The 57,671-nt window shown below is 63.8% G+C and carries 48 protein-coding genes and 2 pseudogenes (1 of these 50 running past the window's edge); 14 read left to right on the top strand and 36 right to left on the bottom strand.

All coding sequences use genetic code 11. The features are described 5' to 3' along the window. Window positions 1–831: the 5' portion of a hypothetical protein gene (locus NCT32_RS17315; RefSeq protein ID WP_250477421.1), read on the bottom strand. The gene continues 693 nt to the left of window position 1, outside the view; 831 of the gene's 1,524 nt are visible here — the first part of the coding sequence; its start codon is at window positions 829–831; its stop codon lies beyond the left edge, outside the window. Between the two features lie 399 nt (window positions 832–1,230). Beyond that, a complete protein-coding gene (locus NCT32_RS17310; RefSeq protein WP_061116085.1) occupies window positions 1,231–2,019 on the bottom strand; it encodes a TerC family protein in 789 nt (262 codons plus the stop codon). 142 nt (window positions 2,020–2,161) lie between these two features. Here NCT32_RS17310 and NCT32_RS17305 point away from each other — a divergent pair, with 142 nt between their 5' ends. Both NCT32_RS17305 and NCT32_RS17300 read left to right on the top strand, forming a co-directional pair. Beyond that, on the top strand, window positions 2,162–3,043 hold the full coding sequence (locus NCT32_RS17305) for a LysR family transcriptional regulator (protein ID WP_061116086.1): 882 nt from the start codon (window positions 2,162–2,164) through the stop codon (window positions 3,041–3,043). A gap of 94 nt (window positions 3,044–3,137) precedes the next feature. Then, a complete protein-coding gene (locus tag NCT32_RS17300; RefSeq protein ID WP_250477420.1) occupies window positions 3,138–3,548 on the top strand; it encodes an HPF/RaiA family ribosome-associated protein in 411 nt (136 codons plus the stop codon). 10 nt (window positions 3,549–3,558) lie between these two features. On the opposite strand, the gene NCT32_RS17295 is transcribed toward NCT32_RS17300, so the two are convergent. The 3 genes from NCT32_RS17295 to NCT32_RS17285 all read right to left on the bottom strand — a co-directional run bounded on the left by NCT32_RS17295 (window position 3,559) and on the right by NCT32_RS17285 (window position 5,939). Beyond that, window positions 3,559–4,968, bottom strand: coding sequence for a hypothetical protein (locus NCT32_RS17295; RefSeq protein ID WP_086960628.1), 1,410 nt, complete (start codon window positions 4,966–4,968; stop codon window positions 3,559–3,561). A 226-nt stretch (window positions 4,969–5,194) separates the two neighbouring features. Further along, on the bottom strand, window positions 5,195–5,539 hold the full coding sequence (locus tag NCT32_RS17290) for a DUF3574 domain-containing protein (protein ID WP_250477419.1): 345 nt from the start codon (window positions 5,537–5,539) through the stop codon (window positions 5,195–5,197). 160 nt (window positions 5,540–5,699) lie between these two features. Then, window positions 5,700–5,939 carry a hypothetical protein gene (locus NCT32_RS17285; protein WP_061115818.1) on the bottom strand — a complete coding sequence of 80 codons (240 nt, stop codon included), beginning with the start codon at window positions 5,937–5,939 and terminating at the stop codon, window positions 5,700–5,702. 268 nt (window positions 5,940–6,207) lie between these two features. Between NCT32_RS17285 and NCT32_RS17280 the strand changes: the two genes are divergently transcribed. After that, a complete protein-coding gene (locus NCT32_RS17280) occupies window positions 6,208–7,215 on the top strand; it encodes a hypothetical protein (protein WP_061115819.1) in 1,008 nt (335 codons plus the stop codon). A gap of 1 nt (window position 7,216) precedes the next feature. Here the strand turns inward: NCT32_RS17280 and NCT32_RS17275 are convergent, their stop codons facing one another. The 8 genes from NCT32_RS17275 to NCT32_RS17240 form a co-directional block, all read right to left on the bottom strand. Beyond that, on the bottom strand, window positions 7,217–9,613 hold the full coding sequence (locus NCT32_RS17275; protein WP_250477418.1) for a DNA polymerase II: 2,397 nt from the start codon (window positions 9,611–9,613) through the stop codon (window positions 7,217–7,219). Window positions 9,614–9,776: 163 nt separating this feature from the next. Beyond that, the gene (flhC, locus tag NCT32_RS17270) at window positions 9,777–10,439 is read right to left on the bottom strand and encodes a flagellar transcriptional regulator FlhC (protein WP_061115820.1); all 663 of its coding nucleotides are present in this window, start codon (window positions 10,437–10,439) and stop codon (window positions 9,777–9,779) included. Between the two features lie 18 nt (window positions 10,440–10,457). Further along, on the bottom strand, window positions 10,458–10,775 hold the full coding sequence (flhD, locus tag NCT32_RS17265; protein WP_061115821.1) for a flagellar transcriptional regulator FlhD: 318 nt from the start codon (window positions 10,773–10,775) through the stop codon (window positions 10,458–10,460). 525 nt (window positions 10,776–11,300) lie between these two features. Further along, window positions 11,301–12,389 (bottom strand): purine nucleoside permease, encoded by a 1,089-nt coding sequence (locus NCT32_RS17260; protein WP_061116089.1) that lies wholly within the window; start codon window positions 12,387–12,389, stop codon window positions 11,301–11,303. A 95-nt stretch (window positions 12,390–12,484) separates the two neighbouring features. After that, a complete protein-coding gene (locus NCT32_RS17255) occupies window positions 12,485–15,052 on the bottom strand; it encodes a mechanosensitive ion channel domain-containing protein (RefSeq protein ID WP_061115822.1) in 2,568 nt (855 codons plus the stop codon). A 153-nt stretch (window positions 15,053–15,205) separates the two neighbouring features. Further along, on the bottom strand, window positions 15,206–16,129 hold the full coding sequence (locus NCT32_RS17250; RefSeq protein ID WP_061115823.1) for a cation diffusion facilitator family transporter: 924 nt from the start codon (window positions 16,127–16,129) through the stop codon (window positions 15,206–15,208). 18 nt (window positions 16,130–16,147) lie between these two features. Then, window positions 16,148–17,194, bottom strand: coding sequence for a selenide, water dikinase SelD (selD, locus tag NCT32_RS17245; RefSeq protein ID WP_061116090.1), 1,047 nt, complete (start codon window positions 17,192–17,194; stop codon window positions 16,148–16,150). 40 nt (window positions 17,195–17,234) lie between these two features. Next, window positions 17,235–17,795: a putative glycolipid-binding domain-containing protein gene (locus tag NCT32_RS17240; protein ID WP_061115824.1), complete on the bottom strand. Its 561-nt coding sequence runs from the start codon at window positions 17,793–17,795 to the stop codon at window positions 17,235–17,237. Between the two features lie 219 nt (window positions 17,796–18,014). Here NCT32_RS17240 and NCT32_RS17235 point away from each other — a divergent pair, with 219 nt between their 5' ends. After that, the gene (locus NCT32_RS17235) at window positions 18,015–18,437 is read left to right on the top strand and encodes a BspC domain-containing protein (RefSeq protein WP_061115825.1); all 423 of its coding nucleotides are present in this window, start codon (window positions 18,015–18,017) and stop codon (window positions 18,435–18,437) included. A gap of 5 nt (window positions 18,438–18,442) precedes the next feature. Here NCT32_RS17235 and NCT32_RS17230 read toward each other — a convergent pair whose 3' ends face one another. Next, window positions 18,443–18,967 (bottom strand): Rrf2 family transcriptional regulator, encoded by a 525-nt coding sequence (locus NCT32_RS17230; protein WP_061116091.1) that lies wholly within the window; start codon window positions 18,965–18,967, stop codon window positions 18,443–18,445. 408 nt (window positions 18,968–19,375) lie between these two features. Between NCT32_RS17230 and NCT32_RS17225 the strand changes: the two genes are divergently transcribed. Beyond that, window positions 19,376–19,594 carry a hypothetical protein gene (locus NCT32_RS17225; RefSeq protein ID WP_061116092.1) on the top strand — a complete coding sequence of 73 codons (219 nt, stop codon included), beginning with the start codon at window positions 19,376–19,378 and terminating at the stop codon, window positions 19,592–19,594. Between the two features lie 70 nt (window positions 19,595–19,664). Here the strand turns inward: NCT32_RS17225 and NCT32_RS17220 are convergent, their stop codons facing one another. From NCT32_RS17220 to NCT32_RS17200, 5 genes are all read right to left on the bottom strand, one after another. Next, on the bottom strand, window positions 19,665–20,417 hold the full coding sequence (locus NCT32_RS17220) for an anti-sigma factor (RefSeq protein WP_061115826.1): 753 nt from the start codon (window positions 20,415–20,417) through the stop codon (window positions 19,665–19,667). Window positions 20,418–20,452: 35 nt separating this feature from the next. Then, a complete protein-coding gene (locus tag NCT32_RS17215) occupies window positions 20,453–20,977 on the bottom strand; it encodes an RNA polymerase sigma factor (protein WP_061116093.1) in 525 nt (174 codons plus the stop codon). 46 nt (window positions 20,978–21,023) lie between these two features. Beyond that, on the bottom strand, window positions 21,024–21,164 hold the full coding sequence (locus NCT32_RS17210; RefSeq protein WP_250477417.1) for a hypothetical protein: 141 nt from the start codon (window positions 21,162–21,164) through the stop codon (window positions 21,024–21,026). A gap of 102 nt (window positions 21,165–21,266) precedes the next feature. Then, window positions 21,267–21,647 (bottom strand): hypothetical protein, encoded by a 381-nt coding sequence (locus tag NCT32_RS17205; RefSeq protein WP_061115827.1) that lies wholly within the window; start codon window positions 21,645–21,647, stop codon window positions 21,267–21,269. Between the two features lie 185 nt (window positions 21,648–21,832). After that, window positions 21,833–22,831, bottom strand: a complete 999-nt coding sequence (locus NCT32_RS17200) for an AraC family transcriptional regulator (protein WP_250477416.1) — start codon at window positions 22,829–22,831, stop codon at window positions 21,833–21,835. A 217-nt stretch (window positions 22,832–23,048) separates the two neighbouring features. Here NCT32_RS17200 and NCT32_RS17195 point away from each other — a divergent pair, with 217 nt between their 5' ends. Together NCT32_RS17195 and NCT32_RS17190 are read left to right on the top strand one after the other, a co-directional pair. Further along, window positions 23,049–24,101 carry an aldo/keto reductase gene (locus NCT32_RS17195; protein ID WP_250490455.1) on the top strand — a complete coding sequence of 351 codons (1,053 nt, stop codon included), beginning with the start codon at window positions 23,049–23,051 and terminating at the stop codon, window positions 24,099–24,101. A 195-nt stretch (window positions 24,102–24,296) separates the two neighbouring features. Next, a complete protein-coding gene (locus tag NCT32_RS17190; RefSeq protein ID WP_061115829.1) occupies window positions 24,297–25,478 on the top strand; it encodes a 4-hydroxybenzoate 3-monooxygenase in 1,182 nt (393 codons plus the stop codon). A gap of 48 nt (window positions 25,479–25,526) precedes the next feature. Here the strand turns inward: NCT32_RS17190 and NCT32_RS17185 are convergent, their stop codons facing one another. Then, window positions 25,527–27,779 (bottom strand): amylo-alpha-1,6-glucosidase, encoded by a 2,253-nt coding sequence (locus NCT32_RS17185; RefSeq protein ID WP_061115830.1) that lies wholly within the window; start codon window positions 27,777–27,779, stop codon window positions 25,527–25,529. A 178-nt stretch (window positions 27,780–27,957) separates the two neighbouring features. Between NCT32_RS17185 and NCT32_RS17180 the strand changes: the two genes are divergently transcribed. Next, entirely contained in the window at window positions 27,958–28,752 is a 795-nt protein-coding gene (locus NCT32_RS17180) for a sulfite exporter TauE/SafE family protein (RefSeq protein WP_061115831.1), read from the top strand. Window positions 28,753–29,008: 256 nt separating this feature from the next. Beyond that, on the top strand, window positions 29,009–30,706 hold the full coding sequence (locus NCT32_RS17175) for an acid phosphatase (RefSeq protein WP_061115832.1): 1,698 nt from the start codon (window positions 29,009–29,011) through the stop codon (window positions 30,704–30,706). Between the two features lie 3 nt (window positions 30,707–30,709). Here the strand turns inward: NCT32_RS17175 and NCT32_RS17170 are convergent, their stop codons facing one another. After that, a complete protein-coding gene (locus NCT32_RS17170; RefSeq protein WP_061115833.1) occupies window positions 30,710–31,102 on the bottom strand; it encodes a RidA family protein in 393 nt (130 codons plus the stop codon). Window positions 31,103–31,258: 156 nt separating this feature from the next. Here NCT32_RS17170 and NCT32_RS17165 point away from each other — a divergent pair, with 156 nt between their 5' ends. Beyond that, a complete protein-coding gene (locus NCT32_RS17165) occupies window positions 31,259–32,155 on the top strand; it encodes an NAD-dependent epimerase/dehydratase family protein (RefSeq protein ID WP_061115834.1) in 897 nt (298 codons plus the stop codon). A gap of 57 nt (window positions 32,156–32,212) precedes the next feature. Here NCT32_RS17165 and NCT32_RS17160 read toward each other — a convergent pair whose 3' ends face one another. From NCT32_RS17160 to NCT32_RS17150, 3 genes are all read right to left on the bottom strand, one after another. After that, window positions 32,213–33,322, bottom strand: a complete 1,110-nt coding sequence (locus NCT32_RS17160; protein ID WP_061115835.1) for a malate/lactate/ureidoglycolate dehydrogenase — start codon at window positions 33,320–33,322, stop codon at window positions 32,213–32,215. 181 nt (window positions 33,323–33,503) lie between these two features. After that, window positions 33,504–34,973, bottom strand: a complete 1,470-nt coding sequence (locus NCT32_RS17155; RefSeq protein ID WP_061115836.1) for a M20 family metallopeptidase — start codon at window positions 34,971–34,973, stop codon at window positions 33,504–33,506. A 97-nt stretch (window positions 34,974–35,070) separates the two neighbouring features. After that, entirely contained in the window at window positions 35,071–37,515 is a 2,445-nt protein-coding gene (locus NCT32_RS17150) for a penicillin acylase family protein (protein WP_061115837.1), read from the bottom strand. 141 nt (window positions 37,516–37,656) lie between these two features. On the opposite strand from NCT32_RS17150, the gene NCT32_RS17145 reads away from it, so the two are divergent. Both NCT32_RS17145 and NCT32_RS17140 read left to right on the top strand, forming a co-directional pair. Further along, window positions 37,657–37,833, top strand: coding sequence for an oxidoreductase-like domain-containing protein (locus NCT32_RS17145; RefSeq protein ID WP_409241534.1), 177 nt, complete (start codon window positions 37,657–37,659; stop codon window positions 37,831–37,833). A 93-nt stretch (window positions 37,834–37,926) separates the two neighbouring features. After that, window positions 37,927–38,436 carry a DUF1993 family protein gene (locus NCT32_RS17140; protein ID WP_061115838.1) on the top strand — a complete coding sequence of 170 codons (510 nt, stop codon included), beginning with the start codon at window positions 37,927–37,929 and terminating at the stop codon, window positions 38,434–38,436. A gap of 75 nt (window positions 38,437–38,511) precedes the next feature. On the opposite strand, the gene NCT32_RS17135 is transcribed toward NCT32_RS17140, so the two are convergent. Next, a complete protein-coding gene (locus NCT32_RS17135) occupies window positions 38,512–39,804 on the bottom strand; it encodes a virulence factor family protein (RefSeq protein WP_061115839.1) in 1,293 nt (430 codons plus the stop codon). Continuing rightward, the gene (gene mprF, locus NCT32_RS17130; protein WP_061115840.1) at window positions 39,801–42,395 is read right to left on the bottom strand and encodes a bifunctional lysylphosphatidylglycerol flippase/synthetase MprF; all 2,595 of its coding nucleotides are present in this window, start codon (window positions 42,393–42,395) and stop codon (window positions 39,801–39,803) included. The genes NCT32_RS17135 and mprF overlap by 4 nt, the downstream gene beginning before the upstream one ends. 400 nt (window positions 42,396–42,795) lie before the next feature. Between mprF and NCT32_RS17125 the strand changes: the two genes are divergently transcribed. After that, window positions 42,796–43,152 (top strand): hypothetical protein, encoded by a 357-nt coding sequence (locus NCT32_RS17125; RefSeq protein ID WP_061115841.1) that lies wholly within the window; start codon window positions 42,796–42,798, stop codon window positions 43,150–43,152. Between the two features lie 16 nt (window positions 43,153–43,168). Here NCT32_RS17125 and NCT32_RS17120 read toward each other — a convergent pair whose 3' ends face one another. Both NCT32_RS17120 and NCT32_RS17115 read right to left on the bottom strand, forming a co-directional pair. Next, window positions 43,169–43,687: a hypothetical protein gene (locus tag NCT32_RS17120; RefSeq protein ID WP_250490453.1), complete on the bottom strand. Its 519-nt coding sequence runs from the start codon at window positions 43,685–43,687 to the stop codon at window positions 43,169–43,171. Window positions 43,688–43,846: 159 nt separating this feature from the next. Beyond that, window positions 43,847–44,542, bottom strand: coding sequence for a response regulator transcription factor (locus tag NCT32_RS17115; protein WP_061115843.1), 696 nt, complete (start codon window positions 44,540–44,542; stop codon window positions 43,847–43,849). 196 nt (window positions 44,543–44,738) lie between these two features. On the opposite strand from NCT32_RS17115, the gene NCT32_RS17110 reads away from it, so the two are divergent. Then, window positions 44,739–45,191 (top strand): response regulator transcription factor, encoded by a 453-nt coding sequence (locus NCT32_RS17110; protein ID WP_061116096.1) that lies wholly within the window; start codon window positions 44,739–44,741, stop codon window positions 45,189–45,191. A 120-nt stretch (window positions 45,192–45,311) separates the two neighbouring features. Here the strand turns inward: NCT32_RS17110 and NCT32_RS17105 are convergent, their stop codons facing one another. The 8 genes and pseudogenes from NCT32_RS17105 to NCT32_RS37600 form a co-directional block, all read right to left on the bottom strand. After that, window positions 45,312–46,247, bottom strand: coding sequence for an aldose epimerase (locus tag NCT32_RS17105; RefSeq protein WP_061115844.1), 936 nt, complete (start codon window positions 46,245–46,247; stop codon window positions 45,312–45,314). A gap of 49 nt (window positions 46,248–46,296) precedes the next feature. Further along, window positions 46,297–47,136, bottom strand: coding sequence for an ABC transporter permease (locus tag NCT32_RS17100; RefSeq protein WP_404989840.1), 840 nt, complete (start codon window positions 47,134–47,136; stop codon window positions 46,297–46,299). A gap of 77 nt (window positions 47,137–47,213) precedes the next feature. Further along, on the bottom strand, window positions 47,214–48,080 hold the full coding sequence (locus tag NCT32_RS17095; protein WP_061115846.1) for an ABC transporter permease: 867 nt from the start codon (window positions 48,078–48,080) through the stop codon (window positions 47,214–47,216). After that, window positions 48,077–49,153: an ABC transporter ATP-binding protein gene (locus NCT32_RS17090; RefSeq protein ID WP_061115847.1), complete on the bottom strand. Its 1,077-nt coding sequence runs from the start codon at window positions 49,151–49,153 to the stop codon at window positions 48,077–48,079. Before NCT32_RS17090 ends, NCT32_RS17095 begins: the two co-directional genes overlap by 4 nt. An 81-nt stretch (window positions 49,154–49,234) precedes the next feature. After that, window positions 49,235–50,338: an ABC transporter substrate-binding protein gene (locus NCT32_RS17085; RefSeq protein WP_409219294.1), complete on the bottom strand. Its 1,104-nt coding sequence runs from the start codon at window positions 50,336–50,338 to the stop codon at window positions 49,235–49,237. A gap of 1,033 nt (window positions 50,339–51,371) precedes the next feature. Then, window positions 51,372–52,064: a FadR/GntR family transcriptional regulator gene (locus tag NCT32_RS17080; RefSeq protein WP_061115850.1), complete on the bottom strand. Its 693-nt coding sequence runs from the start codon at window positions 52,062–52,064 to the stop codon at window positions 51,372–51,374. Between the two features lie 153 nt (window positions 52,065–52,217). Continuing rightward, window positions 52,218–56,606: pseudogene (locus NCT32_RS37605) on the bottom strand (YadA-like family protein); the annotation flags it as partial. A gap of 351 nt (window positions 56,607–56,957) precedes the next feature. Continuing rightward, window positions 56,958–57,083, bottom strand: a pseudogene (locus tag NCT32_RS37600) (ESPR domain-containing protein); the annotation flags it as partial. Between the last annotated feature and the right edge of the window lie 588 nt (window positions 57,084–57,671).

The raw sequence follows: 57,671 nt of genomic DNA, 5'->3' as shown, positions 1-57,671 counted from the left end.
GCGGCAGCGTCGTTTGAGCTGTACGCCGATCATCGGCAAGGGCGCATCGCGAATGCCATCGACATGGACATCGCCAGGCTCGGCGCGCGAAGAATGGCAGCCCGCACGCTCGGCGACCGGCGGGCCGTCATGCGCGAAACGCATGACGTGTGCGCCGCCCGCCGTTTGTGCTGTTTCGGCATGAAGGCGTGCATCGTTCAACATCGCGTCCATCTGATGTTTGAGCCATTCGCTCCCGTAGCCTAGACCGGCTGCCGGTTCGGCCGCATCGTTCTGATCCCAGAAACATCGAAAGCGCGTGCGCGTGCCGGCTGCATCCTCCGAGAATCGCGCATGCGTGAACGCGATATCTTCATCGCATACGCCGACGATCGCGTGACCCAACCCCTCGCGCAGGGGCGCATGCACGGCCGGCGCTCGATCCACCGGTGCATCGACGTGCGACGTGATGACCAGCGCTTCCGTGAAGCGTTCGAACTTGCCCGCGAGGTCGGTGTGCAGATGCGCGTAGAACTCGCGCGTCACGTGAGCCGTGCAGAAGCGCGTGGCCTCGAGCGTGGCGGGCGGATCGCGATAGAGCGCGGACATCCAGATCCAGTGCTGCCAGCCGTTGCGCTCGATGGTCTGCGCGAACTGCTGCGCAGTATCGCCGCCCTGCTTCATCTCGATGGCAATCGGCACACGGCCGCTCGGCATGCCGCCCAGGTCGCGATAGTGCGTCGCGTGAGCCCACACGATATATGGATCGATCCGCGCGACGGATGCGAGCGCCTGCGGCGCGATGGGCTCGAACCCCTCGCTCACCGTGCCGATCTCCCAATGCGGACTCATGCTTCCCTCCTGTCGCCTGCGTTCCGCAGAAGCGAGGCCGCGGGTATTGGCCTGATTCATCGCACGCAGGTTCTTCTTATGTTTTCTGTCGATGATTGATCGCGGTGTCCGCGACGCGCGATTTCATCGGTGGATATTTCGGGAACCGAAAGGAATCGGGCGTGCGCTATCGCATAACGTAGTCACTTGCCGTGCGAGAAGCAAGCCGAATTCCCGCTTGCAACGAGGCGAACCGAGGGGCGGCGCACAGTGAGGCGAAGGCGCGTGAAGGTTCGTTTCATAGCGGGAAGCGTGGCGAATTTCTTCAGTTGCTTCAGGCTGATAGCGCGCCGCTCCCCTGTTTGTGCACAGGTTTGTGCACGGAAACTGTGGATAAGCGCGGCGCGCGCCGATCGAAGGTCAACCGGACGCACCGTCCAGATGCGCACGGTTTTCCGTCTGCACATTCGCCTCCCGCTTGCCCTTCACGCGCCGTGCAAACAGATTCAACCCTTCGACGAATCCGGCAAATCCCATCGCCGCGTAAATGTAGCCCTTCGGCACGTGCGTTCCGAAACCCTCGGCTATCAGCGTCATCGCGATCACGAGCAGGAACGAGAGCGCGAGCGTCACGACCGTCGGATTGCGTTCGATGAAGCGCGAGAGCGGTTGCGCGGCGAAGAGCATCGTCGCGACGGCGAAGATGACGGCGATGAACATGATCGGCAGGTGATCGGTCATCCCGACCGCCGTGATGATGCTGTCCACGGAAAACACGAGGTCGAGCAGCAGGATCTGGCCGATTGCCGACCACGCTGTCATGCTGCCGAGACTCGACGCGACACCGGGCGTCTCGTCGTGATCCTTCCTGACGTGATGGTGCATCTCCTTGGTCGCTTTCCAGACGAGGAACAGGCCGCCCGCGAGCAGGATGAGGTCACGCCACGAAAACGCATGCTCGAACACGGAGAACACCGGCGCAGTCAGCTGCGCAATCCACGCGACCGTGCCGAGCAGCGCGAGCCGCATCACGAGCGCGAGCATGATGCCGATGCGCTGCGTGCGCGCTCGTTGCGCGACGGGCAGCTTGTTGCTGAGAATGGAAATGAAGACGAGATTGTCGATGCCGAGCACGACTTCCATCACGATCAGCGTGACGAGGGCGGCCCACACGGCGGGATCGGCGGCAAGCGAGAGAAGATATTCCATGAGTGCGGACAGGTTGGATTGAAGACGTATCGCGCCCATGATCGACTCATCGCACGATCGAAAAAATCAGCGATAATCGAATCGATACTTCGGCTTTTTCGAAGTGTCGAATATCAACCGAAACGGCGAGGACGCGCGACTCATGCTCAACTATCGACATTTGCATTACTTCTGGGTCGTCGTGAAGGAAGGCGGGTTTGCGCGCGCGGCGGAGCGGCTCGATATGGCGGTTCAGACCATCAGCGCTCAGGTGCGCGAACTGGAAAAATCGCTCGGGCATCAATTGCTCAAACCGGCCGGACGCGGCGTCACCATGACCGAGGCGGGACAGGTTGCGTTCGCACGCGCCGAGGAGATCTTCCAACTCGGCCAGTCGATCCAGGACGAAGTGCGGGAGGCGGCGAGCGGCACGCTCGCACGTCTTGCCGTCGGGCTGTCGGACGGCATTTCGAAGCTCGCCGCACATGCGCTGCTTGCGCCGGTACTCGACAATCCCGCGCTGCGCCTGCTCTGTCACGAAGGCGAAACGGACGAACTGCTCGCCGAACTCGCGCTGCATCGGCTCGATCTGGTGCTCGCGAGCCATCCGGCGCCGCACAATCACAATTTGCGCCTCACGAGCGAGCGGCTCATCGCTTCGCCTGTAGATTGGTACGGGCCGGCTTCCATCGTGCGCAAGAGCGCGATCGATCACTTCCCGGAGAGCCTCGCCTCGCTGCCCATTCTTCTGCCGACCGGGCATTCGTCGCTGCGCGCGCGGCTCGATCGCTGGCTGGAGACGCAAGGCATCGTGCCGCGTATCGTCGGCGAATTCGAGGATAGCGCGCTGATGGCCGTGTTCGGCGCACGCGGTCTGGGCGTGTTTCCACTCGCGGAATTCGGCGCGGGCGATGCGCCGCTGCTGCGCGGCCTGCGCTGGCTCGGCCGCTCGCCGGACGTGAAAGAGGAAGTGCATGCGATCGTATCGCGGCGCGGGCGGCATCATCCGTTGACGCAGCAGGTTCTTTCACACGCCGGGGCGTGACTTCGGTTTTTTCGAAGCTTGCGTCCCGTTGGTTCTGCTTTTTCGTGACACGGCGACGCCTTACGCTGATCTCACGTTCAACAAGGAGGCGTCAATGAAAGTCCTGTTCAAGTCCCGCGATCCCGAAGCCATTGCGATGCACGCGCTCGCGAAGGCCCGCAGCGAATTCGTCTTTCGGCGCCTCGCGTGGCTGATTTCAAAGGCGACCGTCAGCTTGTCCGACATCAACGGGCCGCGCGGCGGCGTCGACAAGCGCTGTCAGGTGGAAGTGCAACTGAATCGGGAAAACAAGGTCGTGGCGACCTCGATCGCGCGCGACTGGCGCGGAGCGATCGATCTCGCACTCGCTCGCGCCGTGCGCACGCTGGTGCGCAGGCGTGAGAACATCAAGCCGACGCGCCGGGTCCCCGCGCGCGGCTTCGCGTGGAATCTCGCGCAGGAGCCTGTGCTACAGGAGGCGGTCGATCCGCGCGAGCGTCTCCTGAGGAAAATGGCCGGCGCATAAGCCTCGAATATCAGGCTGGCGTGTGGATCGCGAGCAGCGTGCGCGGAATCGCGGCAGGCGCCGCGCGCGTCGATTCCCGTTCGATGACTTCGAAGCCGCCGTCCGGCACGGCGTTCATCGACATATACAAGGTCCGCATTTCGGCACTCAGGCCGTGGAAATGGCACAGGAACGTGGTCCGGTCGGCGTAGTACCACGGTGTGTTGAGATCCCTGAAGCTGACGAGTTCCGGCGAGTCCATTTCGGGACACAGGCCGTGCGCGATCAGTTGCTCCATGAATATGTACTGGTCGCCGTGACTCGAGAACGTGTACTTGACGTCTTCGATCTCATGCACCTTCGCGAGCACGGCATCGAGCGCGCGGGCGTTTTCTTCCGTGTTGCGAAAGCCCATCACGCCCGAGTTGAATCGCCAGCCGCAGATGTCCGCTGTCAACACGCGCTCGCGCCCTTCAGTGAACTTCTCGAGCTTCACGGTCTGATTCATCGCGATGATATCCGCGTCCATCCAGAAGACCCATTCGTGCTGCGGCAGATACTTCTTCAGCAGGAACGGCTTGGCCCAGTTGCCGCAGGCGTCACGCCCGAAATCCGGCGGCACGTCGCGATGCACGTACAGCGTATAGCCATGCTGCTCGCAATACGCGCGCATGCTCGCTTCGCCGAAGCGCGCATAGCTCGCGATGTTCGGCGTATAGAGCATCACGACCGCAATGGGGCGCCCCGGCTGATACACGGAAAGCGACTCATGCATATCGCTCGACAGCGGCGCCGCGCTTTCGAAAACCCGCAACTCGCCCGACGCGTGGCACGCATTCACATGCCGTGCAAACATGGCGCGCCAGAGCGGGCCGTACTTGCTGTAAAGACGCGGCGTGTAGACGAGCGAGACGGCGGTGATTTCCCTGCCGCACAGGTCCGGGTGCTGGCCCGACCACATCGACGCGACAGGAACCACGCCGTTCAGATCCTCCCAGTCGGGCACGGTCGGCAGGTTTTCGAGCAAGACTTCCTCGGTGACGAATTTGCCGTATTCGAAGTATCCGCGGCATTGCGCGGCGAGTCCGCGCGCGACGCGGCGGTTCTCTTCCGTGTTTCTCAGCACGAACATTTCGGTGTTCACGCCGAAATGTCCTCGGGTCAACAGGACGTCGCGGCCGGCCATGATCTGGTCGAAGTCGTGAAAGCGAAGGAACAGCGCGTTTTCCGTGGCAAAGATGACCAGTTCCCCCTCCTCAGCCTCCCGCAACATGTCGCTCACCAACTGGTACTTGTAGAGCGTGCGCAGCTCGATCGAATCGACGCAACTCGACATCGCCTCGAAGCGATGTTTCACGTTCATGCGGCGGCAATATTCATCGTGGTTGTCGCGCGATGCAGCGGCGTTGCGATCGGAGAAACAACTGACCAGGGTCACCATGGGGTTTGACAATCGAAGGTGGAAATCGGGGTAAAGGCATGCGGGCCGTCTGCCAGCATGAAGTGTGCGAGGATATCCGGCCTGGTTCGCGTGCTTGTAAATTATTGAGTCAACCGCGAGGATCGACGTTAAGAACTGGTCGATTTCAGGAGTTTTTGAGGCAATTCCGAGGCGCCGCGTGGCGCGCAATCGGACGGTCGAACCGGCTGGCGCGTGATAACGATTTCTAAAAAGAGGCACACGCCATATGTCGCAGGCGCAGCGTCGATTCCTGCTCGAAGCGTGCGCGATAGAGCTCGCGAATTTCGCCGATGGCCTCATTGCTCGCTTTGTCGTCCGGATGGGCGAGGCTCAACACCCAGGTCGATTCGTGCACCATCGAGCCATCCGCCGCGCGCCATTGACCGCTCGCGCGCCATGTCGTGAAGCCTTGCGGGAAGCGCGGCGTGACGTCGGTGCGCAGGAAGTCGTCGAATTGTTCGGGCGTGACGAGGTCCGTCGGCTTTGCGGTTCCGAAATAGATGAGCTCATTTGCGACGTGCAACTCGCCCGTCGCGCACGTTTCTTTCATCGGCGTCGCGCAGGCCGGAAGCATCGTCGTGAGTATCAACAGCGAAAGAGTTCGACGCCTGAACATGACGGCATGGAATGAACGAAGTGCTCCGTGTCAAAAGCGGCGCGCGCGGTCCCAGCCAAGCCGCACGCGGGCGACGCCCGCGCTCAACGCTTTTTCAACCCGGCACCGCGACGCGCGGCTCCCGCGCCGTCGGACGGCCGTCGAGCTCCGCCTTGCCGCACTCGATGGCGAAATTTGCGGCGGCCTGCGCCGTCGGAAACGCGCGAAGCGGCCCGATCGCGCGCCGCACGCCGCCGGGCCGCTCTATCAGCAGCGTCGCCAGGAATTCGCCGGACACGTGCCGGATGATGACCGAAAGCTCACAGCCTCGATATTCGATTGGAGTGGAGTCCACCGCTGACCTCGCTTGCTGAATTCATTGCCGGGATGGAATCAATCTACGCAAGCTGAACGAAAGACGTAACCCCGCGTGTGAGTGGCTGCGAACGTAGGCCGAGCGAATGTCGGTCGGGGGCGACGGCGCCGCAGACGCGCAAACGTTTTCCGTCACGCTCGACTGGATAAGAACGACTCCGATTTCTGCACGAACTCTCTTAAATCGGTATCCTGCTCGAACAGGCCTATACGAAAGATGCCGGACCCTCCCGAATCCGACCTCGCCGATGACAACCGCCAGCAATGAACGCAGTTGCAAGACCGCCGCCGCCTGGCTGATCGCGTGCGCGGCACTCGCCATCGCGACCAGCACGGCTCACGCTCAGGAGTTCTCCTTGCTCGCCGGCCCGCTCAGGAGCAACGGCCACAACACCTATTCCTGGGAAGCCAGCTATCGTGAAGGGCTCGGGCGCTATGCGGCCTGGAGTTTTTCCTGGCTGAACGAAGGCCATATTCCCGACCATCATCGTGACGGGCAAGCCTTCCAGATCTGGGGGCGCGTGCCGCTCTGGAATGACCGGCTGGAATTGTCGGCGGGTGCGGGGCCGTATCGCTATTTCGATACGAGCCAGGCGCAGGCCGGCGGAGACTATTCGAACACGCACGGCTGGGGCGGCATGTTCACGCTGCGCGCAGCGTATTACTTCGATAACCGCTGGATCGCGGAGATGAAGCTGAACCGTGTGCAGGCGTTCGGCGGCCCCGACACGACCGCGCTGCTCTTCGGCATCGGCTATCAGCTCGACGCGCCCGAAGGACGCGGTTCGCGCGCGCGTCCCGTGCCGCGCACGACGAACGTCACCAGCAACGAAGTCACCGTGATGCTCGGCACGACGATCCTGAACAGCCCCGACTCGGAAACGAATCTGGCTGAAAGCATCGAGTACCGGCGTGGACTGTGGCATTACGTCGATTTCACCGCGTCGTATCTGCACGAAGGCGGACACTCGCAGTCGCGCCGCGATGGCGTCGCGGCCCAGCTATGGGCGACCCGCGCATTCTTCGACGACAGGCTCACGCTCGGCGTCGGCGCGGGACCGTATCTGTCGATCACCCAAAACGACGACCTGCCGCAAAACCGCACCGGCGATGGCCGCTTCTCGGGCCTCGTGTCGGTATCGGCGAGCTACCGGTTCACGGATCGCTGGCTCGCGCGCGTCACGTGGAACCGGATGGTCACGCGTTATGACCGCGATGCGGACATCATCGAGGCGGGTTTCGGCGTGCGCTTCTAACCTAGAACAGCTCTTTCTGGCCGGACATCAGCGCGATGAAGTCGTCGCGCAAGAACGGCAGGATGCCGTCCGCGACCGGCTGAAGCTGCTTGCTCACATAGTGCTCGTAATCGATCGGCGCGTGGCGCGCCTCGACCGGCTCGGGACCGGCCGTCGTCATCACATAACTGATCCAGCCGCCGTTCTGATATTGCAGCGGACGGCCGGCCCGCGCGTTGTGTTCATCGGCGATGCGCGCGGCGCGCACGTGCGGCGGCACGTTGCGCTGATAGTCGCCGAGCGTGCGGCGCAGTCGCTTGCGATACACGAGCAGTTCGTCCAGCTCGCCGCGCCGCGTGCGCCCGACGTAATCGCGCACATACGCTTCATACGCCTCGCCCTTGAAGACGCGCATGTAGAGCTCGCGCTGAAAGCGCTGTGCGAGCGGCGTCCAGTCGGTGCGCACGGTTTCGAGGCCTTTGTAGATGATTTCCTCGCTGCCGTCCGCGCGCATCGTCAGTCCCGCGTAGCGCTTCTTGCTGCCCTCTTCCGTGCCGCGGATCGTCGGCATCAGGAAGCGCCTGAAATGCGTTTCGAATTGCAGTTCGAGTGCGCTGTCGAGTCCGAAGGCGTCGTTCAGATGCTCGCGCCAGTATTCGTTCACATGCGCGACGAGCGCCCGGCCGATGCGCGCCGCGTCGTCCTCGTCGCGCGCGCGCCGCAGCCACACGAAGGTCGAATCCGTATCGCCGTAGATCACGCTGTATCCGCGCGCCTCGATCAGCTCGCGCGTGCGATGCATGATTTCGTGACCGCGCATCGTGATCGACGACGCGAGGCGCGGATCGAAGAAGCGGCAGCCGCTCGATCCGAGCACGCCGTAGAACGAGTTCATGATGATCTTGAGCGCCTGCGACAGCGGCTTGTTGCGCTGCCGTTTCGCCGCTTCCCGCCCTTCCCACACTTGCGCGACGATCGCGGGCAGGCAATGCGTGTCGCGGGAAAAGCGCGCGCCGCGAAAACCCGGCACCGTGTCGGCGTCGTCCGGCATGGCCGTGCCTTGCGCGAGCCCGGCCGGATCGATCAGAAACGTGCGGATGATCGACGGATACAGGCTCTTGTAGTCGAGCACCAGCACGGAATCGTAAAGGCCGGGGCGCGAATCCATCACGAAGCCGCCGGGGCTCGCTTCCTCCGGCACATCGCCGAGATTCGGCGCGACATAGCCGAGCCGGTGCATCCGCGGCATATACAGATGCGTGAACGCCGCAACGGAGCCGCCGCTGCGGTCGGCCTGCAGGCCCGTGACGGTCGCGCGCTCCAGCAGAAACGGCAGCAGCTCGGTCGTCTCGAAAACTTTCGTGACGAGTTCGCAGTCGCTCAGGTTGTAATGGGCGAGCGCGGGCTTGTCTTCCTTGAAGCGTCGCTCGATCTCGTCCATGCGCGCGTACGGACTGTCGATCGCCTTGCCTTCGCCCAGCAGCGACTGCGCGACGTATTCCAGGCTGAACGACGGAAAATTCCACGTCGCCGAGCGCAACGCCTCGATGCCGTCGATCACGAGCCGTCCTGCGATCGACACGAAGAAGTGATTGCGCTTCATGCCATGCTCGCGCCATTCGACCGGGCTGCCATCGCGGCCGAGCGTGAGGGGCACGCCGTAGTCGTCGGCGTGTCGCTGGAGAATGCGCAGGTCGAACTGCACCACATTCCAGCCGATGATCGCGTCCGGATCATGATCCGCGATCCACGCGTTGAAACGGCGCAGCATCTCGGCGCGGCTTTCGCAATAATCGAGCACGAAATCGGTTGGCCCGTACACGCCGTTCGGCGGACCGAGCATGTAGACCTGACGCGCGCCGCAGCCTTCGAGCGCGATCGAATAGAGATCGCCTTTCGCGCTCGTTTCGATATCGAGCGACACGACTTTGAGCGACGGCCGGTAATCCGGCGCGGGCTTCAGTTCGCTGGAAATGTAGCCGTCGCCTTCGACCTCTTCGGCGCCTTCGAACGACACCGGCGCCGTGATGAACCGCTCCATCAGGTAGCGTTCATGAGGGCGGATATCGGCTTCGAATACATTGACGCCGGCGCTTCTGAGGTTCTTCTCGAGCGCAAGCAACTGACGATAGTGCGGGCAGTAGAGGCCGAGTACCGGCTTCTGGCGAAAATCCCTGAGCGGCAATTCACGCAGATAGGCGTCCCGCACGCCGGCGACGATCGGCTCGGCCTTCGCACGATCCTCCGCGCGAATGAACGCGACGCTCGTCTGTAACGCGATGCGGATTTTTCTCGGGCCGTCATCGGTGGCGAGCCAGAAATCGACTTCCGTCCCGGCCGCGGTGTCGCGCCAGTGCCGAGTCAGCAGAAAACCCTGTTGTGCGGAAGCCAAGCCGATATCTTCGAGAACGCGTGCCATCGAAGCATTTTACTTGGCGGCCAAACAAAAGAGCCCGGCGCACCAATGGCTCCGGGCCCACGAATTCGGGAAAGCGAAAGAGAAGTAAAACACGGTAGCGGCAAGCCGGTCATCCACCATCCTCGCGGATAGTCCCCGGAGGATGGCCAGCGGCCGCTACCGCCTAAGCAGCCTGTGCGACCAGGCTTGCCCGTTGCGGCTGCAACGCCGCCACGTTACCGAGTGCCGTGTGCTCCGCATGCTCCGGCACTTCGTTCTTCGACATCACTACCTCCAGCGCGGCTTCTTGACTGGCCTGTTTCGCGGCCGCCGCTTTCTTGGTCTTCCCCGCGCGTGACGGCGGCTGGCAGGCCCCGCACACCACGTTGTTCTGCAAATCATGTTTGTGTGCGACGAACTTCCCGGTGCAGCGGCAGCAGGGTGTCATCTGCAGCATGCCGGCGTCGAAAAAGCGCACAAGAGTCCAGGCCCGCGTAAGGTCGAGTACCGCCTCGGCGCCGCTATGGGTGCAGTGCTCGAGGTACAGCCGATACCCTTTGGTCAACGCATCGAGATGCGAACAGCCAGCTTCGTTCTTCAGGAACGTATAGGTGTTATAGAAAAGCGATGCGTGGATATTGGCGAGCCACGTCATGTACCAGTCGGCCGAGAACGGCAGCATGCCCTTCGGCGGCGATACCCCCTTCACTTCGCGATAGAGGCGAATCATGCGATCGCGCGAGAGCGTGAGTTCGCTCTCCAGCACTTGCATGCGCGCGCCGAGCTCGATCAGCGCAATTGCGCGGAACACTTCCTGGGCGTCTTCGGTGAGGCTCTTCTTCAGCATGGCTCGCTCCGTCGTCCCTTAAGCGAACTGTTCGGCCGGCTGGCCAGCCAGCAGGATCGCCGCGTGCGTCGGCGCGATGTCCGCGTTCTTCGCGGGTTGCGTCAAGGCCGACAGCATCGTGTGATCGTTGAAGCGGAAAGCGCAAAGCAGGTTATCCGACGACGCGAGCTTGACGACCTGCGCGAGCGTGAGGCCTGCGAGCAGATCGGCGAGTTCCGCCGACAGACCGAGCCGGAACATGCCGATGGCCCGGTCCTCGCGCAAGAGACGCTGCGCGAGCATGATGTAAGACAAGTTGATTTCCCGGATTGATTCCAGCGTTTCGCGACCGTTCATGGTTGCAACTTCCAGTAAATCCCCGAATTTCCCGCCGGCTTTTTGCCGATATCTTTTTTGTGCCTCACCGAGCTAGTTCTGCCCGGCTACGTACTGCGTAATCTTTGTTTCAGTGCGTTACATCTTGTAACAACCACTGTGAAACGGATTCTAAGTACGGTCTGAATCTAAAGCAAGCGGTCTCAATAATATTTTGTTGCAAACAACACTTTAGATCGGTAATTGTTTCAGTCAGGTCATTTCAACCGACTCTACCGCTCACGCTCTATTCATCTTATGTTTGAGGCGTTTGGTTGGCCAAGCTGGGTTTTGGTCGGAATAATCGCCTGCCGCCAGCAATAACGGGGGATTGCCGGAGTCGGTTGACGTCTTGAGGCGCTATTTTTGCGATGATCCATCAGACGAAAAACGCAAAAAATAACGGCCTAAACGGTCTTTACCGGTTGCCGCGTGATCAGGTAATAATTGCCAAACCGGTGTTACGGCAGTGTTACGGCCTGTCTTACCCGGTTGTAACGTAACGCTTTACCTTCGCGGGACGCCTTTACTCCATGCGTCCCAATGTGTAACAACCTCTTGTACAAAAGGATTGCCGGTCCGATACAGATTCTCGATGGCCGGTGCAAAGCCGCCCTGCGCGGCGTAATTGAGCAGATTGTCGACGGCGGGCTGTCCCTTGTATGGACGATCGAAATCGGAACCGGCGCGCAGCACCGCCACGCGCGACAGGTCCACCCGCTGCACGCTCGCCGCCCGCTTGAGCGCCTCATAGGTGGCGTTGTCTTCCTGTTGCGTCGTGCAGTAGACGCCGCGACCGTCCGTCAGAAGCCGCGTCCACGCGCGCGCCCGTTCGCCGATGTATTTGCCCGACCACCACGTATCGCCCGCGAGCGTGTCGCACTGGATCACGCGCGGTGGCCGGTTCGCCGGCGCGTAGTTGAATTTCGCGCGCGCGGCTCGGGCCTGGTCGCTGTCGGAGAGCGAGACGTTGCGCGAGATCGCGTAGGCGGTATCGGCGAGCGTGGCGTTGAGCGCAAAGACTTCCGTGCGATAGTCGGGCGCCGGTTTCTCGTTCGGCCCCTTCGTGTTGATGCCGATGAATCCGCTGGGCCAGCGGGCGGGCTTCTCGCGCGCGTCGAGTTCCCATTGCGGGCCGAAATCGACGAGATACTTCGCCCACGCCGCCGAGCCGACCGTGCCTTGCGCCGGATCGATGCCCGCGATGCCCGCGACCAGAAAGTAGGCGTTGCGCAAGTCGAGGCGCTCGGAGAACGCGAGCGCCATCATCGACGCGGCCGCGTTGGTGTGGCCCATGCCGGTCGTGATGACGCACACGTCGTCGCGATTGCAATGCACGTCCGGATAATCCGGCGACAATCCCGCCACCTTGATCGCGTCCCACGGTCCGAGCTTGTCGAGCCACACTTTGCCTTCGGGCGCGAACATCGTGACGATCATGACCTTGACTGGGCGCACGCCGCTCGCGCTATCGGACGAGCGCGGCGCGGATGCGCATCCCGCGAGGCCCGACGCACCCGCGGCGATCGCGACGGCGACAACCGCCCTGCGCAACGTGTTCGATGTCTTTTTCGATTCCGATGCGGCGACTCTCATGGCAGTCATGGCAGGCGTGATCCTCGTGAACGTTCGACCTTCGAAAAAAAATCGCGCCCGTCAGAGGGCGCGATCGGGGCCGAACGATTATAGGATCACGTGCCGCTTTGCGAACTGCGCGGCGGCGGCGCATTCGAGGCGACGTTCGCCGGGCCGGCGGCCTCGCTCGTCGGATGCTGCGCGGCCTTCGACGGTTCGCCGCGCTGATCCGCGCCCGCTTCGTCCGCGTCTTGAACGCCTTCTGGATTCCCTTCCTGAGTGCCGCCATTGACGATCACAAAGTTGCGCTGCGGATTCGCGATCTCGATGCCGCGCGCCGTAAACTCGTTGAGAATGCGCCGGTTGAACTCGCGCTGCACCGGCCAGCGCGCGCTGTCGCGGCACTGGATCTGACCTGCGAGTGTGACGGTCGAACCGTCGACGGCATCGACGCCCCAGAAGCTGAAGTCGGAGAGAATACCGTCGCGGAAGGCCTCGTCCTCGCGCAGCGCGGCGCCGATTTCCTTCAGCGTGGAAATCGCGAGATCGACATCCTGGCCGAGCGCGATCGACACGCGCACGGCTGCATTGCCGATGCCGCGATTCGTGTTGTTCACCGTCGACACCGAACTGAACGGCACCGTGTAGAGCGAGCCGTCGCCGCCGCGCAGACGCACCGTGCGGATCGACAGATACTCGACCGTGCCCGACACGCCCGCGAGCGTCACCCAGTCGCCGACCTGCATCGCGTTTTCCATCAGCAGGAAGATGCCCGTGATGAGATCCTGCACGAGCTTTTGCGAGCCGAAGCCAAGCGCCACGCCGAAGATGCTCGCGCTCGCGAGTAAAGGCGCCGTGTTCACGCCGATCTCGGAGAGGCCCGTCAACACGACGACCATCGCGATCACGATGAAGAGGCCGGAGCGCATCATCGGCAGGAGTGTGCGCAAGCGCGCGGCGCGCAGACGTTCGCCGCTCGCGGTCCATTGCTCCAACCGCTGCTCGACGGCGATGTTCGCCGCCTCCCACACCAGCACGGCGAACACGGCCGCGACGACGATCGTGAGGAGCGCCGATGCGAGCCGGTTGCCCACACCGCCCGACGTGAGCAGATGCAGCACGTTGACGTGCCAGACTTCCAGAAGCGCGACGATCGTGACGACGGAAATGAGCGCCTGCACAATGCGCCGCAACGTCGGGTAATAGCGATAGGCGCGGCGGCGCACGATGGAATCGCTCGTGACGTCATCCTCATCGCCGTCATGAAAGACACGGCCGAGTGCGCCGAACGCGACGATTGCCAGCACGCGCGCGCCGACGAGCACGAGCAACGACACCCCGCCCAGATGAAAGAGCGTTCTGTAGCCGTTCTGCACGTCGAGCGCCCACACGAACCACAGCGCGATCACGAAGAAGATCGCGACACCCGCCCAGACATCGGCGACCCAGTTGCCGACGAGCCTCACCGAGCGATTCGTCCGCGCGCGTTCCCGGATACGCTCGGCCACCGACGTGCGGCTCTCGAAGATCACGAACGCGATCATCAGATGCACGATCAGCAGCACGAACTTCAGGATCGCGATGCGCGCGTCGCCGGACAGGCCGAGCGGCTCGGCGGCATTGGCAAGCGCGATGCCCGCACCCGCGATACACACGATGCGCTGCACCCAGCGATGCAGATACGCCGCATAGAAATCGCTTACCTGAAAGAGGCGCAGGCCGGGCGCACGCGGCGCGACGAAGAAACCGCTCACGATCACGATCGCGCGGCAGACCAGATAGACGTCGATGAGCGAGCCCGCGACGCGCGCTTCGGGCGTGTTGTCGTCGATGAAGATCGACATGAGCAAGGTCACGACGCCGATGAAAACGACGAGCGGAACCAGAGAAAGAAAGCCGTACAGGAGCGCGCTCGGCAGACGTTGCAAGAGCGTCCAGTGACGTGCGGCATGGCGCTGGCCGCGCGCGCTGTCGGCCTTGCGCTCGGCGAGATGGATGGCGGTCGCATCGCCGCTGCGCGCGGCGTCGTCCTCCGCGCGCTCCGCCGCGCGTTGTTCGCGCACGAGGCCGGGATCCTGTGCCTCGGCATCGGCGACGCCGCGCGCCGCGATCCGCGCGCGCGGACGCTTGAGCAGCCGCAAGCACAGAAATTCGAGCAGCAACGCGGGCAACAGCGACGCAAGCACCGTCCACACGACATGGCCGATGAGCGCGCGCCCTTCGTCACTCGACGTTCGGTCGCGCCACCACGACGCCACGGAGCCGAAATCGAGCAGCGCGACGGTCGAGTGCCGCAGGCCCGCGCCGATCTGCACGAGCCAGTGCCCGGCTTGCCGCGACAATTGCGAGGCGAGACCGTTGGCGGTCAGCGAATGAGCGAGCACGCTCGACGCGCCCGATGCCGGCGCCGCAGCCGCCGCCGACGCGGACTGCGGCGCGCTCGCGGGCGCGGGCGCGGCCAGCGCGCCTGCCGCCGCGATGGCGCGCAGCGTATCGGCGACTTGCGAACGGCGTGCGGGATCGTTGAGCACCGAGAGCGCATCGCGCGCCTGCTGCGGCGTCAGCGCGAGACCCGGCTGCGACGCGTGCTGCGCGGGATCGGCTGCGGCGAAGGAAGATGGGGAAAAGACCGGAAGAACGCTCGACACGAGGACGAGCAGCACTGCAAGGAGCAATTTGCGCATGGGTCGGATGAAGATCACGAAATGTCAGGGACTCGATGCGGACGACGCGCATGACGTATGTTAACGCGATGCGGTCGATGCGGCAGAAGCGGTCCTGAACGACCCTTCTCCCGGTAGCATGCGGCGCTCCTGCCCTTCCCCCTCGTTCGGACCTTACAGCGCCGGCTCGCCGCGATCGCGCGCGATATCGGGTTCGAAGAACACCCAGCGCACTTGCGGAAAGACACGCTGCAGGTCGTCTTCGATGATATTGATCGCATCGATCATCGCGCGGCCGCTCGCGTAGTCGATCATCTCCGCCTGCACCGCGACGACGACATGCTTGCCCCATTGCAGCGTGATGAGGCTGATGATGCGCGTGATCTCGGGACGCGCGCGCAGGTGCGCATCGATGGCCTTTCGCACTTCGGGGCTCGCGGATTCGCCGACGATCATCGACTTCACTTCGCGCGCGACGAGAAACGCGATGATCATCAACAGCACGCCGACGCCGATCGAGCCGGCGGCATCGTATGCCGTATTGCCGGTGAGCATCGTCATGAGCACCGCGGCGAACGCGATGGCGAGACCGAGCAGCGCCGCGACATCCTCGCCCGCGACCACGAGCAGTTCCGATTCCCGTGTTTCACGGAACCATCGCCATAAGGTCTTGTTCGGCGCACCCTTGCGAATCTCGCGGATCGCGCCCGCAAGCGAAAACGCTTCGAGCACGACCGAAATGCCCAGAATCACGAGCGCGACGATCGGATTCGACAAGGGCTCATGATGCATCAGCCGATGCGCGCCCTCGTACACCGAAAACGCGCCACCGACGAAGAACAGCAAAAGCGCGACGATCAGCGCATAGAAATAGATCTCGCGCCCCGAGCCCAGCGGATGCAGCGCGTTCGCGGGCGCCCGCGCGCGCTTCAGACCGAGGAGCAGCAGCAACTGATTGCCGCAATCGGCGGTCGAATGGATCGCTTCCGCGAACATCGCGCCCGAGCCGGTAAAGGCCGCCGCCCCGAACTTGCAGACGGCGATGCCGAAGTTCGCGGCGAGCGCGTAGAAAATGGCCTTAGGGGATTCTTCCTTCATGCGCTTGTTTTTATTGGTTCAGATCACGTCGACGCGGGCTGCGCCATCCACCATCTCGCCGATGACCGTCGCATCGTTGAAACCGTCCGCGCGGAAGATCGCGAGCACGTCGTTCACGGCTTCCGGCGCGCACGACACGAGCAGTCCGCCCGAGGTCTGCGGATCGGTGAGCAAGGCGCGGGCCTCGTCACCTTCGATGTTCAATGCGATGTCATTGCCGTATGCGCTCCAGTTGCGACCCGACGCGCCCGTGAAGATGCCCGCGCGCACGAACTCGCGTACTTGCGGCAGCCACGGCAAGTCGGCGTAGCGAATCCGCGCCGTAAGTTGCGCGCCGCGTGCGAGTTCGAGCGTGTGACCGAGCAGGCCGAAGCCCGTGACGTCAGTGAGCGCATGTACGCCGTCGAGTTGCGCGAGTTCCGCGCCGGGGCGGTTGAGCTTGGTGGTCGCGTCGATCATCGCCTTGTAGCCGGCCGCATCGAGCTTGTCCTTCTTGAGCGCGGCCGACAGCACGCCGACGCCGAGCGGCTTGCCGAGCACGAGCACGTCGCCCGCGCGCGCGGCCGCGTTGCGCTTCACGCGCGACGGATGCACGATGCCGAGCGCGGCCAGTCCGTAGATCGGCTCGACGGAATCGATCGAATGACCGCCCGCGACCGGAATGCCCGCTTCGGCGCAGACCGCTTCGCCGCCCTTCAGCACTTGCGCGATGACCTCGTGCGGCAACACGTTGATCGGCATGCCGACGAGCGCGAGCGCGAGAATCGGCTTGCCGCCCATCGCGTAGACGTCGGAAAGCGCGTTGGTTGCGGCAATGCGCCCGAAGTCGAACGGATCGTCGACGATCGGCATGAAGAAGTCCGTCGTCGCGACGATCGCCTGCTCGTCGTTGAGCTTGTAGACGGCGGCATCGTCGGCGGTGTCGTTGCCGACGAGAAGATTCGGAAACGCAGGCAGCGGCGTGGCGCGCCTGAGCAGGTCGGCCAGCACGCCGGGCGCGATCTTGCAGCCGCAGCCGCCGCCGTGGGACAGGCTCGTGAGACGGGGTGAAGTCGTATCGTTCATCATTTGTTTCTCGGATCAGGGCAAGCAATGAACCGCATTATTACGCGACGCGCTTGAAGAGTCCGGGATAGTCGAGCACGAGGCCGTTCTCGTCGACGGTGATATCCGCCGTGAAGCCCGTGTCGAGCCCTTCGTAACGGTAGCGATGATTCGGCTCGATGCACGTGTACGCCTGCTCCACCACGCTCACGCTCAATTCGGGCACGCGCACATAGACGACGCGAATCACGCGGCGCTCGCCGCGCGCCAGTTGCAGACGGCGAATCGGCAGTGTGTTGGTGAACGGCGTCGCGGTGATGTCCACGTCGATGCAGCCGCGAAGTGAGTCTTGTGGTTCACCGTTCGCGTCGCTCCACGCATGCGCGTCACCGTTGTTGCCCTCTCTGCGATGCAGGTCGAGCGATGCGCCGCCCGCCAGCTTCAACGCGAGACGCGTGACCTGCCAGCGCGCATCGCATTCGATGCGATAGACGAGGCCGAAGGCATGCGCCTCGTCTTCACCCACGATCGCGCTCTCGATCACGATTGCGTCCGCCGCTTCGTTCAGAACGAGATGCTCGAGGCCCGTGCCGTCCTGTTTCGCCCATCGCGCCGCTTTCATCGCGCGCCTCCTCGTGTGTTCGTCCCTACTGAAGGATACAACGCGCCGCACAAGGCTTTCGATCAGCATTCGACATGCGCGATGTGCTCGACGTCACAAAACTTCACACGGTATACTTCGCGCCATTCCTGCGCAGGCGCGCGCACCGCACTCACAGCGCCGTTCACGCGATCCGCGCTCTGCCGAACGTCTCTGTCGTCCCTTTTGATCGCCCATCGCATGAAGACCATTCTTGCTCCCGCATTGCTCGCGCTCGCGCTGTCCGCGTCGATGTTTCAGCTCGTCCAGGCGCAGGAGACGCCGGACCTGCCCGAGGATTACTCGTATCTGACGAAGCTCCACGTGCCCGATGCCGTCGCGCAATGCGTCGCTGCGTTCGACCGCTGGGTGGAGAACGCGCCGAAGTACGACACGCTCATCGTGCCCGACCGGCGCGTGCTCTCCGCAAAGATCGACGACGATACTCCGATCTTCAGTGTCGGCGACCCGATTCCGGTCGACAAGGTCATCGTGATGCGCGCGTTCGCGAAGGCGCGCGGCAAGGCGCAGTGGACGCGCGTGGACAGCCGCTGCGGCGTGCGCGATGGTCGCGTGGTCGGCGTTTCGCTCACGCCGAACATCAAACCGAAGATCGTTCGCTGAGCTCTCTAGTCCTTCGCCGCGCGCCGCTGGCTGGTGCGCTCGTCGAGCCACTTGACGACCTGCGGTCCGAAAGTGCGCGGCGCCTTGGCATGCACGCGTCCCGCGAGATCCGCTAGCCGGTCCGCCGCGAGCGCCTCGCGCATGCGCTTCTCCGCGTTTTTCATCACCGCGTGAACGGCGCAGACACCGCTCGTCGCCCAGGGCGGCGCGTCGTCGCCGAACACTGCGCAGCGCGCTCGAATCTCCCGGCAGTCGAAGAGCGGCTTGTCGCCGTCGATCGCGTCGACGACATCGAGCACGCTGATTTCCTTCGACGGCCGCGCAAGCGCAAAGCCCCCGCGCGCACCTTCCGTCGCGACGACGAGCCCCGCCTTGTGCAGCTTCGTGAACAGCTTCGCGACGTACTCCGCGGGCACGCCCTGCAATTCCGCGAGATCGCGCACGCTCGCCTCGCGCACGCCGTGCGGCGGCTCTGCGAGATAGAGCATGCAGTGCAGCGCGTACTCGACGCCCGTGCTGATGTGAGACATATCCATTCCGACATTGTGAATCGGAGTTCAGGATAGCGCGCCGTCCCTTCGCGCGCAACGGCGAGACGCGCGCTGCAGCGTCTTTACAGGCGCCCGTGGCAAATATTTCAGGTTACACGTTTGCTTACAAACGAACACGGCTTGTCATTTTGCGAACCGCTAAATTGATCTCCATGGATTCACACGGAGAAAGCCATGAAGAAACTAGCGATCCTTGCAGCGTTGGGCGTGTTGCTGAGTAGCGCGCTTTCGGGCTGCATCGTCGTGCCGGACGGTGGCGGGTATCACCATCATCACGATTACTACCGCGACTGAGCCCTCGCGCAAGACGCGCTGAATTACAACGAAACTGCTACCTCATGACTCGCGGTTTCGACTGCAAGCAACGACCAAGGAGCAAATATCATGATGAACAAGACGAAGAAGAGCCTGCTGATCGCTTCCCTTGCTGCCGCGCTGGGCATGGGCCTCGCAAACGTCGCATCCGCCGAGGTGCACCACAATCCGCCGCATCGCGTGACGGTCGGCTGGCACGGTGACCGCTACTGGGACGGCCATCGCTATTGGCAGCGCCACGAATGGGAGCGCCATCATCATGTCGCGCCGCCTCCGCATCGCTACTACTAAGCGGTTCCAGCCATAAAAAAAGGCCGCAGCGAAAAAAAAATCGCTGCGGCCTTTTGCATCGTTCGCCGGTTCACCAGTTTTTGGGATCGCCGCCGAGCTCCTTGCATGTGTCATACGCAATCGCCTGCAGCTTCGCCTCGCCGATCTGACCCGAGAGCGCATAGCCGACGCGATCCCACGCCCAGTAGAACGTCGTGCGCTGCCCGTCCTTGAGGCTTCTGATCTTGCTGTCGTTGCGCCTGATCGTCGCCGTCGTCATATAGAGCGTGAGCCGCTCGCCGGTGGCGTTCTGATACATGAACTGCGCGGCCGGGCCCTCCTCGTCAGGCAACAGGCGCCCGCCGACGAGCTGAAAGCCGTATTCGGCCAGCGACGGAATCGTCACCGCGCGATTCAACCGCTTCGACAGCCACGTAACGAGATGATCCTGTTGCGACGCGGCCACCTCCACCGCATGCCGCTGCTCGGGCGCGTACACGGCATAGGCGATATCCGCCCGCTCCGCGAAGCGCGCACTCTCGCCGAGCGAGGGCAGGAGCATGTGCATCAGGAATCCGCACGCGACCCCGACGACCAGAAAGCACGCCGCGATCAGATAACGCTCGCGCGCGGGCGGCCGCAAACGCACGACCTGCGGCTCGCCCTGATCGGCGAAGAGCGCGCGCAACGCGTTGTCCTGCGCGCGATATGCGGCGGCGGTCGCCTCGCTCGCCGGATCTGCCGCGATGCGCTGCGCCACGGCGTCGCGTTCGTCGCCCTGGAGTTCTTCGTCGATGAAGGCGGACAACGCCTGCAGATCGCGATCCGGCCTGGGAGGTCCCATACGGTCGCCGCCTTCGGGTGGACGGTCTTGGCTGCTCATGATCGGCTCACCACTTTCAGTGACGACGGCGACGTCTTGCGGCCGGGTTCTTCGCCGAGCAGAACACGCATGTGCTCCCGCGCTCTCGACAAGCGCGACATCACGGTTCCGGTCGGCACGTTCAACACCACGGATGCCTCCTGATAACTCATTTCCTCGACGCACACGAGCAGCATCACTTCACGCTGCTCGACGGGCAGACAGTAGAGCGCGCGCTGCACGTCGCGCAGCACGAGGCCGTCGACTTCACCGCGCGGCGCGGCCATCTGCCGCCAGGGCGCGGTTTCATCGTCCACTGCAATATCGCGTCGGCCGCGCAGCTGATCGATATACAGGTTGCGCATGATCGTGAATAACCATGCGCGCAAATTCGTGCCGGCATGAAACGATTTGGCGCGATTGAGCGCGCGCTCGGTCGCGTCCTGAACGAGATCGTCCGCCCACGCGCGATCGCCCGTCAGCCCGCGCGCGTAGCGGCGCAGCTGGGGCAGATGCGCGAGAAGGTCGCTCTCGAAGCTCAAGGCCGTGCGCCCGCGCGCGTGACGCAAGCGTCAGAGGCGTTCGCCATCAGTAGCTGCCTCCGCCGGCCGGCCCGCTCGGCGCCCCCGACGAATTCGGCGCACTTTGCGTACCGCTCGCGCAACCCGCCGCGCCCAGCGCAAGGCTGAGCACGATCAGGAGCGCCGTCACTCCGATCGATCGTTTCATGATCGTTACCTGTTGATTCATAGACCGGCAGGCTCGCCGATTTATTCCGCGAGCCGGCCGCTTCCCAAGTTTGTTGCGCGTGCGTTGCGCGAAACGCGACGTTCAGGGCTTCACGACGTGCCAGACGTCGCGGAAGTTATCCCCGTTCTTGTCGCCGGGCTTCGTGTCTTTCGCGAAGCGATAGACGCGCTTGCCATCGTAGGCCCACTGCTTTCCGCCGTCGGCGGCTTCCATGGTCCATTTGCCGCTCGGCTTGTCGGCGTCGCTCGCCATCGCCGCCGGCCACGCCTGCGCGCAGCCGCCGGTGCAGGCGCTCGCGCCGCCTTTCGTGTCCTTGTCGAAGGTGTAGAGCGTCATGCCGTTTTCATCGACGAACATGCCGTTCGCTTCCTTCGGCACCGCAGCATAGGCGGATGAAGCAAGCGAAGCGAACGCGGTGACGACTGTTGCGGCAGCGGCGAACATCTGGATGCGCTTCTTCATTTCATCTTTCCCTTTTTGTAGAAGTATCCGTAGAACGTTCGGAAGCGCTGCACTATTCCGCGGACGATGAAATAAACCGATGCGGCAGCGCCGTCGCATCGCCAGTCGGCAATCCATTCAAGACCATTCGCGCGCGCCTTGCCAGAGATTCATCGAAATTTCGCAGCGGGCCGCGAAACCGGCGCTCAGGCGCCGACCGCGGCGGCGGTCGCATCGCGCCAGCGACGCGTGTCGCGCAGCGGCGGCGCGCCGAAGAGCCGGCTGTACTCGCGGCTGAACTGCGAGGCGCTTTCATAGCCCACGCGATGCGCGGCCGTGGCGGCATCGACGATATCGAGCATCATCAGGCGGCGCGCCTCCTGAAGCCGCAACTGCTTCTGATATTGCAACGGGCTCATCGCCGTGACGGCCTTGAAATGGTGATGCAGCGACGACACGCTCATGTGGACGTCCCGCGCAATGTCCTCGACACGCAGCGGCTGATCGAAGTGCTGGCGCAGCAACTGGATGGCCTTCGCGATACGCTGGGTCTGACTGTCCTGCAGCGCAATCTGGCGCAGCCGCGCGCCCGAGCCGTTCATCAGCAGGCGATAGAGAATCTCGCGCTTCACGAGCGGTGCGAGGATCGGCACGTCTTCAGGCGTATCGACGAGACGCAGGAGGCGCAGCACCGCGTCGAGCATCGAGTTGCCGAGGCGGTTCACATAGAGACCGCGCGAGGCGTCGGCCTGCGTCGCGGGCGGCAGATTCTCGTCCTGGATCAGCGACGTGATTTCCTCGACGTCGAGTTCGAGCCGCATGCCGAGATACGGCTCCGACTCGCTCGCCACCGACACCTGTCCGCACACGGGCAGATCCACCGACGACACCAGATAGTGCATCGGATCGTAGATATAGACTTCGTCGCCGACCATGAGACGCTTGCTGCCCTGCGCAATCAGCGCGAGCGCGGGCGTCTGGATGCCGTGCTTCGGTCCGCCCGGATTCATGATGCGATGCAGGGCTAGCCCCGGCACCGGCGTTTCGACGGAGCCTTCGCAACCGGCGGTGAAGCGGTCGAGCAACGCGACGAGATCGAGCCGCGCCTGATCCAGCCCGGGATCGGCCGCGCCGACGTGGCGCATCTCCTTCGGCTGGTCGTGACTGTCTTTTCCGGCGAGGCCGGGGGTGTCGTTCAGGGCCATGATGAAAGGACGATTTCGAGATAGGGAGAACTCTGGCTAGCTTACTCGCGCGGGCGCGTGATTGCTTGCGAGCGACCGCAGCGTTTGCAGGAACAGGCAAGGATTGAACAGGATCAGGCTATGAACCGGCCGCGCGCCAGGACGATACTGCATTGCCGGCCGGATCGCTTGCGCAGTTCGGGCGATGCCGCGCCTTTCCAGTCATTCGGGAGCAACCATGCGCTACAGGAAATTCGGCAATACCGGTCTTTTCGTCTCTGAACTGTGCCTGGGCACGATGACGTTCGGCGGCGGAACGGGCGGAATCTGGGACAACATCGGCCAGTTGCAGCAGGCGGACGCGGACAAGCTGATCGGCCGCTCACTCGATGCGGGCATCAATTTCATCGACACCGCCGACGTCTATGCCGACGGCCAGTCGGAAATCATCACCGGTCAGGCGCTGAAAAACCTGAAGGTGCCGCGCGAGAACGTAGTCGTCGCGACGAAGATCCTCGGCGAGACCGGGACGAAGGGGACGAACTCGCGCGGCGCGTCGCGCTATCACATCATCGACGGGGTGAAAGCGAGCCTGAAGCGCTTGCAACTGGATCACGTCGATCTGTACCAGATTCACGGTTTCGATCCGGCGACGCCGATCGAGGAAACGCTGCGCGCGCTCGACAATCTCGTGCAGCATGGCCATGTGCGCTATATCGGCGTGTCGAACTGGGCGGCGTGGCAAATCATGAAGGCGCTCGGTATCTCGGAGCGGCTGGGTCTTGCGCGCTTCGAGTCGCTGCAAGCGTATTACACGATCGCCGGCCGTGATCTCGAGCGCGAGATCGTGCCGCTCTTGCAAAGCGAGAGCGTCGGCCTGATGGTCTGGAGTCCGCTCGGGGGCGGCCTGCTCTCGGGCAAGTACACCCGGGAAGGCGCGAAGGAAGAAGGCAGCCGGCGCACCAAGTTCGATTTCCCGCCGGTCAACGTCGAGCGCGCGTATGACTGCGTCGACGTGATGCGGCGCATGGCCGAGGCCAAGGGCGTGTCGGTCGCGCAAATCGCGCTCGCATGGCTGCTGCATCAGAAGGTCGTCTCGAGCGTGATCATCGGCGCGAAACGCATCGAACAGCTCGACGACAACATCGCGGCGACGAAAGTCCGGCTCAACGACGACGAACTCGCGGCGCTCGACGAAGTCAGCCAGTTGCCCTCGGAATACCCGGGCTGGATGCTCACGCGGCAGGGCGAATATAGGCGCAACCAGTTGAAGGAGCAGTCGGCCGAGTGAGATTGACCGACATGCGGACGGCCCTCCTGGCCGTCCGCGTGTCGTAGGGATTTACCCGTAAATCTGGCGGATTACGCCCATTTTCGGCCCTTTATCTCGAAACCAGATAGACCCTATCCTCCGTATCGCGTTGCGGCATAAGGCCGCTCTGCCGACACTGTACGCACAACATCACCACTGCCTCACGGAGACAACATGCGTACTCAAGTCGGCATCGTCGGCGCGGGCCCCGCCGGGCTTCTTCTTTCTCATCTGCTGCATCTGCGCGGCATCGAATCGGTCGTGCTCGAAGCGCGCAGCCAGGACGCCATCGAATCGACGATCCGTGCCGGCGTGCTCGAACAAGGCACGATGGACACGCTCAATCAAGCCGGTCTCGGCGCGCGCATGCAGGCCGAAGGCGCGCTGCATCACGGGTTCGAACTCGCGTTCGAAGGTCAGCGCCGCCGCATTGCGCTGACGGAGCTGACCGGTCATTCGATCACGGTGTATGCGCAGCACGAAGTCATCAAGGATCTGGTTGCGGCGCGACTCGCGGCGAACGGGGAGCTGAAGTTCAACGTGTCGAACGTGTCGCTGCACGATTTCCAGGACGGCAGCGATCGCAAGCCGCGCATCAAGTATCAGCACGAAGGCCGCGACGAAGAGCTGGAATGCGACTTCATCATTGGCTGCGACGGCTCGCAGGGCGTCGCGCGCCAGTCGATTCCCGAGGCAGTCCGGCAGGACTATCAGCGCATCTATCCGTTCGGCTGGTTCGGCATTCTGGTCGAAGCGCCGCCTTCTTCCGACGAGCTCATCTATGCACGGCACGACCGGGGCTTCGCGCTCATCAGCACGCGCTCGCCGGGCGTGCAACGCATGTACTTCCAGTGCGATCCGAAAGATACGGTCGACGCCTGGTCCGACGACCGCATCTGGGCCGAGTTGCACGCACGCGTCGATAGCGCCGATGGCTGGCAGATCACCGAAGGCAAGATCTTCCAGAAGAACATCGTCGGGATGCGCAGCTTCGTGTCCACGCCGATGCAGTCGGGCAAGCTCTTCCTCGCGGGCGACGCCGCCCACATCGTGCCGCCGACCGGCGCGAAGGGCCTGAACCTCGCGGTGTCGGACGTGCGCGTGCTGAACGCCGCACTCGAAGACTTCTACAAGGAAGGCGGTACCGAGAAGCTTGCGCGTTACACCGAGACGGCGCTCAAGCGCGTCTGGCGCGCCGAGCATTTCTCGTGGTGGATGACTCGCATGCTGCACAAGCTCGACGACACGTCCCCCTTCGAGCAGCGTCTGCAGGTAGCCGAACTGGAGCACGTGACGACGTCGCGCGCGGCCGCTACCGCGCTCGCGGAGAATTACGTCGGCAGCGTGGCGGTTTAACCGGTCATCGCGCGCACAGCGCCATCATGGCGCTGTGCGCTTGCCGCATCAGAGCACCGCAACCACGCGCACGTCCCCTTCCACCGACGGAATCACCTGCCCGCCGACGCGCCGGAACGTGATCGTCGCCGTCTTGTCGCCGAGACGCAGATCGCCGATTTCCAGCCAGTCGATGCCTTCGGGCAACGCCGGCCGGTCGATGCGCACTTCATCGTTGACGGCATCGACGGTCATGCCAAGGCACGCCTCCAGCACCATGAAAGGCGCGCCCGCCGCCCACGCCTGAGGCAGACAGGCGACCGGATAAGCGATCGGCCGTTCGCCGCGCTGCCGCGTGAATCCGCAGAACAGCTCAGGCAGACGCATATCGAAGGTGACGGCGGCCTCGAACAACGCTTGCAGCAGGCCCACCGCCGCACCGCGGTCGCCGTAACGCGCGAGACCGCGTGCGCACAATGCAGTGTCGTGCGGCCATACGGAGCCGTTGTGATACGACATCGGATTGAAGCGCGGTTGCCCCGCCGCCAGCGTGCGCACGCCCCAGCCGGTGTGAAAGAGCGTCGATTCGAGCTGACGTGCAACGGCCTCGCCGCGCTTGCGATCGACGAGATCGAATGCGAGCAGATGCCCCGCATTCGACGACAGCACGCGGCACAACTCCCCCTTGCCGTCGAGCGCGATGCCGTAGAAGTCCATCTCCGGCATCCAGTACATCTCCTCGACGCGCTCGCGAATGTGGCGCGCGCGGCGCTCGAACTCACGCGCACTTTCGTCTTCGCCGCGCTCGCTGGCGAGGCGCGCCATCGTTGAAAAGGCCGTCGACGCATACGCTTGCACTTCGACGAGCGAGATCGGTCCAACCGGGAATTTCCCGTCCGCGTGGAACACGGAATCCTGGCTGTCCTTCCAGCCTTGATTCGCGAGACCGTTCTCCGATGCGCGCTGATAATCAAGCAGACCGTACGGATTCTTGTCGCAATGGCGCGCGACCCATTGCGCCGCGAGTTGCAGCGCCGGCCATATTTCGTCGATCAGTGCGCCGTCGCCGGTGCGCTCGGCATAGGCGCCCGCCAGCACGATGAAGAGCGGCGTGCTGTCCACGCCGCCGTAATAAAGCGCGAAGGGCACCTCGCCGGTCGCCGCCATCTCGCTCTTGCGTGTCTCGTGCATGATCTTGCCGATTTCGGCATCGCGGAACGCCGAGTCCTCGCGGGCCTGATGAGCGGCGAGAAAGCGCAGCACGCCGCGCCCGAGCGTGGGTTGCAGCCAGAGCATTTGCAGCGAGGTGATGATCGCGTCACGGCCGAACGCCGTCGAGAACCACGGAATACCCGCGTAGGGATAGGGGCCGGTTTCGAGGTCGGTCGTGAGCAGGCCGAGATCGGCGAACGAACGGTCGATCCATTCACTGAAAAGCGGATTGCTGGAACGCACGCGCGCGCTCGCGCGGCGTCTGTCGCGCATGCGCCGATGCGCTTCGACGAGCGCCTCGCGAATCGCCGGGCGGCCCGACTCCGGCGCGCATTCGGCAGCTTCGGCAGCGTTGCGCTTGCTTTCCTCGCTGGCATCCGAAAGCGCATGCGTGACCGCCGTCACTGACAAATACACCGAGATCGCGGTCTCCGACTGAATATGCAACGCGTAGTCAGCGCGCGTGGGCGACAGCACGTCCGGCGCGGGCGTGAACTGGATGCGCGCCGTGCGCTCCACTTCGTCCAGGCCGATATAGCGCAACACGACCTCACCGTTCTCGACCATCGGCGGCCGCAACGCGCCGCGCTTGCCGCGTTTCGCGCCGCGCACCTCGAACATGTCGAGAAAGTCCGCCGCGAAGGAGATCGAAAGCGGCACGGTGGACGGCTCGGTGCCGTAATTCGTGAGCACGATGCTCTCGTGCAGCACGTGCCCGGACAGCACACGCTTGCGCTCGACGTGAATCACGCCTTCCGGCGTTTGGGCCCCGCCTATCGGCGGAAGCGGGCGGTTGGTCAGATGCGCCGTGAAAACCGCGTTGTCGCTCGACACGCTGCCGGAAAGCAGCGACGGCGCGCGTCCGCCGAACGTCAGCACGAGCTCCGAAAGCACCCGCGTGTCGTTGACGAAAAGGCCGTCATCGCCGCCACGGATGTCGCCGTTCGCGTCGTAGACAGCGAATGTGTTGCCGGATTTCAGGACGAACTGGCGTTCGCTCGGCATGTTGGCATGCTCGGTCGGGATGAACGCGTCATCCGTGAGCCGTGGCTGCGACTCCTGCGATTGTTGTTGCTGTTGCTGCTCTTGCGACTGTTCCTGTGTATTCATTGCGCCTTCCTGAAAGTGTTCTGAAGGGTTTTCCTGAGCCGCTCTGGAACGCGTTCGAAGCTCCCGGCACGCCGCGACCGCCCGGTCGGGCATCGCTCTCATGCAGCAAGTGAGCCGCTTACCCGCTATCATCGACGGCTTTTCGACCCACCCACGCCTGACGGGTTCTCCGCGCGCAATGTCATTTCCGCATATCGACTTACTTTATTCTGCTTCGGGGCTCGCGGTGGGCTTTCTCGTCGGCCTGACGGGCGTGGGCGGCGGTTCGCTAATGACACCGCTGCTCGTCCTGCTGTTCGGCATCCACCCGGCGACCGCCGTCGGCACCGACCTGCTCTACGCGGCCGCGACCAAGACCGCCGGTACGCTCGTGCACGGCATCAAGGGTTCGGTCGACTGGCGCATCACCGGCCGTCTCGCCGCGGGCAGCGTGCCGGCGGCGGCCATCACACTGTATTTCCTGCACGCGCACGGCATTGAATCGCGCGACACCGCGCGGCTCATCCAGCTGATACTCGGTACGGCGCTACTCATCACCGCCATTTCGTTGGTCTTTCGGCCGCAACTCGCCCGCTTCGCGTACAAGAAGGGACGTGGCCGGCCCGAGCACCCCGTGCGCACCGCCGCCTGGACGGTTCTCACCGGCGCGATTCTCGGTGTCCTGGTTTCGATTACGTCCGTGGGCGCGGGCGCGATCGGGGTGACCGTGCTGCTTCTGCTGTATCCGCGTCTCGCGACGGTGCGCATCGTCGGCTCCGATGTGGCCCACGCGGTGCCGCTCACGCTGATTGCCGGCGCCGGCCACTGGATGCTCGGCTCGGTCGACTGGGCCCTGCTCGCCTCGCTCCTCGTGGGTTCGATTCCGGGCATTGCCATCGGCAGCATGCTCTCCTCGAGGGCGCCCGAAGCGCTGCTGCGTCACGTGCTTGCCGCGACGCTGGTACTCGTCGGAGCAAAGCTCGTGTTCAGTTGATGTTAGTCACGCTGCTTCGCGCTTTCCAGTCGGCCGAACGACATAGGCCGATTCGCACAATGTTCCTGTTTTTCTCCTATGCCGTTTGGCCGGGTTTCGCGCTGCGGGGCGATGCGGCATCATGCCCACTCAGTTGAGCCGCGAGCAGCATAGCGGCCAGGCCGGGGCGCCGGGTAATGGGCGCGTCATCTTTCGGCGTCGATAATGCGGGCGCGCGTCATGGGACGTGTGCGGCATGTTCACGAGGAGTCAGGCGATGAATGAGAAGGACCATCCGCAGAACGAGCTTCCCTCCAGCATCGATACGCCAGCCGGCGACGCGCCGGCGGACCCCGCGCGGCGGCGGCTGCTTGCGGCTGGCGTGGGTCTCGCAGGACTGTCGCTCGGCGGGTGCAACCTGTTCGAAAACAAGCCGTCCACGCCTAAAACCGCAGCCGATGTCGCACTCGACCGCACGCTCACGGCGAAGGTTCAGCACATCGTCGTGATTTACGCGGAGAACCGCAGCTTCACCAATCTCTACGGCAATTATCCGGGCGTGCAATATCCGCTCTCAGCCGTGCCCGCGTCGCAGTACACGCAACTCGATCGCGACGGCCTCACGCCCATGCCCACGCTCCCGAAAATCTGGGGCGGGCTCGTGCCGCAAGCGCAGGAAGTCGGCGGCAAGCGCTTTGCGATTTCCGAGCAGCAGATCACCGGTCTGCGCAACGCGCCCTTCCAGATCATGGACGCGAACGGGGCGCCGCTTCCCAATTCGGTCATCACGCGGGATCTGGTCCACCGGTTTTATCAGAACCAGATGCAGATCAACGCGGGTCGTAATAATCAGTTCGCGGCGTGGGGCGACTCGGGCGGCCTCGTGATGGGCCATTACCAGAACTCGCCTGAGACGCTGAAGCTGTGGGGGCTCGCGCAGCAATACACGCTCTGCGACAACTTTTTCATGTCGGCATTCGGCGGCTCGTGGCTGAACCATATTTTCCTGATCTCGGCGCAGGCGCCCTTCTATCCGGACGCGAAAGGCAGTCCGGCGGCAAAGTTGCTTGCAGTGATCGAAGGCGACGACCCCACCGGATCGCGCCTCAAACTCGCGCCCGATTCGCCGAAATCGGCGCTCGAAGGTCCGCCGAAGTTCGTGCGCGACGGGGCGCTCACCGCCGATGGCTATGCGGTCAACACCATGTTCCCGCCCTATCAGCCGAGCAATGTGCCGCCCCCGCAAGGTGGCGATCCGCGTTACGCGGACCGGGCGAACGCGCTCGTGTTGCCGCCGCAGACTTACGCGACCATCGGCGATCGCCTGTCGGACAGGAACATCGACTGGGCGTGGTACAGCGGCGCCTGGCAATACGCGCTCGAGCACCGGGACACCGGCGCGGTGCCGGACTTCCAGTATCACCATCAACCGTTCAACTACTTCGCGAACTACGCACCGGGCACCGCCGCGCGCACTCAGCATCTGCGCGACGCGGGTCTGGGCGACGATCCATCGACGAACAAGCTGCTCGCCGACATCGACGCGGGCCGCCTCCCCGCCGTCACCTTTTACAAGCCGCAAGGCAATCTCAACATGCACGCGGGCTATGCGGATGTCGCTTCCGGCGACCGGCATATCTCGAACGTGATCGAGCACATCCAGCGCGGGCCGCAGTGGGAAAACACGGTGGTGATCGTCACCGTCGACGAGAACGGCGGCTGGTGGGACCATGTCTCGCCGCCGAAGGGCGATCGCTGGGGCCCGGGCTCGCGCATTCCGGCGCTCGTGATCTCCCCGTTCGCGAAGAAGGGCTACGTCGATCACACCGTGTACGACACGAACTCGATCTTGCGCTTCATCTCGCGCGTGCATGACCTGGCACCGCTCGACGGCGTGGCCTCACGGGATCGTGCCTTCGCCGCGAACGGCCAGGCGCCGCTCGGCGACCTGACGAAATCGCTGGACCTTGCGTAGCGGCTAGCCGCGCTCGATCCAGGCCCGCGCCGAGATCTCCAGCAAATAGCCGTAGTGCAGCGCGCCGACCGGCACGACGGCGCGCGCCGGTTTCCACGCGCCGAAGTGGCGCGCGTAGATTTCGTTGAACGCTTTCCAATGATCGACGCCGACGAGATACACGGTCACTTCGATGCAGTCTGCGAGACTCGCGCCTGCCGCTTCGAGCACGGTGCGCAGATTCGAAAGAGTCTGTTCAGCCTGCTCTTCGAACGGGAGATCGCCCGTATGCGTGCCGTCTGGACGGATAGGCAACTGGCCGGACACGCACACGAGATTGCCGGCGCGGGTCGCGTGGCTGTAGTGTCCCGCCGGAATCGGCAGGCCGGGAGCGTTGATGGTTTCGATCGGAGGCATCGTCGGTTCGGGTGGAGTGACAAACGGTGAGATGGGCGTCGACGGCGGATTATTGATTCGGAGTCAAGTTTCATTTGAGACTATCGCTCTTTTTGCGAGAGTCCAAGCGGCTCATACTGTGCTCATCGTAGTTCGAACATTCAACGGAGCACAAACATGAACATTTTCATCACTGGCGCGGGCGGGTTTATCGGCGGTTCGATCGCGGCGGGCCTCGCGCGTGACGGTCATCGGGTGCGCGGTCTTATCCGGCGCACGGAACAGGCCGAGGACCTGAAGCGCCTGAACATCGAACCGGTGATCGGCAGCCTGGACGACACCGACTTGCTGACCGCCGAGGCGCGCGCCGCCGATGCTGTCATCAACGCCGCGAGCAGCGATCATCGCGGCGCCGTCCAGGCGCTGATCGGCGCGCTCGAAGGCACGAACAAGCCGTTCCTGCATACGAGCGGATCGAGCATCGTCGGCGATGCGTCGGGCGGCGAGGCATCGGACAAAATCTACTCCGAGGACGACCTGCCCGAGCCGACGCCCGACAAGGCGCCGCGCGTGGCGATCGACACACTGGTGCTCGATGCCGCAAAACGCGGCGTGCGCTCGACCGTGCTCTGCAACACATTGATTTACGGCCACGGCGCCGTCCCGAATACGGCAAGCGTGCAGTTGCCGCGACTGGAGCGTCAGGCGAAGAAGAGCGGCATCGTGCGCCACGTGGGACGCGGCCTGAACATCTGGTCGAACGTGCATATCGACGATGTCGTCGATATCTACCGCCTCGCGCTCGAAAAATCGCCGGCGGGCACTTTCTACTTCGTCGAAAGCGGCGAGGCGCAGTTCCGCGACATGACGGCCGCCATGGCCCGCGCCCTCGAACTGCGTGGGCCGGAAGACTGGCCGCTCGAGGAAGCGATCAAGGAATGGGGTTATGAAATGGCGTCGTACGGTCTCGGCTCGAACAGCCGCGTGCGCAGCAAGCGCACGCGCGAGACGCTCGGCTGGCAGCCGAAACGCACGTCCGTCATCAAATGGATCGATGACGACATGGCCGCCTGATCGCCGATGACGCGGCAAATTGGCTTGACCAATTTGCCGCGCGTGCGACATCACGCGTTACTTCAGCGCAGCCGCAAACTTCTCGATATCCGCTTCCGGCATGCCCGACTTCGTCGCGGAATCGCGGATCTGCTTCCACGTCGTCGGATCGATTGCGATGCCGTTCGCCGTGCGGTCCGCGCGACGCGCCTCCTCCGGCTCGCCCGGCGCGTAGATCGCGTCCACGCCCGCCGCCCGCGGCGAAGCCTTCATCCATTCGAGGAACGCTTCGGCCTCGGCCTGCGCGGCGGGGGCATCGAACGCGTTCGGATCGACGATCACCGAGGTCATGCAGTTGATGATCGCGCTCGACTTCTCCAGCGTCTCCTCGTGCGTCGTATAGCCGCCCGAGAGCGCCCCGCCGAAAATCTCGCACAACGCGGCGAGGCCCGAACCCTTGTGCAGTCCGAACGCCGTGAGCGAACCGAACGGCTCTTCGTGCATCACCTTCGGTTCGATGGTCGGCTTGCCTTCGTGATCCAGCAGCATGCCCGGCGCGACCTTCACGCCCTTGTTGTACGCCACCCGCGTCTTGCCGTAAGCGATGCCGGCGGTCGCGAAGTCGAGCACGAGCGGGCTCTTGCCCTCGCGCGGATAGGCTGCGCAGAACGGGTTCGTGCCGAAACGCCGGTCGATGCCGCCGAAGGGTGCCACGAGCGGATCGCCCGCGACGTTCACGAAGTGGAAAGACACGAGCCCCGCCTTCGCGCACTGCTCCGCCCAATGACCGATGCGCCCGATGTGATGCGCATTGCGCAAGCCCACCGCGCACACACCGAGCTTCTTCGCGCGCTCGATTCCATGTTCCATCGCTTCGTAGGCGACCACTTGCCCGAAGCCCTTGCGGCCATCGACGGTCAGCACGGCGCCCGCATCGCGCACGATTTGGGCGTGCGTGTTGAGCTTCAACTGGCCCTCGCCGAGCGACGCGACGTAGCGCGGGATCATCCCGACGCCGTGCGAATCGTGACCCGACAGATTCGACATCACGAGGTGGTCCGCGACCAGTTCCGCCTCGCGCGGCGCGCTGCCGGCTGATTCCCAGATCGCGCGGACATAGGCGTGCAGCGTGTCGGCGGCGATGCGCTGTTCGGTGGCATAAGGGGTGGACGTGGGGGATGCATTCATTGCGGCACTCGTCTCCGTAGTTGATGGCTCGCGCGTTTCGAATTTCGAGGCACGCGCGGGCCTATCACTTTACAGACGATCAACTGGCCTTACCAGTTTGTTTTTACGAAATCGCTGAAAACCGGCCAAAAAAAGCCCGGACAGACCGGGCTTTCCATACCGTCGACCGGTCGATCGAGATTCAGGGCGCCGCCGCAATCACTTCCGCAACCGAGGCCGTCAGCTTTTTCGCATACGGAACGTGCAGGAATTCGTTCGGTCCATGCGCGTTCGATTTCGGGCCGAGCACGCCGCACACCATGAACTGCGAACGCGGAAACCCTTCCTTGAGCGTGTTCATGAGCGGGATCGTGCCGCCCTGCCCGATGTACGCGACGTCCGCTCCGAAGTGGCGCTTCGACGCTTCATTCAGCGACGAACGCAGCCACGGCGCGAGGTCCGGCGCATTCCAGCCCGTCGCGGCGCCCGCTTCCGGCTTGAACGTCACCTTGGCGTTGTACGGCGGATCCATTTCGAGCAATCGCTGCAACTTCACGACCGCCTTGGCCGCGTCGACGAGCGGCGGCAGGCGCAGCGACAGCTTGAACGCCGTGCGCGGCGCGAGCACATTGCCCGCGTCCGCGAGCGGCGGCAGGCCCGCCGCGCCCGTCACGGTGAGCGACGGACGCCAGGTGGAATTGAGGAGCGCTTCGCGAGGATCGGTCGTCGTCGGCAGCACGCTGCTACCGTCCGCCCCGCAGCTCCACGGCAGCTTCTTCCAGACATCGTCACCGAGGATGCGCGCGGTCATTTCAGCTTCGCGCCGGCGCAGCATCGGAATCGGGCAGTGAAAGCTCTCCGGCAAGAGATTGCCCGTGCTCGCATCTTCGAGGCGTTCGAACAGTTGCCGCATGATGCGGAAAGTGGACGGCGCGATGCCGCCGTAGCCGCCCGAGTGGATTCCCTCTTCGAGCACCTGCACTTCGAGATCGCCCGCGACGAGACCCCGCAGCGACGTCGTGAGCCACAGCTGATCGTAGTTGCCCGCGCCGGAATCGAGACAGATCACGAGGCCGACATCGCCGAGCCGGTCACGCAGTGCGTCGATGTAAGGCAGAAGATCGTAGCTGCCCGATTCCTCGCACGTCTCGATGATGCCGACACAGCGCGGCCGCTCGACGTTCTGCGCATCCAGCGCCGCGAGCGCGGTGATGCTGGCGTAGGTGGCATAGCCGTCGTCAGCGCCGCCGCGGCCGTAGAGCTTGTCGTCCTCGAGCTTCGGGGTCCACGGGCCGAGATCGCTGCGCCAGCCTTCGAACTCCGGCTGCTTGTCCAGATGGCCGTACAGCACGACCGTCTCGTTGCTGCCGGCGCGTGTGGCGGGCGTTTCGAAGAAAATGACCGGCGTGCGCCCGGGCAGGCGCACGATCTCGACCTTGAGACCCTTCACCGGCTGCGTGTTGATCCAGTCGACCGCATCCGTGACCACGCGCTCGATGAAGCCGTGGCGCGCCCAGTCGCTATCGAACATCGGGCTCTTCGCGGGCACGGCGATGTAGTCGGTCAGTGCGGGCACGATCTCGTCGTTCCATTTGCGATCCACGAACTCGCGCAGCGCGGCGGAATCGAGCCGTACTGCTTCGTCGTGTTGCGTGCTGTCGCCGTTAGTCATGACCCTGTTTCCCTTCGAGGCAAACTTCAATCATAGACGGGATTTGCCCCCGGCTGGAGCGGCGACGGGCCGTGCATGCCCCTTTTGGGGTGATTTTCTAGCGTGCTGGCTTGCTCGCCGCGCCATCGCGCGTTCCCGACACGACGACGCGCGTCGCCGCCGGGTCGGAATCGATCGCCTGTTCGGAAAACCGAAAGCGCGACCAGCGCTTCGCCGCGAACGCGCGCGTCGCATCGCCCGAGTGCGGCGAGGCCGGATCATCGGATTCGGCGTGCGAGAGCATCGTGTCGGCTTCCACGCCGTTCTCGCCGAACGTGACGACCTGCACGTAGCTGTCGCCCTGGCCGTTGATGTCCATCGGATAACCCTTCGCATCGAGCGGACGCCGCGCGCAGACGATCGTGAAGTAGCCCGCCTCGTCGCAGCCGCCAAAAAGCGGCACGCGCGCGCCGTTGCGGGTCGTGTAGAGCATGTCGCCGCGCCGCGAATCGAGTGCAAAGCCGTTCAGCGTCAGCGCGAGTGCCGCGCCGCCGAGCGCCTGGCGCAAGTCCTGAAGGACCGCGGGGTTGTCGGCACTGAAGCCTGCCGGCGTCGCGAGCGGCTTGTTCGGATCGAAGCCCGACGCGTACAGGCGTTCCGGCGCGATCCGCGTCGCGCGTGACCAGAACTCGTCCCAGAGATTCGCGCCGCGCGCGTCGATCTCCGCCGTGCCATTCCACTTGCGCAGCACCTCGCAGGCCTCGTGCAGCGGGCCGAGCGCTTCGTTGACCGTGCAGACCGCATCGAGCAGCGGCTGGCGGTAGAGGCGCTCGGACATCGAGTTCGTTTCCAGCACGGCGGATTCGAGCGCGTCGCGCGTCACGCCGCCGCGCTCGCGCTGCAGGCGCGCGGCGAGCAGATGGCCGTAACGCGTGCGCAGCGACTGCTCGACGCGCGTCGCGCCCGCGATGCGCGGATAGCCCGACATCGGCGCGTTCGCGTTGGTGAGCCAGTAGCTGTCGTTGAAGTTGCCGACGTAGTCGCCGCGAACGATGTTCGGCAGTTGCTCGACGGGCAGCGCGCCCGGCTGCACGCTCGTCGAATCGACGCGCCACGCGCACGCGCTCTTCGAGCCGTCGAGGAACGGCACGCCCGGCACACGGGCCGCGAACGCGCGGCCGGCCGGAGTCGTGCACGACTGCGCGAGCGCGTCGGGCACGTTCGGGATCGGGCCGATGTCGGCGAACCAGACGCGCTCGTCGCCGCGCCCGATCGCGAAGGTGTTCGCCCACGGCATCGCGGCGTAGCGCTTCTGGATCGCCATGAAGTCGCCGAGCGAGCGCGCCTGATTCCACGCGAAAAAGTTCTGGAACGCGCGCGTGTTGTCGATGTTCACGTCGGCGAGCGCATACGTGCGCTCGCCGCTCCAGCCGAGTCCCTGTGCCATCGCGGACAAATCGACGACCGGACCGTAGCGCGTCTTGTACAGCGTGCGCGACACGGATTCGTAGGTGCCGTCGGCGCGCCGCGAGCGCACCGTGAGCGGCACGGGCGTCATCGCTTCGCTCTCGCCATCGACGAGATACCGCGTCGGATCGGCGGGATCGAGCGTCAACTGGAAAATGCCGAAGCGCCGCGCGCTCGACACCGTATGCGTCCACGCGATGTTCTCGTTGAAGCCGAGCACGATCAGCGGCACCCCGAGAAACGACACGCCCGCGACGTTCAACTGGCCGGGAATCGTCAGTTGCGCCTGATAGAAACGGTCGGGGCCGCGCCAGAACCAGTGGGGATTGCCGAACAGGATGCTGCGTTTGTCGCGCGTGATCGGCGCGCCGAACGCAAGCGCATTGCTGCCGATGCCCGCATGCTCGCCGATGGGAAAGCGCAAGGATTCGAGCGTGGTTTGCGCTGCGTCAGAGGTGGTAGCCGGCTTCGGCGGATGGGCGGTGGCGATCGATGTCACGAAGCGCGCCGAGCCGCCCGCGAGATTGGCCGCGATCAGGCGAAGGTAGATGTCGTCGGCGTTGATCTTGCCGAGCCACGGCTTGCCGCGGCACGCTGCATGCGCGTTCGGGAAGCTGCCCGCGTTCAGATCGGCGAGATAGCGGTTGTAGCCGTTCGCGAAGCCGTCGATCAGATTGCGCAGTTCAGCCGGTTGCGCGAGACGATAACGTTCGACGGCCGCCTGATCGCCGATCAGACGAAAGAAGAAATCCGCGTCGATATTGCGCGGCTGGCCGAAGGTCGCCGCCGCTGACGGGCGCGCGTCCGGACCGAACCAGGCCGAGCGCTCGCCGCGATACGTGACGAAGCCGTCCGCGAGCGTGCACAAGTTGTCCTGCGCCTGCGCATAGCCGAAACCGAAGCCGAGGCCGCCCCAATCGGCTGCGCGGATATGCGCAATGCCGTCCTGCGTGCGGCGGATCTCGGCGCTCCAGGCGTTCTGCGCCCCCGAATTCGTCTGGCCGGGTCCGACCGGCGTTTCCGGCGGCGCGACGCAGCCGGCCAGAAAGGCGCTCAGAAGCGCGCCGGAGATCGCAAGGCTGACGATCTGGTTCATCGCGTGGGTCCCCCGGTCCGATCGACGTGATGACGGGTGCTTACCGCCCCGCCGCGCAGTATCGCATCGCGGGCAGCGCGATACGCCGCCAAAGTCTAGCCGCTCGCGTCCGCCGTGGCGAAGCCGATGCACAATGAAGCGATGAACGATCCTTCTCCTCACACCGACGATCCGCGCCCGGTGCCACCCGAGCGTCCGCTGCCGGAAGACTGCTGCCAGAGCGGCTGCAACGCGTGCGTTTTCGATCTGTATCAGGAGGCGCTGGCGCGCTATCAGGCGGAGCTGCGCGCGTGGGATGCGCGGCACGCCGCACGGTGAATCGATCCTGCCGGTTCGAGCAGGCAAATGGGCGCGGCGCTATGCTTGTGTCCCCTGTCGGTATCCAAACCAGAACACAAGGAGCGCACTTCCATGTCTCTCACGATGTATCGCGCATCGATTCCCGTATTCATTCGCGGACTCGAGGTATGCGCGGATCTGCTGAAGAAAGGCGCCGTCTTCGCCGATGAAAAAGGCCTCGCTCACGCCGACGTGATCAATGCGCGCCTCGCGCCCGACATGCTGCCGCTCGCCGCCCAGATCCAGCGCGCGAGCGACACGGCGAAGCTGTCGGCGGCACGTCTTTCCGGCGTCGACGCGCCGCGCTTCGAGGACGACGAAGACAGTTTTCCGGCGCTGCAGGCGCGTATCGAGAAGACGATCGCGTTCCTGAAGAGCATCGACAAGGCGTCGCTTGCCGGCTGCGAGACTCGCACCGTCACACTGAAGTTTCCGGATTTCTCGCCGTCGTTCTCGGGTGACGATTATCTGTTCGGCTTCGGGCTGCCCAACTTCTATTTCCACGTCGTCACGACGCACGACATCCTGCGCCATCTAGGCGCGCCGATCGGCAAGCGGGATTATCTCGGGCCGCTCAAGTGATTTGAACGCGGCGCTCGATGAGCCGCTCGATCGGACGATCGAGCGGCCGAATCAAGGCGCTTTTGGGTACTACCCCTACCCCTGCTGCGCCGCGATCTGCTTGCGCCAGCCCGCGAGAATCCGCCGCGCGAGCGCATCGTAGTCGCCGCCGAAGTGATGATCGCCCGGCAGCTTCACCACTTCGATACCCGTCTTCGTCAGTTGCGGACACAGCGTGTCCTCTTCCTTCTCGCCGTAGATGCATTGCACCATCGACGGCGGCAGCTTGTTCAATTCCGGCCGCACCTTGAGCGCCTTTTCGCTTGCGCGCATGCCGAGCCAGCCGGTGACGCGGATCTGAAAATCCGCGGCAGGCGAAAATCCCATCAGCGAGATATACGACACCTGCGCGCGCACTGCGTCCGGCAGACGGTTATACGCGAACGGCATCACATCCGCGCCGAACGAATAGCCGACGAGCGCCACATGGCTCGTATGCCAGCGCGCGCCGTACGCGCGGATCACGCGGGCGAGGTCGTCGGCCGTTTGCTGCGGCGTCTTCTCGCTCCAGAAGTAGCGCAGCGAGTCGATGCCGATCACCGACACGCCATCGCGTTGCAGCGCGAGCGCCATTGTCTTGTCGAGATCGCGCCAGCCGCCGTCGCCGGAAATGACGATCGCGAGCATATCGGTGGGTTGCGCGGCGCGCAGCTCGATCAGCGGGAGATCGGAGACGTCGCCGCCGGTCGTGGGCCCGGCCTTTCTGAGATGCGGCCCCGTCATCGCGACGAGCGCGGTGGCCTTCGTCTGACCCGGTTGCAATGCCGCGCGCTCCATGAAACCCGGCAGACCCTTCGCGTGGATGATGGTCGGGTCCGGCGGGCACGGCTTGAAGCGCGCGTCGAGTTGCGCGTCCGCCGAGAGCGACACGGCGCCCGCGACGGTGTTGTCGGGCGCCTGCTTCAGCGAGCTTTCCGCGAGGATCGCGCCCTGCCCCGTGCCGACCAGGATCGGCGAGAAATAATGATTCGACTGGACGGTGCGTTCGAGCTGATGGCTCATGTTCTCCGCATCGCCGACGAGGTTATGGCACGACTTCTCCGTCTTGTCGGCGGCGACTCGCGCGGCATAGCGAGGCGTATCGACGCCGATCACCATCGCGCCCCTGGCGGCGAGCGCGGCGGCGGCCTCCTGATCGGCCGGCGTCCAGCCGCTTTGCTCCGAGAACAGCACGACGAAGCCGGTCATGTCACCAGTGGGCTTCGTGAGCGTCACCTGGCCGTAACGTCCGCCGGAAATCGATTCAGCGGCATGCGCCGCACTGAACATGGACACACCACAGACGGCGGCCACCACGACCGCCGCCGCTTTCTTGCAAAAGAATTTCATGAACGCCAACCGCCCGCGAGGAGCGAAAGATCCGCCAAAGTGAAAAATACGCCGACCGAACCGGACGCCGCCAGATAACGCGGCTCCCAGCGCGGCTGGAACTTGCTTTTGAATCCGCGCAGTCCGCGGAAGTTGTAGAAACGCCCGCCGAAGCGCCAGACGAGCCCCGCGAACCGATGCCAGTGCGAGGCCAGCGGCGTCGGTTCCATGCCCGACAGCGGCGCAATGCCCAGCGACAGCGATTTGAACCCCGCTTCCTTCAGATGCAGCGCGAGCTTGGTGAAGAGGTATTCCATCGCGTAAGACGAGGCGGCCGAAACATGGCGCATCACGCCGACGGTCGCTTCGGTGTTCATGTCGGTCGTCATGAAGGTGACGAACGCGACCGGCGCGCCCTGCTGGCGCACGAGCAGCACCGACTGCGCCGCGAGATATTCCTCGTTGAACGCCGCGACCGAGAAGCTCTTCTCTCGCGCGGAGCGGCTGTCGAGCCAGTCGTCGGAGATTGCGCGCAGCATCGGCATGCTTGCCGCGATCCGCTCCGGCCCGATGACTTCCGTATCGAAGCCATCGCGCTCGCCGCGCTTGAGCGCATAGCGCAAATGCGAGCGATGCGAGCCCTTCAGATCGAACTCGGAGAGCGCGACGTGCGCCTCCTCGCCGAGCTTCATCAGCGTGAGGCCGGCGTCGAGATAGAGCGGCAGAGCATCGGCGCGCACCTGATAAAACGCCGCGCGGCCGTTGTGCGCGTGCGCGAGCTCGACGAACTTGCGGATCAGCTCCGCCCACTCGCGGCGCGGACCGACCGGATCGTGCAGCGCGGCCCACGTGCGGCCGTGCTTCGCGTACATCAGGAAAGCTTCGCGCGACTCGGAGAAGAGGAAGCTCTTGTCGCCCATCATCGCGAGGCCGGCGTCGCTGCGTTCCTGTGCGCGGAAGATGCGCGCGGCATCGGCGAGATCCTGCGGGGCGGGCTTCACGAAGCGGCCCGCCGCCGGACGCAGCAGTTGCCACACGCCGAACGCCGACGCGAACACCGCCGCCGCGAGCGTCGCGCGCAGCGCACGCGGGGCGCGCTCGTCGAAGGCGAACTGCCACCAGAGATCGCCGCTGTACGGCACGTCGCGGAATGCGAAGAGCATGATCCACACGGCGAAGGCCATCACGACGCCTATCGAGATCAGCCATGTCGCGGTGAAGCGCTCGGCGAAGAGCGACGAGCGGCGGTTGAAGCGCTCGCGCGTCAGGACGAGGAGCACGACGAGAAACGCGAGGACGCCGACTTCGACGAACGCGAGACCTTTGGCGAGCGACAGCGCGAGGTTCGTCACAGCGAGCACGAGCGCGAGCCACCAGGCGGCATCGAGGCGGCGCATCAGGCCGCGCGCGACGAAGAGGAGCAGCACGCCGAGCACCGAGCCGAGCAGTTGCGAGCTTTCCAGCACCCACAGCGGGACGATGGTCTGCAACAGCGCAATGCGCATCTTGAATGCCGGCGTCGCGCCCGAGATGACGAGCATCGAGCCCGCCGCGAACGTGACGATCGACAGGAACAACGGCGCAAGCTGCGACACGTGACGCCGGCTCAGGAGGCCGAAGCGGCCCTTGAGCGCACGCCCTTCGAACGCGGCCATCACGCCCGCGGAAAGGATCAGCGGCAGGCCGAAATAGATCGCGCGATACGCAAGCAGCGCGGCCAGCACATCCGGCGTCTGCGCACTGTTGCCGAGCGCGAACACCATTGCCGCCTCGAACACGCCGACGCCGCCCGGCGTATGACCGATCATGCCGAGCAGCATCGCCGCCGAGAAAACCGTCATGAATTCGCCGAAGCCGACTTGCGCGTTCGGCAGGAGCGCCCAGAGCGCGAGCCCGGCGCCGAATACATCGATGACGGCGAGCGCGGCCTGCGCGACGAAATCGCGGCGCGCCGGGACGGTGAACGACAGCCATTTCCAGCGCGAACGCAGCGTGCGCGGCTCGCCGCCGCAAACGACGGCCATCGCGGTGAACACGGCGAGCAGCGCCGCGCCCGTCACGCGCAGCACGGCCGGCGGCACATGCATCATGCCCGAGAGCGTGCCCGCGCCGAACAGCATGCCGGCGGCCGCCATGAAGGCAAGGGAGAGCGCCAGCGTGACGCTCGTGAAAATCGTCAGGCGGCCGACTTGCGCCGGCGTGACCTCGGCCGCGCCGTAGACGCGGCAGCGCACGGCGCCGCCTGTCAGGGCACCAAAGCCCGTTACGTTGCCGAGCGCCGAGCCGACCGTCGCGCCGACCCACAGCAAGGAACGCGGCACCGCTACGCCGATGTGACGCAGCCCGACCGCGTCCCGCCCGACGAGCGCGGCAAAGCTGAGCCCGGTCGCGAACAGCGCGGCCATCCAGGCTTGCGGCGTCATCATGCGCAGCGAGTGGATGACCGACTTGTAATCGACCGAGCGCGAAAGATGCTGGAAGACGACCAGCAGCAGCACGCAGATGACGACCGTCAGCACGGGCGCGGCGAGCCGCTGAAGATCGAAGCCGCCGGACGAACGTCCGATCGGAGAAATGGCGCGAAGCCGGGCAAGCAACTTTGTGCGAGACATGCGTTCTATCAAACTGGCTCCCGCTGCGCATCGGCCGCGAGCGATCGATGGCAACGTTACATCACGGTTATCGGGGTCCGCGCACACACGCGGTCGGAGAGCGCCACTTCGGCGCCTGCCGCTCGCGCTCGCGCCATACAAAAGGCTTCAATGTGTGAAACGCCTGTATAACGGCGGTGGTTGACCCGACTTGACTAATATTGGGAAAACTACGGATCGAAAGCTTTCGATTAGACCTGGCGCGGTTCCCGGACGGCTCGACCGGCACGAATGACCGATCGCGCGCGCTTTACGGTTTGTCAGGGAAGCGGTTAGGATCGACGGCCGCGCAGCTTGCGGGCATCGACCTGAGCACGGGACGGTAGCTTAAGCGGTTACTACAAAAAAAGGCATCGGAATTATGAGAAAACACATCGAAATCTTGTTTGCCGCCATCGGCGCATCCGTGCTGAGCGCGTGCGTTTCGACCGACGACGCCCTGCTCAAGACCGTGCCCTTCGGGTCGGGCACGTCGCAGTACAAGCCATACGACTTCGTTCGCTGCGTGAAGGAAAAATGGACGCCGATCGCGCCGCGCGTGCGCGAATATTCGCCGAGCGCAGATACGCTGGCCGTTTCGGTGCCCGGCGGCGGCAGGACGAGCCAATCCGTGGTGCTGGTGATCGCGCAGGCGTCCGCGAACGGCACGGGCTACACGATCTACGGCGATGTCGCAGCCGCGGGCCGCTACGTCACGGCGACGCACACGTGCGACTGAGCCGCCGTATTCGTGATCAGGAAGGCTTGCCGTTGCGCATGTCGACGCCGGCCAGATGCGTGCCGACGACGCGTCCGATCAGATAGCCGTCCGATGCGCACGCGTTGACGCGCTCCTTGCCGTCCCACTGGATCTTGTACTGATCGTCCAGGGAATGGACCGCCGACGGGTCGAACTTGCGCCGGGCCTTGCCGCCATTGCGCACTTCCTCGCTGACGAGGCGGTTCCAGGTGAGCGCGTAGCCGTAGCGCACGCCGTCGGCAAAGGCGCCGTCGTCGCAGACTTGAGATGGGGGCGTCGTCTTGAGCATCAGATGGTAGCCGTTCGCGCTGCCGACCATGATGCGCTGCTCGCCCGGCGGCGCCGGCGGTGCGGGCGGCCTGGCCGGAGCCTGAGCCGCTTGCGTGGCCGATGCCGCCGACGCCGCCGCGGTGTCGGTGCCGTTCTGCTGCGGAAGCGGCGCGCATGCGCCGAGAAGCAGCGCCGCTGTCACCGCGATGGCCGTGCCGGCGCCTTGCATTTTTATGAACGTCATCCTGCGAATCACCTACGCTGACCCCATCTCAAATATAGTCCGGGCTCTACCTTACCATCCCAGGCGCATTCCTCGGAACGATGAGAAAAAGGCGGCGCAGATGCGACGACGCGGACGCCTTTCAGGCTGACCGCGTCGAAAAGAAGAGGAATGGAAGGGTCAGGACGCCGACGACGTGTTGCTCATCGGCATTTCGATCCCGCGCCGCGCCATCTCGACGATCAGAAACGTTCGCCGCGTGACGTGAAAGCGCGCGAGCAGATCGCTTGAATATTCCTTGGCAGTGTTTTCGCTGATGTTCATCTTGCGCGCGATAGCCTTGTTCGACAGGCCTTGCAGCAGATAGCGCAGCGTCTCGGTCAGGCGAGGCGGCAGATCGAGCGATTCGACCGTCACGCCTGCGTGCGGCGAAACCGGCTTCGGGCTGTGGCCGCCCTTGCCGAGCACGGTGTTCGGCAGGTAGACGCGCCCGTTGAGAATCGTCTTCAGCGCTTCGCGGAAGACGCCCGCGCCCTGCTCGCTGCCCTTCGAAATGAATCCGCACGCGCCGTTCTTGATGCATTCGAGCACCGTGTCGCGGTCGTCCTGCGCGGAAAGCATGATCGTCTGGATCTCGCGCTCTTCCTCGCGAATCCAGTTGAGGAGGTCCATGCCGGTCGCCTGGCCGCGCAAGTGGTAGTCGAGGAACATGAGATCGTAGGTGTTGGCGGAAAGCTTGGCCTTCGCCTGCTCGAACCCATCGGCTTCGTCGATTTCGAGCAAAGGCTCGTTCGCCAGAATGAGGCTTTTCATGGCGCTCCTGGTGAGCCCTTCGTCCTCTACTAGCAACACAGTTTTGAAGTAGCCATTTTCCATTGCGAGGCTCCGAGAACGGTTCCGATATTACGCGCGCCGCGCGCGGCGACCACCCCCCTTTCGCAGGGATACATTCGGCAGTCTCACAAAATCCACCGCATCCCCCTCCCGTGCCGGGTTTAGCGGCCGGTACGTTCGGTCGACACTGGTCGCAGTCGAATCAACCACGTAACGCAATACGAGAATGGAGGATGAGATGTCAAGCCGTCTGGCCGACAACGAAAGCGAATTCGCGTTGTGGCGTATCAAGCGGGCCCGCACGGCGGACACATCGCGCCGTGTGCTGATCGCCCATCAAGACAAGTCGATCGGCGATTCCCTCGCCGTGCAACTTCGGCTCAAAGGCTTGCAGGTCATCCATTCGCAGGATATGAAATCCGTGCGCGCGCTGGTGCATAGCTGGCAGCCACAGGCGCTGCTTCTCGATACGCGTCTTGACAACGATTCCGGCTATGTCTTTCTGCGCACGCTGCGCATGGACGCGGACGTCACCGGGCGGCTCCTCGTCGCGATGAGCAACGTGTGGCCCGCCGACCCGGTTCAGACGCTCAAGGAAGCCGGTTTCGATGCCCACTGCCGTCGGCCTTGCGCGACCTGGCGCATCGTCGATCTCGTCGAGTCGTTCTTTTCCATGCCGCTCACGCGCTGAGTCCCGAATCCGGAGGTGCCGCCATGAACAGAGATGCTTGCCTCGTCGTCGGGGGCTGGTTGCCGGCGCATGCGTCGCGCCTTCCCGCGGTTCGCGAGCGCGCCTGCGTGGAAGCGCGCGTCAGGCGTCGCCGCCGTCGCGCCGGGCCGGGGTCTCGCCGACTGCCATCGCGAGCGACGCCCGTATTTCACTACCTGGCCCGATGAGCGCGATGCCGGTTTCGGGCAGCCCTTGCGCCGCGAGGTTGAAGCCGTCGCTCACGTGCGAGACCGGTTCGACGCACAGATAACCCGCCCCGGCCGGACAATGCACGACGACGTGCTTCAGCGTGTCGTCGGCTTTCAGTTGGAGCGAGCGGCCGTCCGGGTAACGCAGCGTGGCGCGGCCGTCCCATCCACCCAGATAGCGCGTGTAGCCTTCCCTTTCCCGCACATGTCGATGCGCGGGCGCCTCGACCGTCGGCTCGATGGCGATCTCCGCTTCGTGACGCCAGTGCGTCGTCGCATGGAGTTCGGCTTCCTGGGCGCCGAAGTATGGGTGAAAGCCGAGGCCGACCGGCATCGGGCTGGACGACCGGTTCGCGATGCGCATCGACAAGCGCGCGCCGTGCGCATTCGCTTCGATCAGTTGCACGGCCTCGAACGCCCAAGGCCAGCCATGCTCGCCCTCGCCGTGCACGTAGCGCAACGCGACGCAATCCGCCTCCTGAAGCTCGACGCTCCATGCCGCGAACTGGCCGAAGCCGTGCAGCGCGTGCACCATGCCCGGAAACGTCGCGAGTTCGACGAGGGAACCGTCCGGCGCGGCAAAACGCGCATCGCGCACGCGATTCGAAAACGGCACGAGCGGATAGCTGCCGCCTTTGGGCCATGCGTCGCACGGCCAAGTGACGGCCGTCACCGGCACGAGCCAGTCCTGCCATCCGCGCGCGCCTTGCGTGGCGAAGCGCGTAATGCGCCCGCCCGCCGCCGGCGCGATTTCGACGACATGCGGCCCGCTCGAAATGCTCAGGCGCGGCCCGGCGTTCAGCGGTACGACTTCACGAAATTTCGTCACGACACGACTTCGATAGGAAAAGAACCCGCGCAGCCGCGCGGGCACGATGTCACTGTTTCTGTTCCTTCACGCGCGACACGAGTTGCGTCGGGCTCACGAACTGCAGCGCGATCAGCACCCACACCATCGTGATGGCCATGTAGATCATCGCCATCGCGTCGATGGATTGCGGCGCGCGCACGCCCGTTGAGAAGACGGCGTAATAGAGCGCGACGACGAGCGTCTGGGTCGTCGGCCCCGCGGTGAAGAACGTCAGCTCGAACATGCCGATGGTCCGCACCAGCACGAGCAGCCCCGCGGCCAGCATGCCGGGCACGAGCAGCGGCAGCAGCACGTAGCGGAAGTAACGGAACGTGTTCGCGCCGAAGATGCGCGCGGCCGATTCGAGGTTCGGATCGATCTGCTCGATGAACGGCGTCATCACGAGAATGACGAACGGCAGCGCAGGCACCAGGTTCGCGAGGATCACGCCGGTCAGCGTGCCTGCGAGATGGAACTTGTACATGACCGTCGCCATCGGGATGCCGTAGGTCACGGGCGGCACCATCAGCGGCAGCAGGAATACGAGCATCGCGAAACGCTTGCCGGGAAACTGCACGCGGGCGAGCGCATAGGCCGCCGGCACGCCGAGTACGATGGAGAGCAGCACCACCGCCCCCACCACTTCGAGCGTCACGAGCAGCACGCTCGAGAGCTGAAAATCGCTCCACGCCTGCGCGTACCAGTGCAGCGTGAAGCCCTGCGGCAAGAGCGTGCCGAACCAGCGCGTCGCCACCGAATTCACGGCCACGGTCGCGATCAGCAGCAGCACGTTGACGAGGAAAAAGCCCATCGTCGCCCAGACGAAGAACTTCCATAGCCTGTCGCGCAGGCTCACTTGCTGTTTCATGTGCTTGCCGGTGCCGTTCGCGGTTTCGGTCGGGGCGCCGGCCTGCCAGCCGGACGCCGCGCGGTTATCGGTCGTCATTATCCCTTGCCTCCCGTCACCGGACCGGTATAGAAGAAGCGGCGCGCGCCGAGCATGCCGCCCACGACGAGCAACTGCACGAAGCCCATCACGATCGCAATGGTCGATGCGAGCGCGTAGTCGTAGTTTTCGAACGCGGCTTCGGAGGCGGCGATCGAGATCACGCGCGTCGGACCGGCCGGCGCACCGAGCAGCACCGCCGACGGAAACACCGAGAACGCCTGCACGAACGAGAGACAGGCGGTCATCGTGAGACCCGGCAACAGCAGCGGCAGATAGATCTGACGGAACTGCTGCCACGGGCTCGCGCCGAGCGTCGCGGCGGCGCGCGCGAGCGTCGGGTCGATGCCGGTCACATACGACAGCGTCAGCAGAAACGCGAACGGAAACCCTGACACGATCAACGAAATCAGCACGCCCCAGTAGTTGTGCGTGAGGCGCACTTCATCGCCATAGAGATGGAGTGCCTGCAATGCCTGCGGAAACCAGCCGTTCGGGCTGAAGTACGTCAGCATGCCGTCGGCGATGAGCACGGTGCCGAGCGTCACCGGCACGACGAGCAGCGTCGTGACGAACTTCTGCCACGGCGAGGTGCGGCGCAACGCGAACGCGACCGGCACCGACACACCGACGTTGATGATCGTCGCGGGCACGGCGAGCTTCAGCGTGACGATGATCGTCGGCCACATCGACGAGTCGGTGAAGAACGTGATGTAGTTTGCCCAGACGCTGCCGCCGTTCATCGGACTGAACGAGAGCATCAGCCCGTAGGCGAACGGATAGATGAACAGCGCGAGGATGAAGAAGAGCGCCGGCGTGACGAGCCAGCCCTTCGGATCGCGTTGCTGCGCCGGAAGCGCGATCATTTGTCTTCTCCGTACACGAGCGTTTTCGAAGGCGCCACGCGCAGCGAGATGCGCTCGCCTTCGCTGCATTCGCCCGCGATGCGCGCCCAGAGCTTGCCGAACGCGGAATTGACGATGATGAGCGAATCGCGGCCGCCGTACTCGACGACTTCGACGTGCGCATCGAAGGCGTTCTCGGCGCCGGGCGTCGAACGCTCCATGTCTTCCGGGCGCAGCGCGACGCTGACGCGCTTGCTGTCGAAGCCTTCCATCGGCGTGCCGACGAGCCGCACGCCGTTCGCGTTCACCGCGACCGCCTCGCCCTGCGTGCCTTCGAGGGTGGCCTGCACGACGTTGCGAAAACCCATGAAGCGCGCGACATGCAGATTTTTCGGCCGCGAATAGACTTCCTTCGGCGAGGCCACCTGCTGGACGACGCCTTCCTTCATCACGACGATGCGATCGGCCATCGACAGTGCTTCGTCCTGATCGTGCGTCACGTAGATCGTCGCGCGCTCCAGCTTGCCGTGGATGCGGCGGATTTCGGCGCGCATCTCGATGCGCAGCTTGGTGTCGAGGTTCGAAAGCGGCTCATCCATCAGAACGAGCGGCGGCTCGATGACGATCGCGCGCGCGATCGCCACACGCTGCTGCTGGCCGCCCGACAGTTGACCGGGAAGCTTGGCATCGTGGCCGATCAGTTGCACGAGCTGCAAGGCGGCCTTCGCGCGCTTGGTCGCTTCGGCCTTCGGCATGCCGCGCATCTTGAGGCCGAAGCCGACGTTGTCCAGCACCGACATGTGCGGAAACAGCGCGTAATTCTGAAAGACCATGCCGAAGCCGCGCTTTTCGGGCGGCAGCACGTCGATACGCTTGTCGTCGAGCCAGATGCCGCCGCCCGTCAGCGGTTGCAATCCGGCGATGCAGTTCAGCGCGGTCGACTTGCCGCAGCCCGATGGCCCGAGCAGCGCGATGAACTCGCCGCGCTGGATATTCAGATCGAGCCCCTTCAACGCCGCGAGCTGCTGCCCTTCGGCGTTGGTGAAACTGCGCGAGACCGAGTCGAGGCGCAACTGCTCAAAAGTGTGCTTCATGACAATTTCCTGCGCTTTTTTGTACAAGCGGCGACGCGCCCTGGCAGGAGCGTCGCCGTCTCATCACAGCGTTACGCCAACTTACTTGGTCTTCGCCGCGCCGATTTCCCGGTCCCACTTCTGGAAGGCCGCCACCATCGACTGCGCATTGAGCGGCAGCACGTGCGGACGGTCGGCCAGCAGCTTCGCGTACTCGGGCCGGCCGAACTTCTGGATGACTTCCTGGCTCTTCGCGGGCGCCATCGAGAGCGGCACGTCCTTCACCGCCGGGCCCGGATAGAAGTAGCCATCGTCATAGGTCAGCGCCTGCTGCGCCGGCTCGAGCATGAAGTTCATCAGCTTGTAGAGCACGTCGAGCTTTTCCTTCGGCACGCCCTTCGGGATCACCATGTAGTGGGCATCGTTCACCCAGGTCATGTTGTCGAACGCGGCCACCTTGAACTCCGCGGGCACGATGCCGAGCGCGCGCGGGTTGATGTCCCAGCCGGTCACCGTGACCGTCATGTCGCGCGTGCCTTCGCCCAGTTCCTTCATGACGGCCGATGTGCCGCCCGGGTAATACGGGATGCAGTCGTTCAGCTGCTTGAGGAACGCCCAGGTCTTGTCCCAGCCGTTGATCGGGTCCATCGGGTCCTTGTCGCCGAGCACGTACGGCAGGCCCATCAGGAAGGTGCGGCCCGGACCGGAGTTCGCCGGGCGCGCGTAGATCAGCTTGTTCGGATGCGCCTTGCACCACGCGAGCAGTTGATCCGGCGTCTTCGGAACGTCGGTGACCTTGGCCGGGTTGTATTCGAGCAGCGGCCCCGCGGGCATGTAGGTCACTTCGAGGCCGTAGCCCTGCGCGATGTCCTGCATCTTGCGCGGGCCGGGTGCGTACTTGTCGAGCACGCCGGGGAACGCCTTCGCGTTATCGGGGAGCAGTTTCTCCCACAGGCCTTGCTGGATGCCGGCCGCGAGTGCGTCGGTGCCGGTGACGACGAGGTCGATGTCCGAGCGGCCCGCCGCCTGCATCGCCTTGATCTTGCCTGGCAACTGCGGCGCGGGCGCGTTCGTGAAGGTGATGCTGGAAACGAGGTCCGGATATTTCGCCTTGAACGCTTCGAAGCCCTTTTGCGTGAGCTGCAGATTGCCCGCAACGTCGACGATGTTGATCGATACGGGATCGGCCGCGTGTGCCGCGCTCATGCCGAAAACCGCGCTAACTGCGACGCAAACCGCCGCCAGCTTCACTGACAGTCCTACCTTGAAAGCCATGTTGTCTCCTCACTTCTCTCGCAACCAGGGGTCGGGAAAAGGTCCGGTCGTATCGTCGATGTTGTTGGTTCGGGTCGATCGCCGGCCTGTTTGTGCTTCGTTCTGATTCGTTTGTGCGCCGCTTGCTTGGCACCTTGAATGTAGCGGGTCTCTGTACGCGTGCGTCCTCATGGCGACCGGATGCTGAAAAATAGCTAACAGGGTCATAGGATGTCAAGCAAATCGGGGCTGCTGAGGCTGTTACCGAAACAGCGTGAGCGTGGTTTTTCCTCTGGCGATAGCGCTTTGCAAGGTCTCTCGGGAGATACCCCAACGGCCTGTTTAACTCGAATTTAACCGGTGTTTCCTTAGGAGTTACCGGGTGTTTTCCTGGTCGGCGTGATGTTCGACTTGAGTTCAGGAGGATGCCGCGCGGATACGCAATATGGGCGCGCGCATGTCGACGCAAGATCGTCCGCATGCGTTGGTCTGTACTCGACGCGCCTCGTGATGCCCGCATGTTTCCAAGCGCGCGCGCTGATCGCCGCTTCCTCGGATTTGGACGCTGAATTCTTTGTCGCCTGAAGCGTGTCTTTAATAGAAGTGCCGGTGAACCTTGATCGACTCTTCTGAACGTAGCCGAACGGCCTTCTCGCATCGCCCTACGGTCTCGATGCACGCGGTGCGATGGACAGTCCGCACGAGGGATGTGTGCCTGAGTGAGCCTCACCCCTTCTGTCTCGGCCATGGAGGCGAGTCAAGCAACTCGCCATGCTCGCTGCGGGCACGTGATCGTGGTCCCAGCTCTTGCCAGGACGGAGCGCGCTCACCGCCCCGTCGGCTGCGATGCGGATTCATGAAGCTCGCCGAAGGACAGATAGCTGGCGGTCTACATCGACGTCAGTTTAAGTTGTCAAACAACTTTGTTGCGGCGGGCATGACTTCGGCCGTCGACACGCAGGTTGTGTGACAACTGTGACGACGACTAGTCGCCGAACATCCTGACGATCGCGTTCTCGAGATGCGCCTTCATCGCTTTCCCGGCTCGAGCGGCGTCGCGCGCGCGAATTGCTTCGAGCACTTCCAAATGTTCGCGCTGGACGACGCGCTGCCGCTCGATCGTCTTGACGAACGAAAGATTGCGCGACAGATTCATGCTGACTTCGACCTGTTCTTCGATGAACGACAAGGCAGTGATGAAGAACTGATTCTTCGACGCTCGCGCAACCGCGAGATGGAACGCGAAATCGTCTTTTGCGCCGATGCCCTGCCGCGTTTCGACGACGCGCTCAAGCTGGTCCCATGCATCCTGGATCGCGCGGATATCGTCATCGTCAGCCTTGAGGGCGGCGAATTCCGCTGCCCCGGACTCTGTCACGATCCGAAATTCGTAGCAGCGGCGGATGTCCGACAGCGTTTCGAGCGGCGCGAAACGGCGCATGTCCGCATCAGGGCGGCGTCCGACGGTGGTGCCTGAGCCGCGCCGCGTCACGATGATGCCGTCCGCGCGCAGCCGTGCGAGGGCTTCGCGCACGGTCGGGCGAGAGGTCGCGAACCGTTCGGCGAGCGCGTGTTCGGTAAGGAGCCGATCGCCCTCCTTGAATTCGCCTTCCACGATGCTATTGAGGATGTCGCTGTAGATCCGGTCGGCGAGTCCGGAGGACTTACGCTCGTTCATGTTCGCGCTTGTCGTGCTTGTCAGGGTGGAGACCGATTGTAAGGCAGATTATTTGCGCGGTGATACGTCGCGGGGACAAGCCGAGCAACGCAAAAGCGGTCGACGCAGCAGCTGCGTCGACCGCCCCGATCACTCGGCTGCTACGTCAGGCGCTTACCACTGATGACCCGCGCCGATGGTAAACCCGATATTGCCGGAACTGCTGGTGTTACCCGACGCCTTCACCACCCACCGATCGTCCTGCGTCACGTACGAGATACCGATCGCCGCGCCGGATGCGCTCGCGTAACGCGCCCCCGCGACGGCCACCATGGTCTTCCCCGGAGCGGTAGGCTGCGGCAATCCGGCTGCGGCCATCGCCGCGGCGATACCACCGTAAGCCGTGCTGGCGACGTTGTTGATCTGGCTCTGCACGCCAGCGATGCGCGAATCGGTGTAGCTCTGCGCCTGCGCCGATGCCAGGTTCAATTGTCGGACGTTGACCGCGTCGGTGTCTTGCGTGCCGTTGGCGACGTTCGTGATCTGACGTTCGTTGCCTGCGGATCCGACCGATACCGTGTTCGCCCGGTCGGCCACCGAACTCGCACCGAGCGCGACCGAATTGTCCGCCCTCGCGTTCGCGTTCGCGCCCATCGCGGTAGCGTGGGCGCCGGTAGCGCTGGCAACCTCGGTGTTGCGATCCCCGTCGGCCGCGAACAACGGATTGCCGCCGCTCTCGGCGATGTTCGTCACGCGGTCGAGCGCGGCGTTCATCTGGTTCACGTTCACGGCATCGGTGCCCGCAACGCCCGCCGCGACGTTGTGAATCGTCGTCGCGCCGGTGCCATTGCCGAGCGTCAGGTTCGAATAGTCGGCTTTGCCATCCGTACCCGTGTCATACGTCACGGCTGTTTTCGACGAGCCGTCGCCGTCGATCAGGCCCGCTTGCTTCAACTGCGACACATTGACGGCGTCCGTGTCCTCCGTGCCGGCCGCCACGTTCGTGATCTGACGCGACGCGTTTGCCGAGCCGACCGAAACGGTATTCGGACGATCCGCCACGGAGTTCGAACCCAATGCCACCGAGTTGGCCGCCGTTGCCGACGCGCTGCCTCCGATTGCCACCGAGTCCGCGCCCGTCGCGGACGAATCCGGCAGCGTCGAATTGGCGTGGAAGTACTTGATCCCGCCGCCCGTCGTGATGTTGTTCAGCGTGTCGTTGATCGTGGCGATGCCCGCCGTGTTCTGCGTAACGCGGCCGTCGAGGTTAGCGAGCGCGTCGCCGACGTTGTTGAACGTCGAATTGTCGATGAACGTATAGGTCGGCTTGGTGATCTTGCCGTCGGCGTCAACGGATGATCCGCCGCCCAGCGCGTCCGCGGCGCTTTGCGCGGTCGCAAAGAGTTGCGAGCCGTTGATCGCTTCGTGGCTCGTCTGGTCGACCTTCCCGTTGGCCACGTTGTCGATCGTTACCTGCGCTTGTGGATCCTGCGCATGCAGCGTGACTCTGCTGCGCGTCGGATCGTCGTAGGTCACTACGTTTGCAAGGCTCGACGAGATCGTCGAGGTCAATTGCGAGACGTTGACGGCATCGGTCGCATCCGAGCCGGCCGCGACGTTCGTGATGCGACGCTGCGAGGTCGCCGAGCCCACCGATACCGTGTTCGGCTGATCCGCCAACGAGTTGGAGCCGAGCGCAACGGCGTTATCCGCAGATGCGATCGCGTTGCCGCCGATCGCCACCGCATCGACGCCGAGCGCGGAAGAATCCGGAAGGGTCGAATTGGTATGGAAGTACTTGATGCCGCCGCCGTTGTTGATCGTGCTCAGCGTCGTGTTGATGATGCTGATGTCCGATGTGTTCTGCGTGACGCGGCCGTCGAGGTTGGTGAGCGCGTCGCCGACGTTGTCGAACGTCGAATTGTCGGTGAACGTGTAGGTCGGCTTGGTGATCTTGCCGTCGGCGTCAACGGATGATCCGCCGCCCAGCGCCTCCGCGGCGCTTTGCGCGGTCGCAAAGAGTTGCGAGCCGTTGATCGCCTCCAGGCTGGTTGCATCTACCGTCCCAGGCGCGACATTCTTGAGCGTAACCGGCGAGCCCGGTGTGCCGAACGTAACGCTCGTGTGACCCGGATCATCGTACTGGACGGTGTTGTCCAAGGCGACCGACAGCGAATGGACTCCCGTCGACAACGAGACGACTGCGGTCGAAGTCGAGGTCGAAAGCGTAACGATGCCGGTTGACAGCGTTGTCACAGCCGTGGAGGTGGATGCGGACAGCGTGTCGATACCCGTCGACAGAGACGCGATGCCGGAGGTTACCGTGCTGAGGCCGGTGGAAAGCGACGCGACGCTCGATGTCACCGTGCTCAAGCCTGTCGACGTTGAGGTCGACAGCGAGTCGAGGCCGGAGGTCACCGTGCTGAGGCCTGTGGAAAGAGAATCAACGTTCGATGTCACCGTGCTCAGGCCTGTCGAGGTCGAGGTCGACAACGAGTCGAGGCCCGAGGTCACCGTACTCAAGCCCGTTGAGGTCGAGGTCGACAGCGAGTCGAGACCGGAACTTACCGTGCTGAGACCCGTGGAAAGAGAATCAACATTTGATGCGACTGTACTCAATCCTGTCGACAGGGAACTTACATTGGACGTAACCGTGCTGAGTCCCGTGGACAGCGAGTCCACGTTAGACGTCACCGTGCTCAGTCCGGTGGAAAGCGAAGCGACGCTCGAGGTCACCGTGCTCAGGCCCGTCGAGGTTGAGGTCGACAGCGAGTCCAGACCAGATGTCACCGTGCTGAGCCCTGTGGAGAGAGAATCAACATTAGATGTAACCGTGCTCAAGCCTGTCGAGGTCGAGGTGGACAGCGAGTCGAGACCGGAGGTCACCGTGCTCAAACTGGTCGAGGTCGAGGTCGATAACGAGTCGAGGCCTGAGGTCACCGTGCTCAGGCCGGTCGAGGTTGAGGTCGACAGCGAGTCCAGACCGGAGTTCACCGTGCTGAGCCCTGTGGATAGCGAACTCACGCTAGACGTGATGGTGCTCAAACCCGTAGACAGCGAGGTCACACCGGACGTCACCGTGCTCAGCCCGGTGGAGAGCGAAGCGACGCTCGAGGTCACCGTGCTCAGGCCCGTCGAGGTTGAGGTCGACAACGAGTCCAGACCAGATGTCACCGTGCTGAGACCGGTGGAAAGAGAACCAACATTCGATGTAACCGTGCTCAAGCCCGTCGAGGTCGATGTCGACAACGAGTCGAGACCGGAGGTCACCGTGCTCAAGCCCGTCGAGGTCGATGTCGACAGCGAGTCCAGACCGGAGTTCACCGTGCTGAGCCCTGTGGATAGCGAACTCACGCTAGACGTGATGGTGCTCAAACCCGTAGACAGCGAGGTCACACCGGACGTCACCGTGCTCAGCCCGGTGGAGAGCGAAGCGACGCTCGAGGTCACCGTGCTCAGGCCGGTCGAGGTTGAGGTCGACAGCGAGTCGAGACTGGAGGTCACCGTGCTCAAACTCGTCGAGGTCGAGGTCGACAACGAGTCGAGGCCTGAGGTCACCGTGCTCAGGCCCGTCGAGGTCGAGGTTGACAATGAGTCCAGACCGGAGGTCACTGTGCTGAGACCTGTGGAAAGAGAATCAACTTTCGAAGTAGCCGTGCTCAAGCCCGTCGAGGTCGATGTCGACAGTGAGTCCAGACCGGAGTTCACCGTGCTGAGCCCTGTGGATAGCGAACTCACGCTAGACGTGATCGTGCTCAAACCCGTAGACAGCGAGTTCACACCGGACGTCACCGTGCTCAGCCCGGTGGAGAGCGAAGCGACGCTCGAGGTCACCGTGCTCAAACCCGTCGAGGTCGATGTCGACAGCGAGTCGAGACTGGAGGTCACCGTGCTCAAACTCGTCGAGGTCGATGTCGACAACGAGTCGAGACCGGAACTTACCGTGCTGAGCCCCGTGGAAAGTGAATCAACGTTCGAGGTAACTGTGCTCAAACCTGTCGACAGCGAGCTCAGGCCGGTGGAAAGCGAAGCGACGCTAGACGTCGCCGTGCTCAAACCCGTCGACGTCGAACTGGACAGTGAATCGAGGCCCGAGGTCACCGTGCTCAGGCCCGTCGAGGTCGAACTCGACAGCGAGTCCAGACCGGAACTTACCGTGCTGAGACCCGTGGAAAGTGAATCAACGCTCGAGGTAACCGTGCTCAATCCCGACGAGGTTGAACTCGATAACGAGTCCAGACCTGAACTCACCGTGCTGAGACCCGTGGAAAGAGAACCAACATTCGACGTGACCGTGCTCAAGCCGGTCGAAACCGAACCCGACAGCGAGTCGAGACCTGAACTCACCGTGCTCAATCCCGTCGACAACGAACTCACGTTCGACGTCACAGTGCTCAAGCCAATCGAAACCGAAGTCGACAGTGAATTGACACTTGAATTCACCGTGCTCAGACCCGTCGAGAGCGAATTCACTCTGCTTGACGCCGTGCTCAGGCCTGAGGACATCGAACTGGACACCGTGAAGAGCTGAGAGCCATTGATCGCGTCCAAGCTAGCGGCATTCACAAGTCCGGGCGCCAGTCCCGTGATCTTGTCCCGGTTCATGTTGATCTGCGCGTATGCGTTGATCGTGGTCATACTGGTGCCGGGATCTGTGACAATGGTCAGCTGGTCGGCACCCGCGGTACCGAACACAAGCGTGTTGGAGTCCGTAGCGACGGCATAAGCGCCCACCAGCGCAGCCTCGTCAAACGCGACAAAGCCCACTCCAGTCTTGCCACCGCTGTCACACGCTGCGCCGCCCTGCGGACCGCTAGCCGTCGATGAGAAGCAGTTCACATATGCGTCCGCGTCGAAGACACCATTTACATAGCTATTCGCATCCACCGCGTGCGCCGTTCCGCCCGCAAACGTAGCCATCGCGGAGGCAGCCACAACCGCCGATCGCTTCGTGCTCTTCCCCTTGGTCCGAGCAAATTCATGCGCAACCACCCACTCTCCAGACGCCTGACTCCACACCACCTTATACGTTTTGTTCACTCGAAACCTCGTAGATTCAATCGCTCAACATTCACGACTCGGCATGAAGCGCCCGCTCGCCAGGACAGATAAATGAAACAGCTTGTGATTTCTTGCATTTAGTTTGCGGCCGGTCGGCCAGCATTCGAATTCAGGATCTTCAGTGGCGTAGATATGACCAAATAGTTAGATTTACTAACGTTACAAGACGTAACATTGGTATATCTATACGCTCCCGCCACAATGGAGGTCCGCAATTCTTGGCCTTCGCGGCGGGCGTTTCAATTCATAAATTCTGAAAAAACCTCTATTCCGATTAAGGAATCCAAAATGTTTCAAAATCCGAAGGCCTTCAGTCGAACTTTCTTACTTGCAAAAAAACTGACGCGAGGCAACTAACAAGGCTAATTGAGTGCCAAATGGAATCGTCGGGAAACCGTCTTGAATAAGCCTGGGAAGCGATATCAACGTAAGCGACTCGGCTGGGCCAGTTCCTGATTCGCGCGCGCGTGGGGCATGATGGTGCTGTCGCAGTGGAATTCTTATAGATCACAGGGGATCGTGTCCATGATCGGCGATCGTGGACACGATTCACGCAAATCTATCCAG

Origin of the sequence: Caballeronia sp. INML2 (assembly GCF_023631365.1) — a bacterium.
Classification (GTDB): Bacteria; Pseudomonadota; Gammaproteobacteria; order Burkholderiales; family Burkholderiaceae; genus Caballeronia; species Caballeronia turbans.
The sequence above is the reverse complement of the archived record's forward strand: the minus strand, read 5'-3'. Positions and strand labels throughout refer to the sequence as shown.

Bases quoted from the DNA above. Each gene is read 5' to 3' on its own strand.
- NCT32_RS17310 (WP_061116085.1), bottom strand. From the start codon at position 2,019: ATGGAATATCTTCTCTCGCTTGCCGCCGATCCCGCCGTGTGGGCCGCC.
- NCT32_RS17305 (WP_061116086.1), top strand. From the start codon at position 2,162: ATGCTCAACTATCGACATTTGCATTACTTCTGGGTCGTCGTGAAGGAA.
- NCT32_RS17300 (WP_250477420.1), top strand. From the start codon at position 3,138: ATGAAAGTCCTGTTCAAGTCCCGCGATCCCGAAGCCATTGCGATGCAC.
- NCT32_RS17295 (WP_086960628.1), bottom strand. From the start codon at position 4,968: ATGGTGACCCTGGTCAGTTGTTTCTCCGATCGCAACGCCGCTGCATCG.
- NCT32_RS17290 (WP_250477419.1), bottom strand. From the start codon at position 5,539: ATGAAAGAAACGTGCGCGACGGGCGAGTTGCACGTCGCAAATGAGCTC.
- NCT32_RS17280 (WP_061115819.1), top strand. From the start codon at position 6,208: ATGACAACCGCCAGCAATGAACGCAGTTGCAAGACCGCCGCCGCCTGG.
- NCT32_RS17275 (WP_250477418.1), bottom strand. From the start codon at position 9,613: ATGGCACGCGTTCTCGAAGATATCGGCTTGGCTTCCGCACAACAGGGT.
- flhC (WP_061115820.1), bottom strand. From the start codon at position 10,439: ATGCTGAAGAAGAGCCTCACCGAAGACGCCCAGGAAGTGTTCCGCGCA.
- flhD (WP_061115821.1), bottom strand. From the start codon at position 10,775: ATGAACGGTCGCGAAACGCTGGAATCAATCCGGGAAATCAACTTGTCT.
- NCT32_RS17260 (WP_061116089.1), bottom strand. From the start codon at position 12,389: ATGAGAGTCGCCGCATCGGAATCGAAAAAGACATCGAACACGTTGCGC.
- NCT32_RS17255 (WP_061115822.1), bottom strand. From the start codon at position 15,052: ATGCGCAAATTGCTCCTTGCAGTGCTGCTCGTCCTCGTGTCGAGCGTT.
- NCT32_RS17250 (WP_061115823.1), bottom strand. From the start codon at position 16,129: ATGAAGGAAGAATCCCCTAAGGCCATTTTCTACGCGCTCGCCGCGAAC.
- selD (WP_061116090.1), bottom strand. From the start codon at position 17,194: ATGAACGATACGACTTCACCCCGTCTCACGAGCCTGTCCCACGGCGGC.
- NCT32_RS17240 (WP_061115824.1), bottom strand. From the start codon at position 17,795: ATGAAAGCGGCGCGATGGGCGAAACAGGACGGCACGGGCCTCGAGCAT.
- NCT32_RS17235 (WP_061115825.1), top strand. From the start codon at position 18,015: ATGAAGACCATTCTTGCTCCCGCATTGCTCGCGCTCGCGCTGTCCGCG.
- NCT32_RS17230 (WP_061116091.1), bottom strand. From the start codon at position 18,967: ATGTCTCACATCAGCACGGGCGTCGAGTACGCGCTGCACTGCATGCTC.
- NCT32_RS17225 (WP_061116092.1), top strand. From the start codon at position 19,376: ATGAACAAGACGAAGAAGAGCCTGCTGATCGCTTCCCTTGCTGCCGCG.
- NCT32_RS17220 (WP_061115826.1), bottom strand. From the start codon at position 20,417: ATGGGACCTCCCAGGCCGGATCGCGATCTGCAGGCGTTGTCCGCCTTC.
- NCT32_RS17210 (WP_250477417.1), bottom strand. From the start codon at position 21,164: ATGAAACGATCGATCGGAGTGACGGCGCTCCTGATCGTGCTCAGCCTT.
- NCT32_RS17205 (WP_061115827.1), bottom strand. From the start codon at position 21,647: ATGAAGAAGCGCATCCAGATGTTCGCCGCTGCCGCAACAGTCGTCACC.
- NCT32_RS17200 (WP_250477416.1), bottom strand. From the start codon at position 22,831: ATGGCCCTGAACGACACCCCCGGCCTCGCCGGAAAAGACAGTCACGAC.
- NCT32_RS17195 (WP_250490455.1), top strand. From the start codon at position 23,049: ATGCGCTACAGGAAATTCGGCAATACCGGTCTTTTCGTCTCTGAACTG.
- NCT32_RS17190 (WP_061115829.1), top strand. From the start codon at position 24,297: ATGCGTACTCAAGTCGGCATCGTCGGCGCGGGCCCCGCCGGGCTTCTT.
- NCT32_RS17185 (WP_061115830.1), bottom strand. From the start codon at position 27,779: ATGAATACACAGGAACAGTCGCAAGAGCAGCAACAGCAACAACAATCG.
- NCT32_RS17180 (WP_061115831.1), top strand. From the start codon at position 27,958: ATGTCATTTCCGCATATCGACTTACTTTATTCTGCTTCGGGGCTCGCG.
- NCT32_RS17175 (WP_061115832.1), top strand. From the start codon at position 29,009: ATGAATGAGAAGGACCATCCGCAGAACGAGCTTCCCTCCAGCATCGAT.
- NCT32_RS17170 (WP_061115833.1), bottom strand. From the start codon at position 31,102: ATGCCTCCGATCGAAACCATCAACGCTCCCGGCCTGCCGATTCCGGCG.
- NCT32_RS17165 (WP_061115834.1), top strand. From the start codon at position 31,259: ATGAACATTTTCATCACTGGCGCGGGCGGGTTTATCGGCGGTTCGATC.
- NCT32_RS17160 (WP_061115835.1), bottom strand. From the start codon at position 33,322: ATGAATGCATCCCCCACGTCCACCCCTTATGCCACCGAACAGCGCATC.
- NCT32_RS17155 (WP_061115836.1), bottom strand. From the start codon at position 34,973: ATGACTAACGGCGACAGCACGCAACACGACGAAGCAGTACGGCTCGAT.
- NCT32_RS17150 (WP_061115837.1), bottom strand. From the start codon at position 37,515: ATGAACCAGATCGTCAGCCTTGCGATCTCCGGCGCGCTTCTGAGCGCC.
- NCT32_RS17145 (WP_409241534.1), top strand. From the start codon at position 37,657: ATGAACGATCCTTCTCCTCACACCGACGATCCGCGCCCGGTGCCACCC.
- NCT32_RS17140 (WP_061115838.1), top strand. From the start codon at position 37,927: ATGTCTCTCACGATGTATCGCGCATCGATTCCCGTATTCATTCGCGGA.
- NCT32_RS17135 (WP_061115839.1), bottom strand. From the start codon at position 39,804: ATGAAATTCTTTTGCAAGAAAGCGGCGGCGGTCGTGGTGGCCGCCGTC.
- mprF (WP_061115840.1), bottom strand. From the start codon at position 42,395: ATGTCTCGCACAAAGTTGCTTGCCCGGCTTCGCGCCATTTCTCCGATC.
- NCT32_RS17125 (WP_061115841.1), top strand. From the start codon at position 42,796: ATGAGAAAACACATCGAAATCTTGTTTGCCGCCATCGGCGCATCCGTG.
- NCT32_RS17120 (WP_250490453.1), bottom strand. From the start codon at position 43,687: ATGACGTTCATAAAAATGCAAGGCGCCGGCACGGCCATCGCGGTGACA.
- NCT32_RS17115 (WP_061115843.1), bottom strand. From the start codon at position 44,542: ATGGAAAATGGCTACTTCAAAACTGTGTTGCTAGTAGAGGACGAAGGG.
- NCT32_RS17110 (WP_061116096.1), top strand. From the start codon at position 44,739: ATGTCAAGCCGTCTGGCCGACAACGAAAGCGAATTCGCGTTGTGGCGT.
- NCT32_RS17100 (WP_404989840.1), bottom strand. From the start codon at position 47,136: ATGAAACAGCAAGTGAGCCTGCGCGACAGGCTATGGAAGTTCTTCGTC.
- NCT32_RS17095 (WP_061115846.1), bottom strand. From the start codon at position 48,080: ATGATCGCGCTTCCGGCGCAGCAACGCGATCCGAAGGGCTGGCTCGTC.
- NCT32_RS17090 (WP_061115847.1), bottom strand. From the start codon at position 49,153: ATGAAGCACACTTTTGAGCAGTTGCGCCTCGACTCGGTCTCGCGCAGT.
- NCT32_RS17085 (WP_409219294.1), bottom strand. From the start codon at position 50,338: ATGAGCGCGGCACACGCGGCCGATCCCGTATCGATCAACATCGTCGAC.
- NCT32_RS17080 (WP_061115850.1), bottom strand. From the start codon at position 52,064: ATGAACGAGCGTAAGTCCTCCGGACTCGCCGACCGGATCTACAGCGAC.